Source organism: Pseudomonas sp. WS 5411, from assembly GCF_012985595.1.
Classification (GTDB): Bacteria; Pseudomonadota; Gammaproteobacteria; order Pseudomonadales; family Pseudomonadaceae; genus Aquipseudomonas; species Aquipseudomonas shahriarae.
Map to the genome: position 1 here is coordinate 391,216 of NZ_JAARMC010000003.1, position 57,449 is coordinate 448,664.

General features: G+C 61.5%; 50 protein-coding genes and 1 pseudogene (2 of these 51 only partly in view). 24 read left to right on the forward strand and 27 right to left on the reverse strand.

Annotation, left to right across the window (positions count from 1 at the left end; all coding sequences use genetic code 11):
• From yccS to betI, 11 genes are all read right to left on the reverse strand, one after another.
• Window positions 1-1,253, reverse strand: the 5' portion of a protein-coding gene (yccS, locus tag HBR93_RS08465) for a YccS family putative transporter (RefSeq protein WP_057440243.1). It extends 931 nt beyond the left edge of the window; 1,253 of the gene's 2,184 nt are visible here — the first part of the coding sequence; its start codon is at window positions 1,251-1,253; the stop codon falls past the left edge of the window.
• 219 nt (window positions 1,254-1,472) lie between these two features.
• A complete protein-coding gene (locus tag HBR93_RS08470; protein WP_057440244.1) occupies window positions 1,473-2,651 on the reverse strand; it encodes an NAD(P)/FAD-dependent oxidoreductase in 1,179 nt (392 codons plus the stop codon).
• A gap of 159 nt (window positions 2,652-2,810) precedes the next feature.
• Window positions 2,811-4,148 (reverse strand): ATP-dependent RNA helicase DbpA, encoded by a 1,338-nt coding sequence (gene dbpA, locus HBR93_RS08475; protein ID WP_232545553.1) that lies wholly within the window; start codon window positions 4,146-4,148, stop codon window positions 2,811-2,813.
• 131 nt (window positions 4,149-4,279) lie between these two features.
• Window positions 4,280-5,707 carry a multidrug transporter subunit MdtD gene (gene mdtD / locus HBR93_RS08480; protein WP_169960125.1) on the reverse strand — a complete coding sequence of 476 codons (1,428 nt, stop codon included), beginning with the start codon at window positions 5,705-5,707 and terminating at the stop codon, window positions 4,280-4,282.
• Window positions 5,708-5,743: 36 nt separating this feature from the next.
• A complete protein-coding gene (locus HBR93_RS08485) occupies window positions 5,744-6,634 on the reverse strand; it encodes an alpha/beta hydrolase (protein ID WP_057444320.1) in 891 nt (296 codons plus the stop codon).
• Window positions 6,635-6,889: 255 nt separating this feature from the next.
• Window positions 6,890-8,206: a TldD/PmbA family protein gene (locus HBR93_RS08490; protein WP_169960126.1), complete on the reverse strand. Its 1,317-nt coding sequence runs from the start codon at window positions 8,204-8,206 to the stop codon at window positions 6,890-6,892.
• Entirely contained in the window at window positions 8,206-9,648 is a 1,443-nt protein-coding gene (locus HBR93_RS08495) for a TldD/PmbA family protein (protein ID WP_120734269.1), read from the reverse strand. Before HBR93_RS08495 ends, HBR93_RS08490 begins: the two co-directional genes overlap by 1 nt.
• 127 nt (window positions 9,649-9,775) lie before the next feature.
• Window positions 9,776-10,471, reverse strand: a complete 696-nt coding sequence (locus HBR93_RS08500) for an RraA family protein (RefSeq protein ID WP_029297314.1) — start codon at window positions 10,469-10,471, stop codon at window positions 9,776-9,778.
• A 246-nt stretch (window positions 10,472-10,717) separates the two neighbouring features.
• Entirely contained in the window at window positions 10,718-12,418 is a 1,701-nt protein-coding gene (gene betA, locus HBR93_RS08505; RefSeq protein ID WP_057440344.1) for a choline dehydrogenase, read from the reverse strand.
• A gap of 124 nt (window positions 12,419-12,542) precedes the next feature.
• Entirely contained in the window at window positions 12,543-14,015 is a 1,473-nt protein-coding gene (gene betB / locus HBR93_RS08510; RefSeq protein WP_057444317.1) for a betaine-aldehyde dehydrogenase, read from the reverse strand.
• 111 nt (window positions 14,016-14,126) lie between these two features.
• Window positions 14,127-14,720, reverse strand: coding sequence for a transcriptional regulator BetI (betI, locus tag HBR93_RS08515; protein ID WP_057440248.1), 594 nt, complete (start codon window positions 14,718-14,720; stop codon window positions 14,127-14,129).
• A gap of 378 nt (window positions 14,721-15,098) precedes the next feature.
• Between betI and HBR93_RS08520 the strand changes: the two genes are divergently transcribed.
• A complete protein-coding gene (locus HBR93_RS08520) occupies window positions 15,099-17,036 on the forward strand; it encodes a BCCT family transporter (RefSeq protein WP_232545555.1) in 1,938 nt (645 codons plus the stop codon).
• Window positions 17,037-17,188: 152 nt separating this feature from the next.
• Here the strand turns inward: HBR93_RS08520 and choV are convergent, their stop codons facing one another.
• The 3 genes from choV to HBR93_RS08535 form a co-directional block, all read right to left on the reverse strand.
• Window positions 17,189-18,367, reverse strand: coding sequence for a choline ABC transporter ATP-binding protein (gene choV, locus HBR93_RS08525; RefSeq protein ID WP_029300678.1), 1,179 nt, complete (start codon window positions 18,365-18,367; stop codon window positions 17,189-17,191).
• On the reverse strand, window positions 18,364-19,209 hold the full coding sequence (gene choW, locus HBR93_RS08530; protein WP_057440251.1) for a choline ABC transporter permease subunit: 846 nt from the start codon (window positions 19,207-19,209) through the stop codon (window positions 18,364-18,366). The genes choV and choW overlap by 4 nt, the downstream gene beginning before the upstream one ends.
• A gap of 66 nt (window positions 19,210-19,275) precedes the next feature.
• On the reverse strand, window positions 19,276-20,223 hold the full coding sequence (locus tag HBR93_RS08535; protein ID WP_057960844.1) for a choline ABC transporter substrate-binding protein: 948 nt from the start codon (window positions 20,221-20,223) through the stop codon (window positions 19,276-19,278).
• A 427-nt stretch (window positions 20,224-20,650) separates the two neighbouring features.
• Here HBR93_RS08535 and HBR93_RS08540 point away from each other — a divergent pair, with 427 nt between their 5' ends.
• Both HBR93_RS08540 and HBR93_RS08545 read left to right on the forward strand, forming a co-directional pair.
• Complete coding sequence (locus tag HBR93_RS08540; protein ID WP_057440252.1) at window positions 20,651-22,027, forward strand: L-serine ammonia-lyase; 1,377 nt, start codon at window positions 20,651-20,653, stop codon at window positions 22,025-22,027.
• 576 nt (window positions 22,028-22,603) lie between these two features.
• A complete protein-coding gene (locus tag HBR93_RS08545) occupies window positions 22,604-23,707 on the forward strand; it encodes a GlxA family transcriptional regulator (RefSeq protein WP_029300670.1) in 1,104 nt (367 codons plus the stop codon).
• Between the two features lie 95 nt (window positions 23,708-23,802).
• Here HBR93_RS08545 and HBR93_RS08550 read toward each other — a convergent pair whose 3' ends face one another.
• The 5 genes and pseudogenes from HBR93_RS08550 to HBR93_RS08570 form a co-directional block, all read right to left on the reverse strand.
• On the reverse strand, window positions 23,803-24,066 hold the full coding sequence (locus HBR93_RS08550; RefSeq protein WP_057440253.1) for a hypothetical protein: 264 nt from the start codon (window positions 24,064-24,066) through the stop codon (window positions 23,803-23,805).
• Window positions 24,067-24,281: 215 nt separating this feature from the next.
• Window positions 24,282-24,778 (reverse strand): annotated as a pseudogene (locus HBR93_RS08555) (thioesterase family protein).
• A 73-nt stretch (window positions 24,779-24,851) separates the two neighbouring features.
• Entirely contained in the window at window positions 24,852-25,817 is a 966-nt protein-coding gene (locus tag HBR93_RS08560) for an L-carnitine dehydrogenase (RefSeq protein ID WP_057440255.1), read from the reverse strand.
• Between the two features lie 57 nt (window positions 25,818-25,874).
• The gene (locus tag HBR93_RS08565) at window positions 25,875-26,762 is read right to left on the reverse strand and encodes a 3-keto-5-aminohexanoate cleavage protein (RefSeq protein ID WP_169960128.1); all 888 of its coding nucleotides are present in this window, start codon (window positions 26,760-26,762) and stop codon (window positions 25,875-25,877) included.
• 78 nt (window positions 26,763-26,840) lie between these two features.
• A complete protein-coding gene (locus HBR93_RS08570) occupies window positions 26,841-27,779 on the reverse strand; it encodes a choline ABC transporter substrate-binding protein (RefSeq protein ID WP_169960129.1) in 939 nt (312 codons plus the stop codon).
• A gap of 192 nt (window positions 27,780-27,971) precedes the next feature.
• Between HBR93_RS08570 and HBR93_RS08575 the strand changes: the two genes are divergently transcribed.
• Window positions 27,972-28,916, forward strand: a complete 945-nt coding sequence (locus HBR93_RS08575; protein WP_169960130.1) for a GlxA family transcriptional regulator — start codon at window positions 27,972-27,974, stop codon at window positions 28,914-28,916.
• Between the two features lie 71 nt (window positions 28,917-28,987).
• Here HBR93_RS08575 and HBR93_RS08580 read toward each other — a convergent pair whose 3' ends face one another.
• Window positions 28,988-29,395, reverse strand: a complete 408-nt coding sequence (locus HBR93_RS08580; protein ID WP_057960842.1) for a DUF3010 family protein — start codon at window positions 29,393-29,395, stop codon at window positions 28,988-28,990.
• Window positions 29,396-29,437: 42 nt separating this feature from the next.
• The gene (locus tag HBR93_RS08585) at window positions 29,438-29,839 is read right to left on the reverse strand and encodes a lysozyme inhibitor LprI family protein (RefSeq protein ID WP_057440260.1); all 402 of its coding nucleotides are present in this window, start codon (window positions 29,837-29,839) and stop codon (window positions 29,438-29,440) included.
• 220 nt (window positions 29,840-30,059) lie between these two features.
• Here HBR93_RS08585 and HBR93_RS08590 point away from each other — a divergent pair, with 220 nt between their 5' ends.
• The 7 genes from HBR93_RS08590 (at window position 30,060) to HBR93_RS08620 (ending at window position 38,477) form a co-directional block, all read left to right on the forward strand.
• Entirely contained in the window at window positions 30,060-31,037 is a 978-nt protein-coding gene (locus tag HBR93_RS08590; RefSeq protein ID WP_032858660.1) for a dipeptidase, read from the forward strand.
• 69 nt (window positions 31,038-31,106) lie between these two features.
• Window positions 31,107-31,637, forward strand: a complete 531-nt coding sequence (locus tag HBR93_RS08595) for a DUF5943 domain-containing protein (RefSeq protein WP_027606002.1) — start codon at window positions 31,107-31,109, stop codon at window positions 31,635-31,637.
• Between the two features lie 15 nt (window positions 31,638-31,652).
• The gene (gene dgcA, locus HBR93_RS08600; protein ID WP_057960840.1) at window positions 31,653-33,713 is read left to right on the forward strand and encodes a dimethylglycine demethylation protein DgcA; all 2,061 of its coding nucleotides are present in this window, start codon (window positions 31,653-31,655) and stop codon (window positions 33,711-33,713) included.
• Window positions 33,714-33,868: 155 nt separating this feature from the next.
• Window positions 33,869-35,806 (forward strand): dimethylglycine demethylation protein DgcB, encoded by a 1,938-nt coding sequence (gene dgcB / locus HBR93_RS08605; RefSeq protein ID WP_169960131.1) that lies wholly within the window; start codon window positions 33,869-33,871, stop codon window positions 35,804-35,806.
• Window positions 35,806-37,026 carry an electron transfer flavoprotein subunit alpha/FixB family protein gene (locus tag HBR93_RS08610; protein WP_169960132.1) on the forward strand — a complete coding sequence of 407 codons (1,221 nt, stop codon included), beginning with the start codon at window positions 35,806-35,808 and terminating at the stop codon, window positions 37,024-37,026. Before dgcB ends, HBR93_RS08610 begins: the two co-directional genes overlap by 1 nt.
• A 15-nt stretch (window positions 37,027-37,041) precedes the next feature.
• Window positions 37,042-37,812 carry an electron transfer flavoprotein subunit beta gene (locus HBR93_RS08615; RefSeq protein WP_057440263.1) on the forward strand — a complete coding sequence of 257 codons (771 nt, stop codon included), beginning with the start codon at window positions 37,042-37,044 and terminating at the stop codon, window positions 37,810-37,812.
• 98 nt (window positions 37,813-37,910) lie between these two features.
• Window positions 37,911-38,477, forward strand: a complete 567-nt coding sequence (locus HBR93_RS08620; RefSeq protein ID WP_169960133.1) for a GNAT family N-acetyltransferase — start codon at window positions 37,911-37,913, stop codon at window positions 38,475-38,477.
• A 691-nt stretch (window positions 38,478-39,168) separates the two neighbouring features.
• Here the strand turns inward: HBR93_RS08620 and gbcA are convergent.
• The gene (gene gbcA / locus HBR93_RS08625) at window positions 39,169-40,464 is read right to left on the reverse strand and encodes a glycine-betaine demethylase subunit GbcA (RefSeq protein ID WP_057440265.1); all 1,296 of its coding nucleotides are present in this window, start codon (window positions 40,462-40,464) and stop codon (window positions 39,169-39,171) included.
• 281 nt (window positions 40,465-40,745) lie between these two features.
• On the opposite strand from gbcA, the gene gbcB reads away from it, so the two are divergent.
• The gene (gbcB, locus tag HBR93_RS08630; RefSeq protein ID WP_057440266.1) at window positions 40,746-41,846 is read left to right on the forward strand and encodes a glycine-betaine demethylase subunit GbcB; all 1,101 of its coding nucleotides are present in this window, start codon (window positions 40,746-40,748) and stop codon (window positions 41,844-41,846) included.
• Between the two features lie 124 nt (window positions 41,847-41,970).
• On the opposite strand, the gene HBR93_RS08635 is transcribed toward gbcB, so the two are convergent.
• The 3 genes from HBR93_RS08635 to HBR93_RS08645 form a co-directional block, all read right to left on the reverse strand.
• A complete protein-coding gene (locus HBR93_RS08635) occupies window positions 41,971-42,504 on the reverse strand; it encodes a transposase (protein ID WP_120734262.1) in 534 nt (177 codons plus the stop codon).
• 72 nt (window positions 42,505-42,576) lie between these two features.
• Window positions 42,577-42,777, reverse strand: a complete 201-nt coding sequence (locus HBR93_RS08640) for a hypothetical protein (protein ID WP_057960834.1) — start codon at window positions 42,775-42,777, stop codon at window positions 42,577-42,579.
• A 201-nt stretch (window positions 42,778-42,978) separates the two neighbouring features.
• Complete coding sequence (locus HBR93_RS08645; protein ID WP_057960833.1) at window positions 42,979-44,019, reverse strand: low specificity L-threonine aldolase; 1,041 nt, start codon at window positions 44,017-44,019, stop codon at window positions 42,979-42,981.
• Between the two features lie 90 nt (window positions 44,020-44,109).
• Between HBR93_RS08645 and HBR93_RS08650 the strand changes: the two genes are divergently transcribed.
• The 8 genes from HBR93_RS08650 (at window position 44,110) to fdhA (ending at window position 54,095) form a co-directional block, all read left to right on the forward strand.
• Complete coding sequence (locus HBR93_RS08650; protein WP_057960832.1) at window positions 44,110-44,838, forward strand: TraX family protein; 729 nt, start codon at window positions 44,110-44,112, stop codon at window positions 44,836-44,838.
• Between the two features lie 236 nt (window positions 44,839-45,074).
• Window positions 45,075-46,328: a serine hydroxymethyltransferase gene (locus HBR93_RS08655; protein WP_057440269.1), complete on the forward strand. Its 1,254-nt coding sequence runs from the start codon at window positions 45,075-45,077 to the stop codon at window positions 46,326-46,328.
• 22 nt (window positions 46,329-46,350) lie between these two features.
• The gene (locus tag HBR93_RS08660; protein WP_010207084.1) at window positions 46,351-47,601 is read left to right on the forward strand and encodes a sarcosine oxidase subunit beta; all 1,251 of its coding nucleotides are present in this window, start codon (window positions 46,351-46,353) and stop codon (window positions 47,599-47,601) included.
• 15 nt (window positions 47,602-47,616) lie between these two features.
• Window positions 47,617-47,919: a sarcosine oxidase subunit delta gene (locus HBR93_RS08665; RefSeq protein WP_057440270.1), complete on the forward strand. Its 303-nt coding sequence runs from the start codon at window positions 47,617-47,619 to the stop codon at window positions 47,917-47,919.
• Window positions 47,916-50,933, forward strand: coding sequence for a sarcosine oxidase subunit alpha (locus HBR93_RS08670; protein WP_120734260.1), 3,018 nt, complete (start codon window positions 47,916-47,918; stop codon window positions 50,931-50,933). Before HBR93_RS08665 ends, HBR93_RS08670 begins: the two co-directional genes overlap by 4 nt.
• A gap of 125 nt (window positions 50,934-51,058) precedes the next feature.
• Complete coding sequence (soxG, locus tag HBR93_RS08675; protein ID WP_057440271.1) at window positions 51,059-51,691, forward strand: sarcosine oxidase subunit gamma family protein; 633 nt, start codon at window positions 51,059-51,061, stop codon at window positions 51,689-51,691.
• A gap of 164 nt (window positions 51,692-51,855) precedes the next feature.
• Window positions 51,856-52,713 carry a formyltetrahydrofolate deformylase gene (purU, locus tag HBR93_RS08680; RefSeq protein WP_057960830.1) on the forward strand — a complete coding sequence of 286 codons (858 nt, stop codon included), beginning with the start codon at window positions 51,856-51,858 and terminating at the stop codon, window positions 52,711-52,713.
• Between the two features lie 182 nt (window positions 52,714-52,895).
• Window positions 52,896-54,095, forward strand: coding sequence for a formaldehyde dehydrogenase, glutathione-independent (gene fdhA / locus HBR93_RS08685; RefSeq protein WP_032858631.1), 1,200 nt, complete (start codon window positions 52,896-52,898; stop codon window positions 54,093-54,095).
• A 72-nt stretch (window positions 54,096-54,167) separates the two neighbouring features.
• Here fdhA and HBR93_RS08690 read toward each other — a convergent pair whose 3' ends face one another.
• Complete coding sequence (locus tag HBR93_RS08690) at window positions 54,168-54,626, reverse strand: anti-sigma factor (protein WP_057440273.1); 459 nt, start codon at window positions 54,624-54,626, stop codon at window positions 54,168-54,170.
• A gap of 182 nt (window positions 54,627-54,808) precedes the next feature.
• On the opposite strand from HBR93_RS08690, the gene HBR93_RS08695 reads away from it, so the two are divergent.
• Both HBR93_RS08695 and HBR93_RS08700 read left to right on the forward strand, forming a co-directional pair.
• Entirely contained in the window at window positions 54,809-55,378 is a 570-nt protein-coding gene (locus HBR93_RS08695; protein WP_115129163.1) for a DUF2780 domain-containing protein, read from the forward strand.
• Between the two features lie 141 nt (window positions 55,379-55,519).
• Window positions 55,520-55,765, forward strand: coding sequence for a hypothetical protein (locus HBR93_RS08700; protein WP_057960828.1), 246 nt, complete (start codon window positions 55,520-55,522; stop codon window positions 55,763-55,765).
• A 41-nt stretch (window positions 55,766-55,806) separates the two neighbouring features.
• On the opposite strand, the gene HBR93_RS08705 is transcribed toward HBR93_RS08700, so the two are convergent.
• A complete protein-coding gene (locus HBR93_RS08705) occupies window positions 55,807-56,685 on the reverse strand; it encodes an acyltransferase (protein WP_057960827.1) in 879 nt (292 codons plus the stop codon).
• 176 nt (window positions 56,686-56,861) lie between these two features.
• On the opposite strand from HBR93_RS08705, the gene HBR93_RS08710 reads away from it, so the two are divergent.
• Together HBR93_RS08710 and creB are read left to right on the forward strand one after the other, a co-directional pair.
• Complete coding sequence (locus tag HBR93_RS08710; RefSeq protein ID WP_057440275.1) at window positions 56,862-57,362, forward strand: ATP-dependent zinc protease; 501 nt, start codon at window positions 56,862-56,864, stop codon at window positions 57,360-57,362.
• Between the two features lie 58 nt (window positions 57,363-57,420).
• On the forward strand, window positions 57,421-57,449 hold the start of the coding sequence (gene creB / locus HBR93_RS08715; RefSeq protein ID WP_057440276.1) for a two-component system response regulator CreB. The gene runs 649 nt beyond the window's last position; 29 of the gene's 678 nt are visible here — the first part of the coding sequence; the start codon lies at window positions 57,421-57,423; its stop codon lies beyond the right edge, outside the window.

Here is a 57,449-nt window from a genome sequence, read left to right on the forward strand (position 1 = left end):
ATCAAATGCACCATGCCGTAGCCGACACTCAGCGCCAGGGGCAGGCGCAGGGCGTGACGGAACAGCAGCGAAGTCGGGGTCAGTTGGGTACGCAGGCGCGTCCACATTTCCTTGAGGTTGCGCGGCGAGCGGTCCAGCAGGCTGCTGTCGCTGGCATCTGCCAGGCTGTCGGGGTTGCTGGCGTCGCTGAGCAGGCGGTCGAGGGTCGACAGGTTGGCCGCCAGCGCGCGCAACGAACGCAGCAGGCCACGCCAGGCCGGGTTGCTCTGGATGCGCAGGTGTTCGAGGGAGGCATTCAGGTCGCCCAGGGCCTCGGCGAAGCTGGCGTCATAGACAAACGGCTGGCGCAGCTGGATCGACTCGGCGAGGGCCTGGCAGGCCTTGCCTTGCTGGCGCAGCAGGCGCTGGCAACGGAACAGCACATCGCTGTGGAAGAAGGCTTCGGCCAGGGCGTTGTAGGGGTAGTGGGAGGAACTGGCGCGCTCGTGGATGTCCTGGGCCAGGAAGTACAGCTTGAGGTAGCGACTGACCTTGGAGCCCGGCCGGCCATTGCCGACACGGTGCAGGATGATTTCCTTGGCCGCATTGAGCGCCGCCACCACCCGGCCATTTTGTTGCGCCAGCTCCAGGCGCCGCGCTTCGACGTCCAGTTGGCGAATGGGCTCGAACAGCGATGACTTGAGCTTGAGGTAACGCCCCAGCTCGCGAAACAGCCGGGCCAGGCTCTGTTGCACCGGCTGGTTGGAAAACATTGCCTGCCACAGCACCGACAGCGCGCCGTACCAGGCGGCACCGGCTACCAGCAGCAAGGGTTCGTGCCAGAAGTCGGTGACGGCGCCGCCGCGCTGGTCCACGCCGATCATGGTGTAGACCGACAGAATCAAAGTGGCCGAGGCAATGGCGCCATAACGCTCGCCCAAGGCGCCGAGCATGGTCAGGCAGAAACTCGCCAGGGCGATGGCGATGGCAAAAATCCACGGGTAGGGAAACAGCAACTCCACCGACAGCGCCGCCACGCTGAAACACACCAGCGTCACCGCCAGCGCATTGAGGCGGCCCTGCCAGCTGTCATCGGTTTCGGCCAGGGCGCTGGCGATAATCCCCAGGAACAGCGGGATCAGCAGCGACATTTCATCCTGATACCAGCACAGCGCCATGCTGCCGGTGAGGGCGATAAACACCCGTACGCTGTAACTGAACTTATCCAGTGCCCAAAGGCGCCGCATGGACTGCTTGAACGAGGTCGAGGACATGAAGTCTGGGGTCTTCCGGGACGATGCCGCTAAATTGAGCCAGTAATGACGTCACGGCAAGCGTGGCGATCACATTCATAAGCAAAAATTGTTTTGGCACACCCCATCAAAATGTGGGAGCGGGCTTGCTCGCGAATGCGGAGTGTCAGTCGCTGAATGAGCTGACTGACCCACCGTATTCGCGAGCAAGCCCGCTCCCACAGTTGATCACATTACCGTTCAGGCGTACTGCGCCGCCGCATACCCCGAAGCCCAGGCCCACTGGAAGTTGAACCCGCCCAGGTGCCCGGTCACATCCAGCACTTCGCCGATAAAGTACAGGCCGGGGCTTTTCAGCGACTCCATGGTCTTGGACGACACTTCCCGCGTATCCACCCCGCCCAGGGTGACTTCGGCGGTGCGGTAGCCCTCGGTGCCGGCCGGGACCAATTGCCAACTGCCCAGCTTGGTAGCGATATCTGCCAGTTCGGCGTGGGTGTACTGCTTCATCGGCTTGGACACAAACCACGTCTCGGCCAGCAGGTTGGCCATCTTCTTGGTGAAGATCTCGCCCAGCAGGGTCTTGAGTTCGCTGTTGGGGCGCTCGGCCTGTTGCTGTTGCAGCCAGGCGTGGGCGTCGTGGTCGGGCAGCAGGTTGATTTCTACCGTGTCGCCGGGCTCCCAGTACGAGGAGATCTGCAAAATCGCCGGCCCGCTCAGGCCGCGATGGGTGAACAAAATGTTCTCGCGAAAGCTCTGGTCGTTGCAGCTGACCAGGCAATCGACCGAGGTGCCGGACAGCTCGCCACACAGTTCCTTGAGCTGATCGGTGATGGTAAACGGCACCAGACCTGCACGGGTCGGCAGCAGTTCATGGCCGAACTGCTTGGCCACCTGATAACCAAAACCGGTGGCGCCCAGGGTCGGAATCGACAGGCCGCCGGTGGCAATCACCAGGGACTCACAGCGCAGCTCGCCGAGGGTGGTCTGCAGTTGGTAGCCGCTGTCGAGCCTGGCGATCTCCTGGATCGAGGTGTCCAGGTGCAGACTCACGCCGGTCTGGATGCATTCGTCGAGCAGCATGCCGAGGATGTCGCTGGATTTGTTATCGCAGAACAGCTGGCCGAGCTTCTTCTCGTGGTACGGCACGCCATGCTTGGCCACCAGCCCGATGAAATCCCACTGGGTGTAACGGGCCAGGGCGGATTTGCAGAAGTGCGCATTGTGCGAGAGGAAGTTGGCAGGCTCGGTGTACATATTGGTGAAGTTACAGCGGCCACCGCCGGACATCAGGATCTTCTTGCCGGCCTTGTTCGCATGGTCGATCAACATCACCTTGCGCCCACGCCCGGCGGCGGTCAGCGCGCACATCAAGCCTGCGGCGCCAGCGCCAATGATCACAACTTCGGTCGAGCGCAAAACGGTGTCCTCACAAAATATTGATCTCAAATGCAATCAGAAATGTGGGAGCGGGCTTGCTCGCGAATACGGACTGTCAGCCAACCCATCTGGCGACTGGTACACCGCATTCGCGAGCAAGCCCGCTCCCACATTGGATCTCCATTGAATCGAAGAGCTTTACAGGATCCGCACGCGCAACGAGCGGCCCTTGATCTTGCCGTCATTCAAACGCTGCAACGCCTGCTTGGCGACGCTACGCTCCACTGCCACATAGGCCTGGAAGTCAAAGATCGCGATCTTGCCCACCTGGGCGCCCGGGATCCCGGCTTCACCGGTCAGCGCGCCGAGGATGTCGCCTGGGCGGACCTTGTCTTTACGACCGGCAGCAATGCACAACGTGCTCATCACCGGCAGCAGCGGCGCGCCGCCCTGGGATTTGAGGTTGCTCAGTTGATCCCAGTTCAGCGGGGCCTTTTGCAGCAGTTCGATGGCCTGGGCACGGTGTGCCTCGGACGGCGCCACCAGGCTGATGGCGATCCCGGTCTCACCGGCACGCCCGGTACGGCCGACGCGGTGGATGTGGATTTCCGAATCGCGGGCCAGTTCGACGTTGATCACCATGTCCAGCGAGTCAATGTCCAGGCCTCGGGCCGCCACGTCGGTGGCCACCAGTACCGAAGTACTGCGGTTGGCGAACATTGCCAGCACCTGGTCACGGTCGCGCTGTTCCAGGTCGCCATGCAGGCCGACTGCAGAAATGCCCTTGGCGGTCAGGTGATCCACGGTTTCCTGCACTTGCTGCTTGGTAAAGCAGAAGGCCACGCAAGAGGCCGGACGGAAGTGCGACAGCACCTTGGTCACCGCGTCCATGCGTTCTTCCGGGGAGATTTCGTAGAAACGCTGCTCGATCTGCTCATCGGAGTGGAACGCTTCGGCCTTGACCTGCTGCGGCGCGCGCATGAATTTGGAGGCCAGTTGCTTGATGCTCACCGGGTAGGTGGCCGAGAACAACAGGGTCTGGCGACGGGCCGGGGTCTTGCTGATGATGTCTTCGATGGCGTCGTAGAAACCCATGTCGAGCATGCGGTCGGCTTCATCGAGGATCAGCGTGTTCAAACCGTCCAGCACCAGCGAACCCTTGCGCAGGTGTTGCTGGATGCGGCCCGGGGTGCCGACGATGACGTGGGCGCCATGTTCCAGGGAAGCGATCTGCGGGCCGAGGGACACGCCGCCGCACAGGGTCAGCACCTTGATGTTGTCTTCGGCGCGGGCCAGGCGGCGGATTTCCTTGGCCACCTGGTCAGCCAGCTCGCGGGTCGGGCACATCACCAGGGCCTGGCAACCGAAGTAGCGCGGGTTGATCGGGTTCAACAGGCCGATGCCGAAGGCGGCGGTCTTGCCGCTGCCGGTCTTGGCCTGGGCGATCAGGTCCAGCCCCTTGAGGATCACCGGCAAGCTTTGCGCCTGGATCTGCGTCATCTCGGCATAACCCAGCGAGTCAAGGTTAGCCAGCATGGCGGCGGAGAGCGGCAAAGTATTAAAAGCGGTGGCGATGGTGGTCACGGGACAGGCTCTGCAAAAACAAAATGTCGCGCAGTGTACCAGCCCCGTGGGAATTTCCCTGCAAGTTCTAGACGAGACGCCGCCTAATGCTCAATGTCGTGCTCGCGGCTGACCACTCGTTTGCCGTCTTTTGGCGACAATTGCAGGAAGATCGCTGCCGCCAGCATCGCCATGATGCCCACGGTAAGGAACGTCAACTGGAACGCCTCGAGCACGGTGTTGACCCCATCGTTACCGGCTTGGGCAGTAAACCCGCCAAGCAGGGCACCGGCGCAGGCCACCCCCAGGCTCAGGGCCAGTTGCGCCACCACCGACAGCAGGCTGTTGCCGCTGCTGGCCTGGGCATCGTCGAGGTCGATCAGGGTCACGGTGTTCATCGCGGTAAATTGCAGGGAGTTGATCGCCCCCAGTACCGCGAGCATCGCCAGCAACAGCGGGTAGGGCGTCTGTTCGCTGACCAGGCCCATGCTCGCCAGCATCATGCCCAGCAGCAGGGTGTTGCCGGTGAGCACGACGCGATAGCCCAGGCGTTCGATCAACGGCCGGGCGACCGACTTGGCGACCATCGCCGCTGCCGCCAGGGGCAGCATGCTCATCCCGGCCTGGGACGGCGAGTAACCCAGGGCGATCTGCAGCAGCAACGGCACGAGGAACGGCAGGGCGCCGCTGCCCAGGCGCGCGAACAGGTTGCCGAGAATGCCCACGGCAAAGGTCCGGGTCTTGAACAGCACCGGCGAGAACAGTGGGTTTTCGATATGCCCGGCGCGCAGCCAGTAGGCCGCCAGGCACGCCATGCCACCGAACAGTAACAACATCACGCGCAAGTGCGACAGGTGCAGCTCGCCCAGGCCTTCCATGGCAATGGTGATCAGCACCATTGCCGCGCCAAACAGCAAAAAGCCCAGGCTGTCGAAGCGAGTACGCTCGCTGCCGCGCAGGTCGGGGATGAATTTCCACACGGCGTAGCAGCCGATCATGCCCACCGGCAGGTTGATCAGGAAAATCCAGTGCCAGGTCAGGTACTGCACCATCCAGCCGCCCATGGTCGGGCCGAGCAGGGGGCCGAGCAGGCCGGGAATGGTGATAAAACCCATGATCCGCACCAGCTCCGAGCGCGGGTAGGCGCGCAGCACCACCAGCCGGCCCACCGGCAGCATCAGCGCGCCGCCCAGACCCTGGATCACCCGTGCGCCCACCAGCATGCTCAGGCTGCTGGACAGGGCGCACAGCAGCGAGCCGATGCTGAACAGCATGATCGCGCCGAAGAAAATCTTCTTGGTGCCGAAACGGTCGGCGATCCAGCCCGAGGCCGGGATCAGCAAGGCCACGGTGAGCATGTAGGCGATGATCACGCCCTGCATGCGCAGCGGGTTTTCCGCCAGGTCCTCGGCCATGGCGGGCAGTGCCGTGTTGAGAATCGTGCCGTCGAGCGACTGCATGAAGAAGGCAATCGCTACCACCCAGGGTAACCAGCGGGCGGTCTTGGCATCGAGCACGACACGATTCGGCATGAGATCCCTTTTTGTTAGCAGGCTATGGGTTGCCGATTATGCGCCAACCTCTGCCGATTTTCCCACTGGCGGTTCGTCTATATCAGCGATGGCCACGTCCTTGCCCACCAGGAAGTCGATCAGCGCGCGATGCACCGCCAGCGCCGCCTCCCGCGACTCCAGGTCGAGCAAATGGCCGGTGTGCTCGGCGCTGGCAAAGCTGCTGCGGCCCACGTATTGCTTGAACAGTTGGGCTTCATTGGCCGGGGTGTATTCGTCCAGGGTGCCGTTGAGAAAATGCACCGGGGTTTCGATCTGGCGCAATTGCGGCAGGTAGTTGCCATCGCCCAGGGCAAGCACCTGATGAATATGAAAGCGCGCCTGGCGGTACTCGGTGGTGGCCATGGTCGACAGGTGCCGATGGTTATTGCGCTTGAGCCGGCTGGAGAGGAATTTGCCGACGGTCTCATTGAGCAAGTGGCCGACGGCAGACTTGTCATCGGCCTCGATCAGCACCCGCACTCGCTCCACATATTCGAGCATTGCCGGGTTGAGATTGGGCGCCAGGGCCATCACCACCGAGCTTTCGATGGAAGGCGGGTTGTGCGCCAGGGTCAGCAGGGTCGAGATGCCACCCCAGGAGGCCGACACCAGGTGGTTGACCTGGAAACGCTCCACCAGCGCCCGCAGGATCTCGACTTCGTCGTCCTTGGTCACCAGGTCCAGATCAGTGTTGTGGGGGCGCGAATAGCCGGAAAACGGTAAGTCGAACATCAACACATTGAAATGCTCGGCCAGGCACTTGCTGGTGCGGGCGAATGAGCGGGTGGTGGACAGCGCGCCGTTGACCAACAGCACGGTCTTGCGTTGCGGATCGTTACCCAATTGCTCTACGTGAACGTTGTAGTGCTTGAACAACTTATCAATGACAAAACTTCCTTGGTACATGTCAACGCTCCGGCTCGCCCAGTCCCGGGCGAGGTCATGCATCATTTGCGAACAAATGGGTTGAGAGTGGCGGGATGCCACTAACCGTTATAACGAGGTTTTCGAGCGTCGACAACAGTCCGCCAACCAACGGGATGCTGCCAGGGAAGGTTCATCAGAACCCAGGGTATTCCCCTGTAGGAGCCAGCTTAAATTGTGGCAAGGCGCGCGCTTGTTGTGGCGAGAAGCCCCCTCGCCACAGCACAAGCCGGGCGTTTACAAGGTCAGGGTCAGGCGTTTTACCAACGCGCCCGGCAGCAGGTTGGACGAGGTGTTGCGCTCGCCATAGGTGCTGGCCGACAGCAGCAACTCGCGCTCGGCGGTCAGCGCTTCCAACTGCGACCCCAGCAGGTGGTAGACGCTATCGTCAAAGCGCATGGTGCTGACCGGTGCCTTGATCTCGCCGTCTTCGACCCAGAACGTGGCGAAGCGGGTCATGCCCGTCAGGCGCGCCGCCGGCTGGTCGGAGTAGTTCAGGTACCACAGGTTGCTGATGTACAGGCCGGTGCCCAGTTGCTTGAGGATATCGGCCTGGGCCAGGCTGCCGGCGGCCATCTGCAAGGCGCTGGGGGACTCATCGCCGCCGGCGCCGTTGGTGCTCAAGCCGTATTCGGCGGCGCTGCGCGAGTTGACCAGTTGCCCTTGCGCCTGGCCATTGGCGATCAAGGTCACGTCGTTGCGCGGGTAACCGTCCCGGGAAAACGCCGGGCTCAGGGAGCCGGTGATCTGTTCGCCCATGCCCACCAGCGGGCTCAGGGCCTGGTCGCCAGCATACAGGCGCTGCAACGGGCTGCCCTTGCTGGCGATGGCCTGCGCAGAAAAACCACCCCAGGCGAGCATGCCGATGATTTCTTCCATGGCCGCCGGTGCCAGGTAGGCGCGGTATTGGCCGGGCGCCAGGGTGTGCAAGGGCCGGCCAAGAAACTCCAGTTGTTCGCGGGCTTGCTGCAAACGCTGGGTAAATGCCGCGCTGTCCCAGGCATCGCCGGCGTAGCTGGCCTTGACCGCTTCGCCATTGGCATGGAACAGGCTGAAATCAAAGTTGAAGCTATTGGCCTGGTGCCAGCCAAAAGCCCCCGACGAGCTGGCGAACCCGCGGCTGATCGGCCCGGCGGCATAGATGCCGACCAGGTCGAAACCTTGGGCGCCCTGGCTGATTTCGCCCAGGACTTGATCGAGGTCCGGCAGCGCCTGGGCCTGCTCGCTGCTGTTTTGCCAGGCCGTGTGATTGAGCAGCAGGTAAGGATCTTTGGGCAGCAAGGGCAAGGTGTCGCGCAATTGCTGCAGGCCCTCGGCCAGGCGCTGGCGGTCCACCTCGGGGGTGCCGGCCAGGGTGATGGCCAGGTCGGCGTGCCGGCCATCGTTGATCAGCTTGAGGTTGACGCTGGCCTGCTGTACCTGGCCGGCCTGGCGCACCTTGGCGTGGTTGAAACGCACGAATTCGGACGACTCCGCCGCGTAGCCCAGATGAAACTGTTCCCCATCGGTGATGGCTTGCTTGAGCCATTCCACCAGGTCCTTGAAAGCCTTCATCAGGCGTCTCCCCCAAACACATCCACATCGCTGAAGACACACGCCGGCGATGCATGGCCGACGCGGATCACTTGGTTCGGCTCGCCCTTGCCGCAGTTGGGCGTGCCCAGCACCTTGAAGGTGCTGGCATCGCCCACGGCACTGAGCTTGCGCCAGAACTGCGCGGAAATCGCCCGGTAGTTGGGGTTCTTCACCACGCCCTTGAGTTCGCCGTTCTCGATCAACTGGCCCCACTCGCAGCCGAACTGGAACTTGTTGCGCGCATCGTCGATCGACCAGGAACGGTTGGTCGACATCAGGATGCCGTGCTCGATGCCGCCGATCAGTTGCGCCAGGCTCTGGTCGCCAGCCTCGATATTGAGGTTGGCCATGCGGTCGATGGGTGCGCGGTTCCAACTGCTGGCGCGGCTGTTGGCCACGCCGCCCATGCCCGAGCGGTACTGCGACAGCGCCCCGCCCAGGGGCTTGAGCAGCAGGCCGTTGCGGATCAGGAACTGCTTGTTGGCGGGCGTGCCGTCGTCGTCATGGGCGTAGCTGGCCAGTTGCTCGGGAATGTCCGGGTCAAAGGTCACGTTGAGCAGGTTGGAGCCGTATTGCAGGTGCCCGAAGTCGCTGGCCTTGACGAAGCTGGTGCCGGCGTAATTGCGCTCGTCGCCGAGAATGCGGTCCAGCTCCAGCGGGTGGCCGATGGATTCATGGATCTGCAGGATCATCTGGTCGGGCATCAACAGCAGGTCGCGCGGGCCCTGGGGCGTGTTGGGGGCCAGCAGCAGTTGCAGGGCCTCGTCGGCCACCCGTGGCGCGGCGCCTACCAGGCCGAAGCGGCTGATCACATCAAAGCCGCCTTGCTGGCCAAAGTTGCTGCCACCCAGGGTGCGGGTCTGGCTGTCGTTGCCGTGGTAGGCGGTCACATTGACGCCGGGGAACACAAAACGCTGGGCCTGGCGCAGTTGCGCGCCGGCGCTGTTGAGGTAGATCTGTTCAACGTGGGTGGTGCCCAGGCTGACTTCCCAGTTCACCAGGCGCTCGTCCCTGGGCACGGCCGCTGACTCTGCGCCGAGCAGTTGGTAGCAGTCGCTCAGGGACGGGAAGGCTTGGTCAAGCTCTGGCGACAGGTAGTCGGCGATGTCGCTGGACACCGGCTGGTCGCGCAGGTCGAGCAGGGCGTGGGGCTTGATCCGCCGGGCCTGTTGTTCGGCACGCTCGAGGGCTGCTTGCAGGCCGGTCAGGGAAGTATCGTGGGTGGCCGCGTAGGCTTCGACACCGTTGAGGCGCACGGTGAGCATGGCGCCTTCGTCGCGGCCCAGGTGCGGCGGTTCGGCGACATTCTTGCGTACCGACAGGTACTGGCCGGACTCGCGCACGTAGCGCAGGGAGAAGAATTCGGCGCGGGTGCGCAGGGCGGCGAAATGTTGTTTGAGTTGCGGGTGTTTGTCGAACATGGGGCCTTCCTTGTGGGCGGTGATGGCTTTGAGGGCCCCATCGCAGGCAAGCCAGCTCCCACCTTTTGAATGTGCTCACAAATCAAAATGTGTGAGCTGGCTTGCCTGCGATGCTTTTGCCTTGGCTTTAGACCGGGCAACCCTTGGCGCGCAGGATGGCGTCAAAGCGGTCAGGGTCCAGGGTGCCGGCTTCGATGGCAGCCAGTGTGGCTTTCTCGCGGGCCAGCAGGTCATGGCAGCGCACCAGCAATTCCGGCAGTTCGCTGCGCGAGGCGGCGACCACGCCGTCGCCATCGCCGATCATCAGGTCGCCAGGGGCTACCAGCATGCCAGCGCAGGAGATCGGCACGTTGATCTCGCCGCCGCCGTCAGTGCTCGGGCCACGGTGTACGCCGCCGATGGCGTAGGCCGGCAGTTCGCCGGTCTGCCATTCGTCGAGGTCGCGCAGGGCGCCGTTGATCACCACACCGACAATGCCGGCCTTCAGGGCCATGGCGCGCATGATGCCGCCGAACACCGCGCGGGTCAGGTCGGCGCTGCCGTCGATCACCAGCACATCGCCCGGGCGGGCCATCTGCATGGCTTTGAGAATCATCAGGTTGTCACCGGGGCGCACCCGCACAGTGAGGGCGCTGCCGAGCATTGGTGCATTGCCGTGGAAGGCTTTCAGGCCCAGGCCACCGACGTTACGGCCCAGGCAGTCGCTGACGGCCGCCGCCGGGATCTTGCTGAATTCCTTCAGCCATTTCGGGTCCAGCGGTTCAACGTTTGGATTGATCAGGAAGCCGGTAGGCCATTTGCTCGAAGAAACGACATCAAACATGAGAAAGCCTCGTGGCCAGGCAGAAGCCGGCGTGTCGGTAGGAAGGTGAAACGTTTGCGCGAGGGACTAGATTAGGCCGGCGCGGGGGGTGGGATCAAGGGCGGGGCAGTGTAGGAAGAGTCTGGGAAGATGGGTGTTGGCTGGTCGGGTCTCATCGGGAGCAAGCCCCCTCCCACATTTTGATGTGTGAATACGTTCAAATGTGGGAGCGGGCTTGCCTGCGATAAGAGCGCCGCGGTGTAGCGGTTACTGCGCGGTCGGACCCACTTCACGCAACGGCTTGCCACGCACCGGCGCATCGCCGGCCACGTAGTAGTCCGCGGTGCTGCGCGGCAACTGGCGGCCACGCATCTTGTCGGCGATTTTTTCGGCGATCATGATGGTTGGCGCGTTCAGGTTGCCGGTGGTGATGATCGGCATGATCGACGCATCGACCACCCGCAGGCCCTGCATGCCATGCACGCGGCCTTCGCCATCGACCACAGCCATTTCGTCGGTGCCCATCTTGCACGAGCAGGACGGGTGGAACGCGGTTTCGGCGTGCTCGCGGATGAACTTGTCCAGTTGCTCGTCGGTTTGCACGTCGATGCCCGGGCTGATTTCACGGCCACGGAACGCGTCCAGTGCCGGCTGCTGCATGATTTCACGGGTCAGGCGGATGCCATCGCGGAACTCCTGCCAGTCCTGCTCGGTGGCCATGTAGTTGAAGAGGATGCTCGGGTAGTCCCGTGGGTTCTTCGACTTCACTTGCACACGGCCACGGCTCGGCGAACGCATGGAGCCCATGTGCGCCTGGAAACCGTGCTCTTTCACACCGTTGCTGCCGTTGTAGTTAATCGCGACCGGCAGGAAGTGGTACTGGATGTTCGGCCACTCGAATTCTTCACGGGTGCGGATAAAACCGCCCGCTTCGAACTGGTTGCTGGCGCCGATGCCGGTGCCGTTGAACAGCCATTCGGCACCAATGGCTGGCTGGTTGTACCAGAGCAGCGACGGGTACAGCGAGACCGGCTGGGTGCAGGCGTATTGCAGGTAAAGCTCCAGGTGATCCTGCAGGTTTTCACCGACGCCTGGCAGGTCGTGGACCACCGGGATGTCGAGGCTTTCCAGGAGTTTGGCCGGGCCTACACCGGAACGTTGCAGCAATTGCGGCGAGGCGATGGCGCCGCTGCACACCAGCACTTCCTTGCGCGCGCGGGCTTCAACACGCTCTTCGGCGGCACCGATCAGGTAACGCACGCCGACCGCACGCTTGCCTTCGAACAACACTTTGTCGGCCAGGGCATGGGTGACGATGGTCAGGGTCGAGCGCTTCTTGGCGGTGTCCAGGTAGCCACGGGCGGTACTGGCGCGACGGCCGTTCGGCGTCACGGTACGGTCCATCGGGCCGAAACCTTCCTGTTGGTAGCCGTTCAAGTCTTCGGTACGCGGGTAACCGGCCTGCACGCCAGCTTCAACCATGGCGTGGAACAGCGGGTTGTTACCGGCTTTAGGCGTGGTCACGCTGACCGGACCTTCGCCACCGTGGTAGTCGTTCGGGCCGATGTCGCGGGTTTCGGCCTTGCGGAAATACGGCAGGCAGTCGAGGTAGCTCCAGTCTTCCAGGCCTGGCAGTTTTGCCCAGTTGTCGTAGTCCATGGCGTTGCCACGGATGTAGCACATGCCGTTGATCAGCGACGAGCCACCCAGGCCCTTGCCGCGACCACATTCCATACGACGGCCGTCCATATGTGGCTCTGGATCGGTTTCGTAGGCCCAGTTGTAGCGGCGGCCTTGCAGCGGGAATGCCAGGGCGGCGGGCATCTGGGTGCGGAAGTCCAGGCGGTAGTCGGGGCCACCGGCTTCCAGCAGCAAAACGGTGACGCCTTCGTCTTCGGTCAGACGGGTCGCCAGGGTGTTACCGGCGGAGCCGGCACCCACAATGATGTAGTCGTATTCTTGGGACATAAATGCACCCTCTTTGGAGTTGGTCAGGTCGGGCCCCATCGCAGGCAAGCCAGCTCCCACAATCAAAATGTGGGAGCCGGGCTCGCCCTCGATAGCGGCCCCGCAGGCAATACAGAACTCGGGTTTAGAACACCGAGGCGTAGTCGCCCAGCTCAACCTGTACCGATTTGATGCGGGTGAAGTTGTTCAGCGAGCTGATGCCGTTCTCACGGCCAACACCCGACTGCTTGTAGCCGCCAACCGGCATCTTCGCGTCGGACTCGCCCCAGGCGTTGATCCAGCAGATACCCGCCTCCAACTGATGAATCACGCGGTGGGCGCGGTTCAGGTCCTTGGTCACCAGACCAGCGGCCAAGCCGAAGTCGGTGTCGTTGGCACGACGGATCACTTCTTCTTCGGTCTCGTAGGTGAGGATGCTCATCACTGGGCCAAAGATTTCTTCACGCACGATGGTCATGTCGTCGGTGCAGTCAGTGAACACGGTCGGTGCCACGAATGCGCCCTTGGCGAAGTCGCCGTCGGTCAGGCGGTCGCCGCCGCACAGCAGGCGTGCGCCTTCTTCCTTGCCCTTGGCGATATAGCCCAGCACGCTTTCCATGTGGGCGAAGCTGACCAGTGGGCCGAAGTTGGTGTTTTCGTCTTCTGGGTTGCCAACGCGGATGCGCGCAACACGCTCAACGATCTTGGCTTCAAAGGCGGCTTGCAGGTGCTTTGGAATGAACACACGGGTACCGTTGGTGCAGACCTGGCCGGAGCTGTAGAAGTTGGCCATCATCGCGGTGTCGGCGGCGCGATCCAGGTCGGCGTCGTCGAAAATGATCAGCGGGGATTTGCCGCCCAGTTCCATGGTGACGTCTTTGAGCGAGGAGCTCGAAGCGCTGGCCATGACCTTCTTGCCGGTGTCGGTACCGCCGGTGAAGGAGATTTTCTCGATGCGTGGGTGCTCGGTCAGCCAGGTGCCGACTTCACGGCCGCTACCGGTCAGAACGTTGAACACGCCATCCGGCACGCCAGCTTCGGTGTAGATTTCGGCCAGCTTCAGGGTGGTCAGCGAGGTGACTTCGCTTGGCTTGAAGATCATCGCGTTGCCGGCAGCCAGGGCTGGGGCGGACTTCCACAGGGCAATCTGGATCGGGTAGTTCCACGCGCCGATACCGGCGACCACGCCCAGCGGCTCGCGGCGGGTGTAGACGAACGAGGTGGTACGCAGCGGGATCTGCTCGCCTTCGATGGCGGGCACCAGGCCTGCGTAGTATTCCAGCACATCGGCGCCGGTGACGATGTCGACGTACTTGGTTTCAGAGAAGGATTTACCGGTGTCCAGGGTTTCCAGGGCCGCCAGTTCATCATTGCGCTCGCGCAGGATTTCCACGGCGCGACGCAGGATGCGCGAACGCTCCATGGCGGTCATGGCGGCCCAGATTTTCTGGCCCTTTTCGGCGCTGACCACCGCACGCTCAACGTCTTCGAATGTGGCGCGTTGCACGTTGGCGAGAACTTCACCGTTAGCCGGGTTGATGGCTTCGAAGGTGGCATCGCTGCCAGCGTCGCTGTAGCCGCCGTCAATGTAGAGTTTTTGCAGTTCGAAACGGGCCATAAAGTCCTCGCAAGTGCATAAGTGGTTGGCGTTAACCACCAAAAGGTGCAGCCATAAGGTTCTGGCAACACCGTTCAGTAGCCGTTCAGGGGTTGAGCGTTTATGTGTGCTCTAACTCACCTGCTTGGCCAATTGGAAATCCATGTATTCGTAAGCGATCCGTTGCGCCTGCTCCGTGTCGAAAGCGTCTCCCGACAGGGCGCCGCGCAACCACAAACCGTCGATCAAGGCCGCCAGGCCTCGGGCTGCGCTGCGTGCATCTTCCAGCGGCAGCACACGGCGGAACTGGCAGCACAGGTTGGAATACAGGCGGTGATCGTTGATCCGCTGCAACCTGTGCAAAGACGGGTGGTGCATGCTGGTGGCCCAGAAGGCCAGCCAGGTTTTCATTGCCGGGCCGTTGACCTGGCTGGCGTCGAAGTTGCCGCCGATAATCACTTGAAGGTGCGCCCGCGGGGTGTCTTCCTTCAATGCCTGCCGGCGTTCGTGGACATTCTCGATCAGCACATTCATCAGGTACCGCATCGTTGCGGCGATCAGGCCGTTCTTGTCCTGAAAGTAGTGACTGATGATGCCGTTCGAGACGCCGGCCAAACGGGCGATCAGCGCAATGCTGGCATCCCCCATCCCGACCTGATCTATGGCCGTCAATGTGGCTTCGATCAACTGCTGGCGGCGTATGGGTTGCATACCGACCTTGGGCATGTAGCACCTCTCCTTAGGCCTGCCAACGGGCGTAAACGTTCGTCGGCGTGAAGGCCAGTCTATTTTGTTTTGATTGAACGTTCAATCAACAAAGAATAAGATCTGCGACAAATGGTCGCTGCCTACAGGTATTTCCTACGTGTCGGCAGACGCATCTGACATCCGTAAAAACCCTTGAAACAGCCCATGACAGCGCGTTGCTGGGGTCTGGGGTTTTTCGGGATGTCTTTATAACACCCGTCCGTCGACTGCCGAAAAATCGATGGCGTGGGTCAAGCGCTGCCTTGTGTCCTCTCTCGCACTGCCCGGAGCCTCTGTGCCATGAGTTCTGCCTCTCTAATAAAGACCCCACCGGAAAAAGTGCGGGTCAACGGTTGGGTGTTCTACACCTCTACCGCGTTGATCCTGTTGTTGACCGCCGTTCTGATCATCGCCCCGCAAGAGGCCGGCAGAATGCTGGGAGTCGCCCAGACCTGGCTCTCGAAAAGCTTTGGCTGGTATTACATGGTGGTTATCGCCGCCTACCTGGTATTTGTGGTGGGCCTGGCGTTTTCGTCCTACGGCAAACTGAAGCTGGGCAGCAAGGCTGATACCCCGGACTTCAGTTACGGCGCCTGGGCCGGCATGTTGTTCTCCTCGGGCATCGGCATTTCGTTGCTGTACTTCGGCGCGTCCGAGCCGTTGGACCACTACTTCAACCCGCCCGAAGGCGCCGCCGCCACCCATATGGCCGCGCGCCAGGCGTTGCAGCTGACCTTCCTGCACTGGGGCCTGCATGGCTGGGCGATCTACGCGCTGGTCGGCCTGGCCGTGGCGTACTTCGCCTACCGCCATAACCAGCCGCTGGCCCTGCGTTCGGCGCTGTACCCATTGATGGGCGAGCGTTGGGTCAAAGGCGCGGCGGGTCACGCGGTTGACGGCTTCGGCATGTTCGTGACCCTGCTGGGCCTGGTGACAAACCTGGGGATTGGTTCGATGCAAGTGTCGTCCGGGTTGGAAAACCTGTTCGGCATGGAGCACAGCAATACCAACCTGCTGATCGTGATCATCGTGATGAGCACCGTGGCAACCATCGCCGCCGTGTCGGGCGTGGAGAACGGCATTCGTCGCTTGTCCAACCTGAACATCGTGCTGTTCAGCGGCCTGCTGATTTTTGTGCTGCTGTTTGGCCCGACCCTGCACCTGCTCAACGGCTTTGTGCAGAACATCGGCGACTACATGAACGGTCTGGTGCTGAAAACCTTCGACCTCTACGTGTACGAAGGCGATGGTGAGAAGTCCGAGCGCTGGATGGGCCTGTGGACCCTGTTCTACTGGGCCTGGTGGATTTCCTGGGCACCGTTCGTGGGCATGTTCATCGCGCGTATTTCCCGTGGCCGTACGGTGCGCGAACTGGTGGCGGGCGTGCTGCTGATCCCGCTGGGCTTTACCCTGGCGTGGCTGTCGATCTTCGGCAACTCGGCCCTGGACCTGGTGCTCAACCATGGCGCCGTGGAGCTGGGCAAGACCGCGTTGGAGCAACCCTCCATGGCGATCTACCAGTTGCTGGAGTACTACCCGGCGTCGAAAGTGGTGATCGGCGTGTCGATCTTTGTGGGTTTTGTGCTGTTCCTGACGCCGGCGGATTCCGGCGCGGTGATGATGGCCAACCTGTCGTGCAAAGGTGGCAACGTGGATGAGGATGCGCCGCACTGGCTGCGGATCTTCTGGTCGGCGGTGATCACCCTGGTGACCATCGGCTTGCTGTTTGCTGGCAACTTTGAAGCCATGCAGACCATGGTGGTGCTGGCGGGCTTGCCGTTCTCGGTGGTGCTGATCTTCTTTATGTTCGGTTTGCACAAAGCCATGCGCCAGGACGTGGCCATCGAACAGGAGCAGGCGCAATTGGCCGAACGCGGCCGTCGTGGTTTCAGCGAGCGCCTGACTGCCCAGGACCTGCAGCCGAGCCAGGCCGTGGTGCAGCGCTTTATGGACAAGAAGGTCACCCCGGCGCTGGAAGAAGCCGCCGTGGCCCTGCGCGCCCAAGGGCTGGATGTGCAGACGCTGCTGGGTAAATCCAAGCGCTGCATTGGCGTGCGGATCGAGATGGAAGGCAACCCGTTTGTCTACGAGGTGAGCCTGGACGGCTACCTGGCGGCGCCGAGTGAGTCGATCGAGGCCGACGAGGAGCGTGCGCGCTACTACCGCGCCGAGGTTTACCTGCACAACGGCGGCCAGGAGTACGACCTGATGGGCTTCACCCAGGAGCAGATCACCCGGGATGTGCTCGATCAGTTTGAAAGCCATCGGCAGCTCCTTGGCCGTGTCTATAGCTGATGGTTGAAGGCGGGTGGTGTCGTCACTGACACCATCTGGTCAAAATGTGGGAGCGGGCTTGCTCGCGATTGCGGTGTATCAGTACCAGATTCATTGACTGATACATTGCAATCGCGAGCAAGCCCGCTCCCACATTTGTTTTGTGTTGCCTTTTAGCCCAGGTTCTTGCCCAGCAGGGCGTGGTACAGCTCGCTGTCCCCCAGAATCCCCACCACTTTGTTGTTGTCGTGCAGCACCAGCTTGTTGCCGGTCTGGTAGCGAATCTGCAAGGCATCGCGCATGCCGATATTCGAATCCACCAAGGTCGGTAGCCGCCCCAGGCCTTCCACGGCTTGCCCCGGCGCCCAGTTCTGCAGGTTCATTGCCACGCCATTTTGCCGCGCGCCCTGGATGGTGTTGCCTTCGGCCAGGTCCAGCCACGAATCGCCGCCCGGATCCAGGCATACCGAGCCGTTGACCCGCTTGCAGTTGTCCAGGGTGCGCATCAGGCTGCGGCCGCACAACACGTTCAGCGGGTTGGTATGGGCGACGAAGGTGCGCACATAGTCGTCCGCCGGGTTCAGCACAATTTCTTCCGGCACGCTGTACTGGATGATCTTGCCGTCTTTCATGATCGCGATCCGGCTACCCAGTTTCAGCGCCTCATCCAGGTCGTGGCTGACGAACACGATGGTCTTGCTCAGTTTGCGTTGCAGCTCCAGCAACTCATCCTGCAGGCCTTGGCGGATCAGCGGGTCGAGGGCCGAGAAGGGTTCGTCCATCAGCAGGATATCGGCGTCCATCGCCAGGGCGCGGGCCAGGCCGACGCGCTGTTGCATGCCGCCCGAGAGTTCGTCGGGCTTCTTGTTGCGCCATTGGGTCAGGCCCACCAGCTCAAGCTTCTCGTCCACCAGCTTGCGCCGTTCCTTTTCGGGGCGGCCCTGCATTTCCAGGCCAAAGCTGATGTTTTCACGCACCGTCAGCCAGGGCATCAGGGCGAACTTCTGGAACACCATGGCAATGCGCTTGGTGCGCATCATTTTCAGCTCTGCCGGGGTGCATGAGGCGATGTCGATCTGGCGTCCTTCATGCTCGACAAACAACTGGCCACGGCTCACGGTGTTAAGGCCGTTGATACAGCGCAACAGGCTGGATTTGCCGGAGCCGGAGAGGCCCATCAGCACGCAGATCTCGCCTTTCTCGATATCCAGGCTGGCCTTTTCCACGCCGACGATCTGCCCGGTCTTCTTCAGGATTTCATTGCGGTGCATTCCCTCGTCCAGCAGCTTGAGGGCTTCGCGTGGGTCTTTGGAAAAAATCACATCGACATTGTCGAATCGGATAATGCTCATGCATCACCCCCTACTTTGGCGTCGGGTTGTTTGCAGATGCGGTCGAGCATGATGGCCAGCAGCACAATCGCCAGGCCGGCTTCAAAGCCCAGGGCAATGTCGGCGGTGTTCAGCGCGTTGACCACGGGTTTGCCGAGGCCGTCGGCGCCCACCAGGGCCGCGATCACCACCATCGACAACGACAGCATGATGCATTGGGTAATACCGGCAGCGATGCTCGGCATGGCGTGGGGCAGTTCGATGCGCGAGAGCAACTGGCGGCGCGAGCAGCCAAAGGCCTTGCCGGCATCCATTAACTCTTGCGGTACATCGCGGATGCCCAGGTAGGTCAGGCGGATCGGCGCGGCAATCGCGAACACCACCGTGGAGATCAGGCCAGGCACCACACCCAGCCCGAAGAGGGTCAGGGTCGGGATAAGGTAAACAAAGGTCGGCACGGTCTGCATCAAGTCGAGCACCGGGCGCATCACGGTGTAGAACATCGGTTTGTGCGCGGCAACAATGCCCAGCGGCACACCGATGACCACGCAGACCAGGGTGGCGAACAGCACCTGGGCCAGGGTCTCCATGGTTTCCTGCCAGTACCCCAGGTTGAGGATCAGCAGGAAGGAGGCAATCACAAATACAGTCAGCCCCCACTTACGTTGAATGTAGTGAGCAAGCAGCGCAATCAGACCGATCAATGCCAGCGGATTGAACCAGGTCAGCGCAAACGTCACGCCGTGGATCATCGTTTCCAGTGTCGATGCGATCGCGTCGAAATAATCGGCGCCGTTCTGCGTCAACCATTCGACGAAGGCAGCGATGTACTGGCCTAGTGGGATTTTCTGTTCAGTCAGCATGGTAGTGAATGTCCACATGCGAAGAGGGAAACATCCTGGGCCGGCGCGCCGGCCCAGGGTCAGCGGTTACTTGTCGAGGTAGGCTTTTACGGCGGCAAGTCCTGGTTTGCCATCAAGGGTGGTGACCCCGGCGAGCCAGGTGTCGAGCACTTGCGGGTTCTTCTTCAGCCAGGCCTTGGCGGCGGCGTCGGGTTTCATTTTGTCGTCGAGGACGTTACCCATCAGGGTGCTTTCCATGTCGAGGGTGAACACCAGGTTTTTCAGGAGCTGGCCGACGTTGCTGCACTCCTGCACGTAGCCCTTGCGGGTGTTGGTGTAGATGGTGGCCTGGCCGTAGTTGGGGCCGAATGAATCGTCACCGCCAGTCAGGTACTTCATCTTGAACCGGGTGTTCATCGGGTGTGGTTCCCAGCCCAGGAATACAATGGCCTGCTCCCGTTTGGTGGCGCGCTCGACTTGCGAGAGCATCCCCGCCTCACTGGACTCGACCACCTTGAAACCTGCGTCTTTCAAGCCGAACTGATTTTTGTCGATCAGGCTCTGGATCGTGCGGTTGCCGTCGTTGCCCGGTTCAATGCCATAGATCTTGCCGCCCAGCTCCTTCTTGAACTTGGCGATATCGGCAAAGTCCTTCAGGCCCTTGTCGTACAGCGCTTGTGGCACTGCCAGGGTGTACTTGGCGTTTTCCAGGTTGGCGCGCACGGTTTCCACGGTGCCGGCATCACGGTACTGCTTGATGTCGTTTTCCATGGTCGGCATCCAGTTGCCGAGGAAGATATCCATGTTCTTGCCATCGGCCAGGGACTTGTAGGTCACAGGCACGGAAATCATCGTGGTTCGGGGCTTGTAGCCCAGGCCCTTGAGGATTTCGCTGGTGGTGGCGGTGGTGACGGTGATATCGGTCCAGCCGACATCGGAGAAGTTGACGGTGCTGCACTGCTCGGGATCAGCAGCGTGGGCCGCAAAGGGAAGACTCAGCATGGCGGCCAACAACAACGGGGGGGAACCTTTCATGGGTTTGGACTCCTGGTGTTTTTCCGGCGGTGCGAGACCGCGCTTATAAGTGTTGCAGTTGGGGCGTGCGAGCAACGTGCAGCCTCGGTACCTTGCAAACGAGTCGAGACTGATCATGTACCAGTGAAAATCTGACGCCTACAGGGTGGGTCGCATCCAGTACAGGGATGGTCGTATCCAGTGTCGGTGACGTCGCATACAGGTTTTTCCACAGGCAAAACTGCACTTTTTCTCGATCTGCGCCGCAAAAAACGGCGATTACGCCCCATTGCGAGGGGACGACGCTGGTGAGCATGGGTATGTCGGTGTCAGACGCCGGACGGCGCAACGAAAGCTTGATGATGCCGCCATCTGGGCGACTTGAGCGTAGCAGCTCCGCCACCAGGCGTTACTGCGCCTGGCCTGTGCTATCGAGGAGTTTCGCGCAATGGCTATCAGCGTTTTCGACCTGTTCAAGATTGGCATCGGGCCGTCCAGTTCCCACACCGTCGGTCCCATGCGGGCCGCGGCGTTGTTCGTCCAGGACTTGCGTGAACGTGCTCTTTTGGAACAGGTGCAGCGCGTCGAAGTTCAGCTGTATGGCTCGTTGTCGGCCACCGGCATCGGGCATGGCAGCGACAATGCAGTGATCATGGGGCTGATGGGCGAGTGGCCGGATGCGATTGATCCGTCGCAGATCGGCCCGCGTATCGAGACCCTGCGTGAGACGCAGACGCTGCTGCTGGACAACCGTGTGCCGGTGCCCTTTGTGTGGTCGCGGGACATGCGCCTGATCGACGAAAACCTGCCGTTCCATCCCAATGCCATGACCCTGGTGGTCTACGGCGCCCAGACCGAGTTGCATCGCGATACCTACTATTCGGTGGGTGGCGGTTTTGTGGTGGATGAGGCCCAGGCGCGCAGCGGCGTGGCGGATATGGACCGCACCGAGCTGCCCTATGATTTTTCCAGTGCGGTGGAGTTGTTGCAGTTGTGCAACACCCACAACCTGCGGGTTGCCGACCTGATGCTGGCCAATGAAAAGGTCTGGCGCTCCGAGGAAGAAATCCGCAGCGGCCTGATGAAACTCTGGCGTGCCATGCAGGACTGTGTCGAGCAGGGCCTCAAGCATGAAGGCATCCTGCCCGGTGGCCTGAATGTGCGCCGCCGCGCCGCCAAGTTGCACCGCAGTTTGCAGGAGCTGGGCAAGCCGAATGTGATCGGCTCGACCTTGAGCGCCATGGAATGGGTCAACCTGTTCGCCCTGGCCGTCAACGAAGAAAACGCCGCCGGTGGGCGCATGGTCACCGCACCCACCAATGGCGCGGCGGGGATCATCCCGGCGGTGCTGCACTACTTTATGAAGTTCAGCGAAGAAGTCACCGAGGCCAATGTGGTGGACTACTTCCTCGGTGCGGCGGCCATCGGCATCCTGTGCAAGAAGAATGCGTCGATCTCCGGCGCCGAAGTGGGTTGCCAGGGTGAAGTCGGTTCGGCCTGCGCCATGGCGGCGGCGGGGCTGGCAGAGATTCTTGGCGCCTCGCCGGAGCAGGTGTGCAACGCCGCCGAAATCGGCCTGGAACACAACCTTGGCCTGACCTGCGACCCGGTGGGCGGCCTGGTGCAAGTGCCGTGTATCGAGCGCAATGCGATTGCCGCGGTCAAGGCGATCAATGCCGCGCAGATGGCCCTGCGGGGCGACGGCCAGCACTTTATTTCCCTGGACCGGGTGATCCGCACCATGCGCGATACCGGCGCGGATATGCATGACAAGTACAAGGAGACCTCGCGGGGCGGGTTGGCGGTGAGTGCTGTCGAGTGTTAAGCGAACGCAATGCTCAAAGCAGTGAAGATCAAATGTGGGAGCGGGCTTGCTCGAAGACGTCGGCCCAGCAAACGTTGATGTTGACTGACCCACTGCTTTCGCGAGCAAGCCCGCTCCCACAGGGGATCTGCGCTTAACTGACTGGCACTGGGGCTTGCCCGCGATGGTGGTGTGTCAAACCCCACTGCTCATAAAGTGAACACTCAGCCCCCAACACGCCACCTTTTAGCGCGTCGCAAACAGATAAGTAGCCCCCAAACGATTTCCCTCCCGACCACCCGTCACCTGTGCGTGTGGTGACACACTTTTCCTATGCCCTGAAAGCGCCTTCCCACAAGTGCTACCGATCTGCTCACAGACCCTGAGCGTAGGCTTTTTCCGAGTCATATCCTCACGCCGCGCGCGGGCTTATATAGACACCTCAACAGGTCGTTTTCAGGAGTTATTGAATACCTATTCAACTTTAGGCATGGCATTTGCTCTATCAATTCAAAGCCTCTCTCCTGACGGATGACGAGCGCAATAACAAGAGCCTCGCCTGAGGCCATTACCTGCTTTGTGTGAGGAGATACCGCGATGACGTCGTTCAACTCCGGGGCCCAACCCCAGAACCGTGCGCCTCAATCCATCGGCTTTTTGCTGCTGGACAATTTCACGCTGATTTCCCTGGCGTCCGCAGTGGAACCACTGCGCATGGCCAACCAATTGTCCGGCCGCGAGCTGTATCGCTGGACTACCTTGAGCGTCGACGGCAACCAGGTATGGGCCAGCGATGGCCTGCAAATCACCCCCGATTGCTCCATGCACAAAGCCCCGGCCCTGGACACCGTGATTGTCTGCGGCGGCGTGGGTATCCAGCGCACCGTGACCCGTGAACATGTGTCGTGGCTGCAAAGCCAGGCGCGCCAGTCCCGCCGCCTCGGCGCGGTGTGCACCGGCAGTTGGGCCCTGGCCTGCGCCGGCTTGCTCGACGGGTTTGATTGCAGCGTGCACTGGGAATGCCTGGCGTCGATGCAGGAAGCCTTCCCACGGGTGTCGATGAGTACGCGCCTGTTCACCCTCGACCGCAATCGCTTCACCAGTTCCGGTGGTACCGCGCCGCTGGACATGATGTTGCACCTGATCAGCCGCGACCATGGCCGTGAACTGTCGGCGGCGATTTCCGAGATGTTCGTGTACGAACGTATCCGCAATGAGCAGGACCACCAGCGCGTGCCGCTCAAGCACATGCTCGGCACCAATCAGCCGAAGCTGCAGGAAATCGTCGCGCTGATGGAAGCCAACCTGGAAGAGCCGATCGACCTCGATGAATTGGCCGTCTATGTCGCCGTCTCGCGGCGCCAGCTGGAGCGGTTGTTCCAGAAATACCTGCACTGCTCGCCGTCGCGCTACTACCTCAAGCTGCGCCTGATCCGCGCCCGGCAGTTGCTCAAGCAAACGCCGATGTCGATCATCGAAGTGGCTTCGGTATGCGGGTTTGTGTCCACGCCGCACTTCTCCAAGTGCTACCGCGAATACTTCGGCATTCCGCCACGGGATGAGCGCGTAGGTTCCAACACCACCCAGCAAGTGGCGATGATGCCGATTCCGCAGGCGCTGGTGTTGTCACCGCTGGCCGGGCCGATGTCGGCGTTGAGCCAGGCGCGCAATGAGTCGACGTTTGCCAGTGTAAGGCTGTAGGCCGAGGCGTCTGCATCGCCGGCAAGCCAGCTCCCACATTTGAAGGTATTCACAGATCAAAATGTGGGCGCTGGCTTGCCGGCGATAGCGGTGTATCAGGCCCCGGAATTCTGTTTGAACTGCATCAGGGCCGGCAACAACTGCTTATCAATCGCCTGGCGCACCGCCGGCAGAATCGTCGCGCTGCTGGTGTACATCTGCTCGACCATACCCTTGAGTGCCTTGGCCCGCGCCTCACTCAAACCGCGTACCGCGCATTCACAGGCCTGCTCGGCGGTGGCGCCGCTGGACACCTCGAAACCCAGGGAGCGCAGTTGGCTCAGCAGGTCATCCTGATCAATCAAATCCGCGTGCATCATGATGTTCATCCTGGTTAGGGGAGCCTTTGATTCTGGTGGGCCGCCAGCGGGTCGGCAAGGGCTGAATGACGCGATGGCTGGAACGACTATGAGCAGGTCGTTTTCGGGCCAGTTGCCGAGGGTGGTTGCGGGCACACTGGTTTTCAAGCAAGCAGAATGAAGGTTTGGTCACCCTCGGCCCGCACGCTCGCACAAAGCACTCTGCCCCGATCCTGTCACGGCTTGATCGGGGCTTTTTTTATTTGCCGGGCAGGCCGATGACGCGACCGAGCAGGGCCGGCCGGGGCAGGTCTGAATGCTCGGTGCTGATGGCCGTCAACCGCTGTGCAACCCCCTCACTGAAGGGGGCCGAGCGTGGCCCCGCCAGGTCGACATGCAGCAGCATCTGCTCATTGCCCGCCAGCTCCCGCTCTTCGCCCACCAGGTGCAGGCTGTGATACAGATGCAGGCGCTTGTTGTCATGGGCGATCAACTGGGTATGCACCTCGACCTCGGCGCCGAGTTTCACTTCGTGCAGGTAATTGAGGTGCAGTTCCAGGGTGAACAGCGAGTGGCCACTGGCTTCGCGGTGGTCGCTGTCCAGGCCCAGGGTGTCCATCAATGCGTCGGTGGCGTAGCTGAAGATCAGCAGGTAAAACGCATCGCGCAGGTGGCCGTTGTAATCGACCCAGTCGGGGAGGATGTTGGTGGTGTAGGTCGTCAGTGCGGGCATGTCGTCAATTCCAGATCTGTACTCGGTCAACTGCAGGAGCTGGCTTGCCTGCTCCCACAGATATCAACCGCCGTTATTCGGCGAAGCTCATGCCGTGTTTTTGCTTGGTGGTCTTCACCGCCTCCAGCACCGCCAGCAGGCAATCATCACGATAGCGTTCCAGCGCCGAAATGCTATGGCTGCCCAACTGCTCACGGGTGCCATCAACCACATCATCAATCAGTTTGTCGGTCAGTTCCGGCGCCGGCAGGTACGTCCACGGCAACTGCAGCGCCGGCCCGAACTGCGCCATGAAATGCCGCATCCCGGCATCGCCGCCGGCCAGGGTGTAGGTCAGGAATGTGCCCATGAACGACCAGCGCAAGCCGGCGCCAAAGCGGATCGCATCGTCGATCTCGCCGGTGGTCGCCACCCCATCGTTGACCAGGTGCAACGCCTCACGCCACAGCGCTTCCAGCAAGCGGTCGGCGATAAACCCCGGGACTTCCTTGCGCACATGCAGCGGGCGCATACCGAGAGATTGGTAGACCTTGATCGCGGCCTGGATTGCTTCGGGCGCGGTGTGTTTGCCACCGACCACTTCTACCAGCGGCAGCAGGTACACCGGGTTGAACGGGTGGCCGACCACGCAGCGTTCCGGGTGCGTGGCGCCTTCATAAAACTCACTGGGCAATAGCCCCGAAGTGCTGGAGCCGATCAAGGCATCGGGTTTGGCCGCCGCGCTGATTTTGCTGTGCAGTTCCAGTTTCAGTTCCAGGCGTTCGGGGGCGCTTTCCTGGATGAAATCGGCGTCTTGCACGCATTCTTCGATGGTCGCGACAAAACGCAGACGCTCCTGGGAGGCGCCCGGCGCCAGGCCCTGTTGTTCCAGGGCGCCCCAGGCATTGGCGACGCGCTTGCGCAGGGCGGCTTCGGCGCCGGGCGCCGGGTCCCAGGCCACCACATCCAGGCCGTGGGCGAGGGCGCGGGACACCCAGCCGCTGCCGATCACACCGCTGCCCAGGGCGGCGAAGGTTTTGATTTCGGTGATAAAGCTCATTTTGGTAATTTCCAGTGCTAAAGAGGTTCATTGTGGGAGCCGGTTGCGGCAGGGGGATTAGCTGCGTTTGGTCAGGCCCATCCTGGTTCGGCCTTCAGCCGGGGTCAGCACTCGCGCGCCCAGGCGGCTGAGGATCTCCCCGGCCCGCTCCACCAGTTGCCCATTGGTCGCCAGTACGCCCTTGTCCAGCCACAAATTGTCTTCCAGACCGACCCGCACATTGCCGCCCAGCAGCACCGCCTGCGCCGCCATCGGCATTTGCATGCGGCCGATGCCAAAGCCGGCCCACACCGCGTCGGCAGGCAGGTTGTCGACCATGGCTTTCATGGTGGTGGTGTCGGCCGGCGCGCCCCACGGGATGCCCAGGCACAGTTGGAACAGCGGGTCATCGAGCAAGCCTTCCTTGATCATCTGCTTGGCGAACCACAGGTGGCCGGTATCGAAAATCTCCAGTTCGGCCTTCACTCCCAGTTCCTGGATGCGCTTGGCACCCGCACGCAACTGGGCCGGGGTGGACACATAAATGGTGTCACCATCGCCGAAGTTCAGAGTGCCGCAGTCCAGGGTGCAGATTTCCGGCAGCAGCGCTTCGACGTGGGCCAGGCGGGTCAATGGGCCGACCAGGTCGGTGTTGGGGCCGAACTCCATGGGGTGCTCGCCGCCGCCGATTTCCAGGTCGCCGCCCATGCCGGCGGTGAGGTTGACGATGATGTCGATGTCCGCCTCGCGGATGCGCTCCATCAGTTCGCGGTACAGCGCTACGTCGCGGCTGAATTTGCCGGTGTGCGGGTCGCGCACATGGCAATGCACCACGGTGGCGCCGGCTTTGGCCGCTTCTACTGCTGCTGCAGCGATTTGCTTGGGGGTGACCGGCACGTTGGGGCTTCTGGCGGTCGTGTCGCCAGCACCGGTGAGTGCGCAGGTGATGATGACGTCGTGGTTCATGGGGCAGGTTCCTTACAGGCGGGCGTAGTGATGCCGTTCGCAGCCGGTATCAGCTGCGAAGCGGTGATTTGAAAGAGGTTATTGGCTGCTCAGTTGCAGGTTTTGCGCAGCCGGCTTGCCATCGAAGGTGGTCACACCTTCCAGCCAGCGCTGCTGGTCCTGGGGGTGGTCCTTGAGCCACTGCCTGGCGGACTCGAACGCATCCTTGTGCTCCAGCAGCGGCTGCATCATGCGGCTCTCGTCGGCGGCGGTGAAGGTCAGGTTGGTCAGCAGCTTGTGCACATTCGGGCATTGCTCGGCGTAGGTCGGGGTGGTGACGGTCCAGACCGTGGCCATACCTTCGTTGGGCCCCAAAGCGTCCTCGCTGCCGGACAGATAGGTCATCTGCACATTGACGTTCATCGGGTGCGGCGCCCAGCCGAAAAACACCACCGCTTCCTTGCGACGCACGGCGCGGTCCACGGCGGCGAGCATGCCGGCCTCGCTGGACTCCACCAGTTGGAATTTGCCCAGGCCGAACTGGTTCTTGGCGATCATCGCCTTGATCTGGGTATTGGCCCCCGAGCCGGGCTCGATGCCGTAGATCTTGCCGCCCAGCTCTTTCTGGAACTTGGCAATGTCGGCGAAGGTTTTCAGGCCCTTGTCTGCCAGATAGGTCGGCACCGCGAGGGTCGCGCGGGCGTCCTTGAGGCTGGGCGCGTCGAGGACTTTGACCTGCCCGGCGTCGACGAAAGGTGTGATGGTCTGGGTCATCAGCGGGTTCCAGTAACCGAGGAACAGGTCCAGGCGCTGGTCGCGAATGCCGGAGAAGATGATTTGCTGGGACGCGCTGGTTTGCTTGGTGCTGTAGCCGAGGCCGTCGAGCAGCACCTGGGTCATGGCGCTGGTGGCGATCACGTCGGTCCAGTTCACCACGCCCATGCGCACGTTTTTACAGGAGGCGGCATCGGCGGCCCACACGCTGGTGCTCAACACGGCGCCGAGTGCGAGCACGCAGCGGCTGATCAGTCGGTTCATGATGGATCCCTCGGCAGGTCGTTATTGTGGGTTCCGGCGTCTTTGTGCGCCGTGCAGCCAAGTTACCCAGCTTGCTGCCCGGTAAAACGCACGGCGGCGACCCACTTTTGCACTGCAGCGACCTTGTGCCCTTGAATGGGCGATGGAACTGGCGTATCACAGACCACGCTACCCGTCTCACGAGTGCGCACCATGTCCCAGGATTTCTACTTCCTGCTGATGCCGGGGTTCTCCGCCATCGGCTTTATTTCCGCCATCGAACCGCTGCGCGTGGCCAACCGCTTTCGCGGTGAACTGTATCGCTGGCACGTATTGAGCGCGGACGGCGGCGCGGTGTTGGCGAGCAATGGCATGTCGGTCAATGCCGACGCCGGGCTGGAGCCCCTGAAAAAAGGCGCGACCCTACTGGTGGTGGCCGGCTTCGAACCGCTGGAATTCGCCACTCCGGCCCTGGAGCACTGGCTGCGCCGTCTCGACCACGACGGCGTGACCCTGGGCGCCATCGACACTGGCAGCTTCGTCCTGGCCCAGGCCGGCCTGCTCGACGGCTACCGCCTGACCCTGCACTGGGAGGCTATCGACGCGTTCAAAGAGTCCTATCCGGCGCTGACGGTGACTCAGGAACTGTTCGAGATCGACCGCCGGCGTATCACCTGTGCCGGCGGCACCGCGTCCATCGACCTGATGCTCGACCTGATCAGCCAGGCCCACGGCCCGGAGCTGGCGATCCAGGTTTCCGAGCAGTTCGTGCTGGGCCGCATCCGCCCGCGCAAAGACCACCAGCGCATGCAGATCGCCACGCGCTACGGCATCAACAACCAGAAGCTGGTGCAGGTGATTGGCGAGATGGAGCTACATACCGAGCCACCCCTGAGCACCCTGGTGCTGGCGCAGATGATCAAGGTTACGCGGCGACAGCTGGAGCGCCTGTTCCGCCTGCACCTGAACGACACCCCGAGCAACTTCTACCTCGGCCTGCGCCTGGAAAAAGCCCGGCAGTTATTGCGCCAGAGCGGCATGAGCGTGCTGGAAGTGAGCATTGCCTGTGGGTTTGAGTCGCCGTCGTATTTCACCCGCAGCTACCGGGCGCGGTTTGCCAAGTGCCCGCGGGAGGATCGGCGGCGGGAGGTGGTGTAAGTCTACTGGGCATATGCCGACCCCATGAGGGAGCAGGCAAGCCAGCTCCCTCATGGGATGTGTGGTGGGGCTTATTTTTTTACCAAGGCCGAGCACGCGGCTTTAAACGCCTCATGCTGATACTTGTTCAGCGTCGCCGGCAATGCAAAGTCATGCTTCTTGTTCTGCGCATTGATGGTCTGCGGCGACAGCAGCGTCACTTCAACGCCGTCCAGCAACTGCAATACCCCTTCAATCTTGAACGTGGTCGGGCCGCCGGCGAATTCGCCTTTCTTGCTGCGTTTCTTGATCGCGATACGGGTGATGCCGTTGTCGCGCACAAACGCGGCCACCTGGCGGGCAAAGGCTTTGACGTTGGCGGCCTCGTCATCGTCCTCGAGGGCGATTTTCTTGGTGGCCAGGGCGACGTGGGTCAGGTCCTGGGCGGCAACGGCGATAATGGCTTCGCTGCCTTTGATTTCGATGCCGCAGAGAGTCATGGATAGCCTTGTTTCAGAGAAAAGGATGGGCGCGATTGTCGCTTATTCCTGGGCAATCGACTCCAAAAACTCCGACCGCTCATCACTCATCCGCGCCAGGCAGTCATTCTGCGCAATGGCATAGGCCTGGGTGCCGGTCACCGCCGGGAAGGTATCCACCGCGCAATCAGCATCCCGTAACTTTTCCCACTTCTGCTGGGCATCCTTCAGACGAGCGGTGATGTCTGCCAACTGTGCCTTGTTGCTGGCGTAGGTAGTGCCCATGCGTTCCAGCAAGCTCTGGTAGTTATCCTTGAGCAGCTGTTCGGCGGTGGTTTTGTTGTAGGAGGCGCATTCCAGGGTCTGTTTGTCGTTTTCGATGCCATCACACGGCGTGCTGTCAGTGTCTTCAGCCGCGTGGACGCCGGTGGCGAGGAGTACCAAAGCCAGGAAAATCGGTTTCATTGCGCCTTCTCATGTCAGGGGATGGGTCGAATTCTGGCTCAAGCGTAGGCCAAAGAACAGATGCAGGACAGACACGTCCGTGCACCCTTTGTCGTGGATTGACGCTTTCGGCAATTCCCCTGTCGTTTTTGCACCCGGCTCCGTCAGCCCCTGGGCATATGCTGGCCCCAAAGCGCCGGCAGACGATTCGGCGCATGAATCGCCAATAAGGGGACGCCTGATGAGCCCAGCCGAACTGCACGCCGACAGCATCGTTATCGACGGGCTGATCATTGCCAAGTGGAACCGCGACCTGTTTGAGGACATGCGCAAGGGTGGCCTGACCGCCGCCAACTGCACGGTGTCGGTGTGGGAAGGCTTCCAGGCCACGATCAATAACATCGTGGCCAGCCAGACCCTGATCCGCGAGAACAGCGACCTGGTGATCCCGGTGAAGACCACCGCCGATATCCGCCGCGCCAAAGAGCAGGGCAAGACCGGCATCATCTTCGGCTTCCAGAATGCCCATGCTTTTGAAGACCAACTCGGCTATGTCGAGATCTTCAAGCAGCTCGGCGTCGGCGTGGTGCAGATGTGCTACAACACCCAGAACCTGGTGGGTACCGGCTGCTACGAGCGCGACGGCGGCCTGTCGGGCTTCGGGCGTGAAATCGTCGGCGAGATGAACCGTGTCGGCATCATGTGCGACCTGTCCCACGTCGGCTCCAAGACATCCGAAGAAGTCATCCTCGAATCGAAAAAACCGGTGTGCTACTCCCACTGCCTGCCGTCCGGGCTCAAAGAGCACCCGCGCAACAAATCCGATGCAGAACTCAAATTCATTGCCGACCACGGTGGTTTTGTCGGCGTGACCATGTTTGCGCCGTTCCTGGCCAAGGGCATTGACTCGACCATCGACGACTACGCCGAAGCCATCGAGTACACCATGAATATCGTTGGCGAAGACGCCATCGGCATCGGCACCGACTTTACCCAGGGCCATGGCCAGGATTTCTTCGAAATGCTGACCCATGACAAGGGCTACGCCCGCCGCCTGACCAGCTTCGGCAAAATCATCAACCCGCTGGGCATTCGTACCGTGGGCGAGTTCCCCAACCTGACCGAGACCCTGCTCAAGCGCGGCCATAGCGAACGCGTGGTGCGCAAGATCATGGGTGAAAACTGGGTCAACGTGTTGAAAGACGTCTGGGGCGAATAAGCCATCGTTTTTTCTCCCCCGGCCATTCGCGCCGGGGCATTACCAAGAATTTTCTGGAGTTAAGTTTCCATGGCCAAGATCGCCCCGCAATTGCCTATCGAAGTCGACAGCGAAACCGGTGTCTGGACCTCCGACGCCCTGCCGATGCTGTACGTGCCGCGCCATTTCTTCGTCAACAACCATATGGGCATCGAGGAAGTGCTGGGCGCTGAAGCCTACGCCGAAATCCTCTACAAGGCCGGCTACAAGTCGGCCTGGCACTGGTGTGAAAAAGAAGCCGAATGCCACGGCCTGGAAGGCGTCGCGGTGTTCGAGCATTACATGAAGCGCCTGTCGCAGCGCGGCTGGGGCCTGTTCAAGATCCAGGACATCGATCTCGACAAAGGCACTGCCAGCGTCAAGCTCGAACACTCGGCCTTTGTGTATGTGTACGGCAAGGTCGGGCGCAAAGTGGACTACATGTTCACCGGCTGGTTTGCCGGCGCCATGGACCAGATTCTGCAAGCGCGCGGCAGCCAGATCCGCACTGTCGCCGAACAAGTCTACGGAGGCTCCGAAGAGGGCCACGATGACGGCTTGTTCACCGTCAAGCCGTTGTAAGCCGAGGACCGTGCCATGGCTTTCGAAGCAATGTTTGCGCCGATCCAGATCGGCAAACTGACCATCCGCAACCGCGTGCTCAGTACCGCTCACGCCGAGGTGTATGCCACCGACGGCGGGATGACCACCGAGCGTTATGTGAAGTATTACGAAGAGAAAGCCAAGGGCGGTATTGGCCTGGCGATCTGTGGCGGCTCCTCGGTGGTGGCGATCGACAGCCCGCAGGAGTGGTGGAGTTCGGTGAACCTGTCCACCGACCGCATCATCCCGCACTTCCAGAACCTGGCTGACGCGATGCACAAGCATGGCGCCAAGATCATGATCCAGATTACCCACATGGGCCGTCGCTCGCGTTGGGACGGCTTTAACTGGCCAACCCTGATGTCGCCCTCCGGCGTGCGTGAGCCGGTACACCGTGCGACCTGCAAGACCATCGAACCGGAAGAAATCTGGCGGGTGATCGGCAACTACGCCAGCGCCGCAGCTCGGGCCAAGGCCGGTGGCCTGGATGGCGTGGAACTGTCGGCGGTGCACCAGCACATGATCGACCAGTTCTGGAGCCCGCGAGTCAACAAGCGTACCGATGAATGGGGCGGCAGCTTCGAGGGGCGGATGAAATTCGGCCTGGAAGTGCTCAAGGCCGTGCGTGCAGAAGTCGGCCCGGATTTTTGCGTCGGCATCCGTCTGTGCGGTGACGAGTTCCACCCGGACGGCCTGTCCCACGAGGACATGAAGCAGATCGCCAAGTATTACGACGACACCGGCATGCTCGACTTTATCGGCGTGGTTGGCTCGGGGTGTGACACGCACAATACCCTGGCCAACGTGATCCCCAACATGAGTTTCCCACCGGAGCCGTTCCTGCACCTGGCCGCCGGGATCAAGGAAGTGGTCAAGGTCCCGGTGCTGCACGCGCAGAACATCAAGGACCCGAACCAGGCCACGCGCATCCTCGAAGGCGGCTATGTGGACATGGTCGGCATGACCCGTGCGCACATGGCCGACCCGCACCTGATCGCCAAGATCAAGATGGGCCAGATCGACCAGATCAAGCAGTGTGTCGGCGCCAACTATTGCATCGACCGCCAGTACCAGGGCCTGGACGTGCTGTGCATCCAGAATGCCGCGACCTCCCGTGAGTACATGGGCGTGCCGCACATCATCGAAAAATCCACCGGGCCCAAGCGCAAAGTGGTGGTGGTCGGTGCTGGTCCGGCCGGGATGGAAGCGGCGCGGGTCGCTGCCGAGCGCGGCCACGACGTGACCCTGTTGGAGAAAAAAGACTTTATCGGCGGGCAGATCACCACGGCGTCCAAGGCACCGCAGCGTGACCAGATCGCCGGTATTACCCGCTGGTTCCAGCTGGAACTGGCGCGGCTGAACGTCGACCTGCGCCTGGGCGTGGCGGCCGATGCCGCGACCATCCTCGACCTGCGTCCCGATGTGGTGGTGCTGGCCGTGGGCGGGCACCCGTTCCTCGAGCAGAACGAACACTGGGGCGCGGCAGAAGGCCTGGTGGTCAGCAGTTGGGACGTGCTCGACGGCAAGGTGGCGCCGGGCAAGAACGTGCTGGTGTACGACACCATCTGCGAATTCACCGGCATGTCGGTGGCGGACTTTTTGGCCGACAAGGGCTGCCAGGTCGAGATCGTCACTGACGATATCAAGCCTGGTGTGGCCATCGGCGGTACGTCATTCCCGACCTACTACCGCAGCATGTACCCCAAGGAAGTGATCATGACCGGCGACATGATGCTGGAGAAGGTCTACCGCGAGGGCGACAAACTCATCGCCGTGCTGGAGAACGAATACACCGGCGCCAAGGAAGAGCGGGTGGTGGACCAGGTGGTGGTGGAGAACGGCGTGCGTCCGGACGAAGAAATCTACTACGCCCTCAAGCAAGGGGCGCGCAACAAGGGGCAGATGGACGTTGAGGCGCTGTTCGCGATCAAGCCGCAACCGTGCCTGAGCGAGCCGGGGGAGGGCTACTTGCTGTTCCGCATCGGCGACTGCGTGGCCCAGCGCAATACCCACGCTGCGATCTACGACGCCCTGCGCCTGTGCAAGGATTTCTGACCCAACACCGAACCAATGTGGACTCGGTCAAAAATGTGGGAGCGGGCTTGCTCGCGAAAGCGGTGTGTCAGTCGATACATCCGGTGGCTGATGCACCGCCTTCGCGAGCAAGCCCGCTCCCACATTAGACCTGTGTGGTCTGTGGGAGCTTCACCATGTTGAACACCTTGCTTCCTGTTCTTTTGTTCGCAGCGATGGGCCTCGCCGTCCTCGGCGCCCTGCGCCGGGTGAATATGTGGCGCCGTGGCCGTGCCGCCAAGGTCGACCTGCTGGGTGGCCTGCTGGCCATGCCCAAGCGCTATATGGTCGACCTGCACCACGTGGTCGCCCGCGACAAATACATCGCCAACACCCACGTCGCCACGGCCCTGGGCTTTGTGCTGTCGGCGTTGCTGGCGATCCTGGTGCACGGCTTCGGCCTGCATAACCGTATCCTCGGCTACGCCTTGCTGCTGGCATCGGTGCTGATGTTTGTCGGCGCCACCTTCGTCTATCTGCGCCGGCGCAACCCGCCGTCGCGGCTGTCCAAAGGCCCGTGGATGCGCCTGCCGAAAAGCCTGATGGCGTTCTCGGTGAGCTTCTTCCTGGTGACGTTGCCGGTGGCCGGGCTCCTGCCTGCCGACTTCGGTGGCTGGCTGTTGGCCGCGCTGCTCGGTGTGGGCGTGCTGTGGGGCGTGTCGGAAATGTTCTTCGGCATGACCTGGGGCGGGCCAATGAAACACGCCTTTGCCGGCGCCCTGCACCTGGCCTGGCACCGCCGCGCCGAACGCTTTGGCGGTGGCCGCTCCACCGGCTTGAAGCCGCTGGACCTGGCCGACAAGAACGCGCCCCTGGGCGTGGAAAAACCCAAGGATTTCACCTGGAACCAACTACTGGGTTTTGACGCCTGTGTGCAGTGCGGCAAGTGCGAAGCCGCTTGCCCGGCCTTCGCCGCCGGCCAGCCGCTGAACCCGAAAAAGCTGATCCAGGACATGGTGGTCGGCCTGGCCGGCGGCACTGATGCCAAGTTCGCCGGCAGCCCGTATCCCGGCAAGCCCGTGGGCGAACACGGCGGCAATCCGCACCAACCGATCGTCAATGGCCTGGTGGACGCCGAGACATTGTGGTCGTGTACCACCTGCCGCGCCTGCGTCGAAGAGTGCCCGATGATGATCGAGCACGTAGACGCCATCGTTGATATGCGCCGCCACCTGACCCTGGAAAAAGGTGCCACGCCGAACAAGGGCGCCGAAGTCCTGGAGAACCTGATCGCCACCGACAACCCCGGCGGATTCGCCCCGGGTGGGCGGATGAACTGGGCGGCGGATTTGAACCTGCCATTGCTCGGCGACAAGCAAACCACCGACGTGCTGTTCTGGGTCGGCGACGGCGCCTTCGACATGCGCAACCAACGCACTTTGCGCGCCTTCGTCAAAGTGCTGAAAGCGGCCAAGGTCGACTTCGCCGTACTGGGCCTGGAGGAGCGCGACAGCGGCGACGTGGCCCGGCGTCTGGGCGATGAGGCGACGTTCCAATTGCTGGCCGCGCGCAATATCCAGACCCTGGCCAAGTACCGCTTCCAGCGCATCGTGACCTGCGATCCCCATAGCTTCCATGTGTTGAAAAACGAATACGGCGCCTTCGACGGCAACTACCAGGTGCAGCACCACAGCACCTACATGGCCGAGCTGATCGACGCAGGCCTGCTGAACCTGGGCCAGCACAAGAGCAGCAGCGTGACCTACCACGACCCGTGCTACCTGGGGCGCTATAACGGTGAGTACGAGGCCCCGCGCCAAGTGCTGCGGGCACTGGGGATTGAGGTCAAGGAGATGCAACGTTCGGGTTTCCGTTCCCGTTGCTGCGGTGGCGGTGGCGGCGCGCCGATCACTGATATTCCCGGCAAGCAGCGCATCCCCGACATGCGTATGGAAGACATCCGCGAGACCGGCGCCGAGCTGGTGGCCGTGGGTTGTCCACAGTGCACGGCGATGCTCGAAGGGGTGGTCGAGCCCCGCCCACTGATCAAGGACATTGCCGAGTTGGTGGCGGATGCCTTGCTCGAAGAGGCCGCACCGGCCAAGAACACACGTGTGCCAGCGGAGGTCCACTGATGAGCGACATTATCCGCCGCGACCCACGGGCCGAATGGATCGCCCGCAACCGCTTGCACCCGCTGCATGCGGCGATGCAACCGGAGCAGCACAGCTGGATGGGGCCTAACGGCATCATCCGTAAAAATGTGCATGGCATCGGTTTTATCGGCCCCAACGGCATCAAGCGGATCGACCGCAGCGGCGCCCAGCAGAGCGGTGCGACCAAACGTACGGCCGCGGCGCAAGTGCAGTTGCCGCTGCACCAGGTGCCAGCCCCGGTGTTTTACATCAACGTGGTGCCGGACATGGTCGGCGGCCGCCTGAGCAGCCACGACCGCGACTTGCTGGGCCTGGCGCGGCAACTGGCCGGCAGCGACGGTGCGGTGCTGGCGGTGGTGTTTGGCGAACATAAGGAAAGTGCCTTCGACACGGCCGGAGTGGATCGCCTGCTGGTGCTCGACGGCCACGAATTCGAGGGTTATTCACCGGAGCAGCGGGTCCATGGCCTGCGGGCTGTGGATAACCAGTTCCGCCCGCGTCATTGGCTGCTGCCCGACAGCCGCAGTGGCGGGGGTGAACTGGGGCGGCGCTTTGCCGCGAGCCTCAAGGAGCGCCCGGCCACCCGGGTGTGGCAGATCAAGGGTAATGAGTGCATCGGCCGTGCCGGCGCGGGCCAGGAAGACCTCGCGCGCCCGCTGCCACGGCTGATCCTCGCTGCGGTGGAATGTGCCGATCCAGTCAGCGAAACGCGCCATGAAGTGTTGCCGGTGGAGTTATCCACAGCCCTGGCGCGCAGCTTGCCGCGTATCGAGGATCTGGGGGCGGTGGCAGTGGATCCCGGTGCGATTCCCATGGCCGAGGCCGAGTTTATTTTCTCCGGTGGCAATGGGGTCAAGGACTGGGACTTGTTCCATCAGACGGCCGCGGCCCTGGGCGCTACCGAAGGTGCGTCGCGGGTGGCGGTGGATGATGGCTTCATGGCTCGTGATCGCCAGGTGGGTGCCAGTGGTATCTGGGTCACCGCCCGGGTGTATGTGGCGGTCGGGATTTCCGGGGCGATCCAGCACCTGCAAGGCATCGGTGCCTGCGACAAGGTGGTGGCGATCAACCTCGATCCGGGTTGCGACATGATCAAGCGCGCCGACCTGTCGGTGATCGGCGACAGCGGCGACATTCTCCGGGCCTTGATTGCTGCGGTCCAGGCCCACCGTAACGGCGCCAAGCGCGATGCGGCTTAAACAAAGGATATGGCCATGACCACCCATGTAATCAGCCTGGTATCCATAGGCGCCCACCCGACCTCCGGCCGGCCGCGCCGCGCCGAACAGGATGCGCGTGCCGTCGAGCTGGGGTTGCAACTGGCTGGGGATAACCTGCAAGTGCTGCATGCCGGCGATATCGCCGAGCCGACCCTGCGTGCTTACCTGGGCATGGGGCTGGCGCAGTTACACGTGCTGGAACAACCGGCCGGCGCCGATGCCCTGCCAGTGCTCGGCGACTATCTGCGGGACACTGGTGCGCAGGTTGTGCTTACCGGCAGCCAGGCCGAAACGGGCGAGGGCTCGGGGATGTTGCCGTTCCTGCTGGCCGAGCAACTGGGCTGGCCGCTGATTGTCGGCCTGGCTCAGGTGGAGTCCATCGACAGCGGCGTAGCCCAGGTACTGCAAGCGCTGCCTCGTGGTCAGCGGCGACGTCTGAAAGTGCGCCTGCCGTTTCTGGCCACGGTGGATAACGCCGGGCCCAAGCCGCGGCAAAGCGCCTACGGCCCGGCCCAGCGTGGCGTGCTGCAGGAGCACGACGTGGCGGTGGTGGACGATGAGTTATTCACAGGCGCCGTGCTGCAACCGGCCAAGCCTCGGCCCAAGCGGCTCAAGGTGATCAAGGCCAAGAGCGGCGCCGACCGCATGAAGGCCGCCACGGCCAAGGCCAGCGGCGGAGGTGGGCAGGTGCTGAAGGGGGTAAGCCCTGAGGCGGGCGCTGAGGCAATTCTCAAGCTGCTGATTGAGGAGGGTGTGGTTCGCTAGGGCTGAAATAATCGCACATACATACCGCGATGCCAGCCTTTGCCAGTGCCTGGGTGTGAGCTTAAATAAATAAATTTTCAGCCAAAGGATCCAGACCTATGCCCGTCAAATTCCGCGCGGCAGTGCCCGCCGATGCCCGCGATATAGCGCGTCTGTTCCTGATCTCTTCAGAAGGAGCCGCGGCCTATATCTGGAGCCAGCTCGCGGAGCCAGGCCAGGAACTCCTGGACGTTGGCGCCAGCCGTTATGCGCGCTCGGGTGTGGATTTCTCTTATGAAAATTGCCTGATCGCCGAATCAGAGGGCGTGGTGGTGGGCATGATGCACAGTTATGTCATGCGCCATGATCCGGATGCAGAGCCGGTTACCGATCCAGTCCTTGCTCCCTACGCGGACCTGGAGATCCCCGATACCCTTTATATTTCCAGCCTGGCGCTGCACGAAGGTTGGCGCGGCCAAGGCTTGGGCGTGCAATTTCTCGCCCATGCCCGACAGCGGGCCGAGCATCTTGGGCTTATCGGCTTGAGCCTGATTGACTATGCGGCCAATACCGGTGCCCTGAGGTTCTATGAGCGCCATGGCTTTCGGATTGTCGACAGTTGCCAGATAACCCCGCACCCGATGCTAGGTGTCACCGGCAAAGCTTACTTGATGCAGTACCCGTAGCCCTCGACTGGGGGTTACCCACAATCCCTGTTGGTTCACCTGTGGATAACCTGTTCGCGGTTGTCCACACCCCAGTGAAATCAAGCCCTGCAGCCCTCTGTACGAAAAACAACCAACCTAAGCGACGGTTTTTGCTCGGCTTTTTCTGTGGATAAGGAAATAGTCTGGTTCAGAGTTGCCCCCAAAGTCTGTTGGTGCTTCTGTGGATAAGATGTTCGCTATCCGCTGTAAGCCATAGGGATAAAGGCTTGTAGTAAGTTGGTTGAAAAATGATCAATATCGCTGTTTCAACCGATCTACGCGCGTAAAGCCTCGATTTTGCTCGGTTGCAGGCGGTTTTCCACAGAAGGGGCAAAGTTGCCCCCAAAGTCTGTTGGCGCTTCTGTGGATAAGGTGTTTGCGTTCCTCTGCAGGCCATATAGAACGTGGTTTGTGAGCTTCTGGTTAAAAACTGATCAATGTTGGATAAAACCTGCTGCTTTGAATAAGTCACGGATTTTCTTGGTTTTATTTCAAGGGAACAGGGCAGTTGCCCACAATTGCTGTGGGTGGGTTTGTGGATAAGTTGTTGGGCGATGGCTGGAGGGCAGGGTAGTAGCGGGCTGGAGCAGTGATGGTCAATTTATGAACAGATGAGTATCCAAATGTGGGAGCAGACTTGCTCCCACATTTTTGATCTCTGGTACGTCAGTTACTCGTGTGCGGCGACACCTTTGAGGTACGGCGCCGGTGCCGCCCCCAGGTTGTTCAGCATGCGCTCGCTGTACCAGTCCACAAAGTTCACCACGCCAAACTCATAGGTCTTGGAGTACGGCCCCGGCTGGTAAGCGGTGGAGTTGATTCCGCGCTGGTTCTCTTCGGCCAGGCGCCGGTCCTGGTCGTTGGTCGCGTCCCACACTTGGCGCATGCGCTCGACGTCGTAGTCCACCCCTTCCACAGCGTCCTTGTGCACCAGCCACTTGGTGGTGACCATGGTTTCCTGGGCGCTGATCGGCCATACCGTGAAGACGATGATGTGATCGCCCATGCAGTGGTTCCACGAGTGCGGCAGGTGCAGGATGCGCATCGAGCCGAGGTCGGGGTTCTTGATGCGGCCCATCAGTTTCTTGCAGCCCTGCTTGCCATCCAGGGTCATCGACACTGTGCCCTTGAGCAGCGGCATGCGCACGATGCGGTTACGCAAGCCGAAGCTGGCGTGGGCGTAAGGGATCTTCTCGGCGTCCCAGGCGGCGGCTGAAGCGGCGACGTGGTCCTTGAACGCCTGGTCAGCCCGTGGGTCGGTGACGTCGTCCCATTCCAGCAGGGTTTTCAGCAACTCGGGGTGGGAGGCGTTGCAGTGGTAGCACTCGCGGTTGTTTTCCAGCACCAGTTTCCAGTTGGCTTTTTCGAACAAGGTGGTCTGGATCGCCACCTTGGTGTTTTCCATGTCGTAGGGTTCCATGTAATGGTTCAGCGTCGACAAAAAGTCATCAATGGCCGGCGGGTTCTCGGCCAGGCTGATAAAGATGTAGCCGCCGGCGGTCTTCACGTTCACCGGTTTGAGGCCATACTGCTTCATGTCGAAGTCGGCGCCCATCTCGGTGCCGGCGAACAGCAGGCGCCCGTCCAGTTCGTAGGTCCACTGGTGGTAATGGCACACCAGTTTGGCGACCTTGCCCTTGTCGCTAGTGCACAGGCGCGAGCCGCGATGGCGGCAGACGTTGTGGAAGGCATGCACCACGCCTTCGGCGCCACGAATCACGATGATCGGGTTCTTGCCGATCTGCAGGGTCAGGTAGTTGCCCTTGGCCGGGATTTCGCAGGTCATGCCGGCGATCAACCATTCCTTCTGGAAGATCTCCTGCATGTCGATATCGAACAGCCGCTGGTCAGAGTAAAACGGCTGGGGCAGCGAAAAAGTGCGCTCGCGCTCTTGCAGCATTTGCGCGGTGGCCTTGCGTGCGGGTTCCAGCGGATCGCCCAAGCTCAAGGTTGCGGTGACGTCCATTATGTGTGTCCTCAAGGCCATTCTGTGTGGCCGCGATAAGTGGCTGATCAGGTTTGCAGCAAGGCGTAAAGAAAGCGTCGTTGTTGGCTGCGAGTGTGGGCCCGGTGCTGCCCGCAACCTTATCCATTAACGACATGGCCCACTCTGTTCCCGACGCGCAACCCCAGTGGTATGGGGGCTGGTCGCGATAAGTATGCGAATGTCGCAGATAGGTAAATGGCAGGTCGCGGCGTTACGCAGAATCGCCAGCATCAAGCCGAACTACGGCCGTGGAGAACAGCATGTCCAACAGCTTCCTGAATCCTGTCACCACCCAGACCTGGGCCAATGGTCGGCACATCGTCCGTTGCGTCAAAGTCATCCAGGAAACCTGGGATGTGCGCACCTTCTGCTTTATGGCCGACCAGCCGATCCTGTTCTTTTTCAAGCCGGGGCAGTTCGTCACCCTGGAGCTGGAGATCGACGGCCAGCCGATCATGCGCTCGTACACCATTTCCAGCTCGCCATCGGTGCCCTACAGCTTCTCGGTGACGATCAAGCGCGTGCCGGGTGGCAAGGTCTCCAACTGGTTGCACGACACCCTGCACGAAGGCCAGGAGCTGGCGGTACACGGGCCGGTCGGGCTGTTCAATGCCATCGACTTCAGCAACCCCAAGGTGCTGTACCTCAGCGGCGGCGTGGGGATCACCCCGGTGATGTCCATGGCGCGCTGGTATTACGACACCAACGCCAATGTCGACATGGTGTTTGTGCACAGTGCCCGCTCGCCGAAAGACATCATCTACCACCGCGAGCTGGAGCATATGGCGTCGCGCATCGACAACTTCAGCCTGCACCTGATCTGTGAGAAGCACGGCCTGGGCGAGCCGTGGGCCGGTTATCGGGGTTACCTCAACCAGAAAATGCTCGAACTGATGGTGCCGGACTTCCTTGAGCGCGAAGTGTTCTGCTGCGGCCCTACGCCCTATATGAACGCGGTCAAGCGCCTGCTGGAAGCCAATGGCTTCGACATGAGCCGTTACCACGAGGAATCCTTCGGCGCCACGCCACCGGAGGCGCGGGCCGATGCTGTGGAACAAGCCGAACAGGCCGCCGATGCGCCGGAAATCGACCTGGCGGATCTGCACCAGGTGGAATTTATCTCGTCAGGCAAAAGCATTCGTGTGGCACCCGGGGAAACCGTGCATGCGGCAGCTGCCAAGCTGGGCCTGCTGATTCCCAAGGCCTGCGGCATGGGCATATGCGGCACATGCAAGGTGATGAAACTGGGTGGGGAAGTGGAGATGGAGCACAACGGCGGGATTACCGAGGAAGACGAAGCCGAAGGCTACATCCTGTCGTGCTGCAGCGTGCCGAAGGGCGATGTGCGGATCGAGTTCTAATACCCCCCCTGATCGTTCCCACGCTCCGCGTGGGAATGCCTCCCGGGACGCTCCGCGTCCCTTGCGTGCGATGTGACGCGGAGCGTCACAGGCTGCGTTCCCACGCAGAGCGTGGGAACGATCTTCAATACCAGCGCTGGATGTCGATCAACCCCTCCATGCCCAAATAGTTGCGAGCACTGGAGTACCTCCAGTGTTCAGCAAGGTCCACATAACCCCGCTTCACTGGGTTGTGGTGGATGTAATCAAGCTTCTGGCGCATCACCGCCTCGCTGTATACCAACTCGGCATGTGAGCCTTCCTGCCAGAGTTGATACACCCGATCTACCTTGTGTGCACGTCTGCAAAAGCGCAGACGTTGTAATACCCGTTCAGCGCCTTTGCTGTGCAGGTCATCGATGATGGTTCGAGCGGTGAAGGATTTGAATTGGCTGACGCATTTGCTCAGGTCAGGCGCCTGAGCGACGAAGTGCAGGTGGTTTTCCAGGACGACGTAGCCATAAAGGTTGAGGGCGTGGTGGTTTTGTTGATATCGCCAACAATCCAGAAGATGACTGACGAGGTAGTCACGGGTGAACAGTGGTAGCCACTCCATGACGGTACATGTCAGGAAGTGTGGTTTTTCGGGTTCGGTGATGACGTAGCGGCTTCTACCCATAGGCTCATCCTTGAGGGGGCGCAGAGCGTCCTGGGAGGCGTTCCCACGCAGAGCGTGGGAACGGTCAGGAAGTTAGCGGGCGTAGATATGAATCGCGAATTGCTCGCCTGAAGCTGTCGGTTCGAAGACTTTTTCGGTGATTCTCAAGGTCTGGCCAGGTTCCTGGATGATGTCACCGACCTTCGCCAGTTTGCGGAATTCATCCCAGCCGACGAGGGTGGTCGAGAGTTGGGTATCGCTTTGCAGGATGTTGCCGAAGGTTTGATTTTCCATGGTGCAGTCCTCTGCTGGATTTCCGTTTCCGGCCGATAGTTCGGCAGGCAGTGTGGCCCGCAAGGTGGCCTGTGCAGTGGTCTTTCCTTGCGGGTTCCAAGAGGCTAGCCCATGAAGAGCAGGCTGGGTGCTGTCAGAAATATCAAAAAATAGTCTCGGCATTCCGCCAGTATCAGGCCCACACCGGCAAGCCGGATGAGATCAGGCGCCCATCACCTCACGAATATCCGCTGCCAGTTCACGCACCCGATCTTCCTCGGTATCCCACGCACACATGAAGCGCGCACCGCCCTTGCCGATGAAGGTGTAGAAGCGCCAGCCCTTGGCCGTCAGCGCCGCGATGGCCGGTTCCGAGAGTTGCAGGAACACGCCGTTGGCCTGCACCGGGAACATCAATTCCACGCCGGGAATATCCGCTACCAGGCTGCTGAGCAACTGGGCGCAGTGGTTGGCGTGGCGTGCATGTTTGAGCCAGGCGTCGTTTTCCAGCAGGCCGACCCAAGGGGCGGAAAGGAAGCGCATTTTCGACGCCAGTTGGCCGGCCTGTTTGCAGCGGTAATCGAAGTCTTCCGCCAGCTTGTGGTTGAAGAACAGGATCGCTTCACCCACCGCCATGCCGTTTTTGGTGCCGCCAAAACACAGCACATCCACACCGGCTTTCCAGGTCAGGTCGGCAGGCGAGCAGCCGAGGAAGGCGCAGGCGTTGGAGAAGCGTGCGCCGTCCATGTGCAGGTTCAGCCCCAGCTCCTTGCAGGTGGCGCTGATGGCGCGGATTTCATCCGGGGTGTACACGCTGCCCACTTCGGTGGCCTGGGTCAGGGTCACGACGCGGGGCTTGGGGTAGTGGATGTCCTGGCGCTTGAGGGCGATCTCGCGGATGGATTCGGGGGTCAGCTTGCCGTTTTCGGTGCGCGCGGTGAGCAGCTTGGAGCCGTTGGAGAAAAACTCCGGCGCGCCGCATTCGTCGGTCTCGACGTGGGCGGTTTCCGAGCAAATCACGCTATGGTAGCTCTGGCACAAGGAAGACAGGGCCAGGGAGTTGGCCGCTGTTCCGTTGAAGGCGAAGAACACTTCACAGTCGGTTTCGAACAGTTTGCGGAAGCCGTCGGCGGCGCGGTGGGTCCATTCATCATCGCCATAGGCGCGTTGATGGCCCTGGTTGGCGAGCTCCATGGCGGCCCAGGCTTCCGGGCAGATACCGGAATAGTTGTCACTGGCAAATTGTTGGCTCTTGTCGGTCATGGCCCGTTCCTGTGGTCGATGTTGGTGCGCACTTTAACCAAGAATATCCGGCGCGCGCACGCACTGTTAATGCAAAGTCTCTGGGGAATTATGCACGGTACTGAAACGATTCCTTTACAGCGCGAGCGCGATGGCGCGCTGGACCTGCTCAAATGGCTGGCGCTATTGAGCATGGTGCTGGACCACTTGCGCTATGTCGGTTTAAGCCTCGATGGCCTGTACGTGCCGGGGCGCCTGGCGTTCCCGTGGTTTTGCCTGGCGATTGCGGCCAATTTGCAGCGGGTCCGTGATGCACCCGTCACCGGGCAATGGCGTTACCTGGGGTGGCTGCTGCTGTTCAGCGTGATCAGCGAGGTGCCGTATCGGCTGTTTATCGACAATGCCGATACATTGAATGTGCTGCCGACCCTGGCGCTGGGTTTGCTAGTTGCCCGAGGATGGCAGCAAAAGACGCTTTTTGACCGCGGATTGGCGCTGATTGCCCTGCTGGCCGGCGCTGTGTTCTCGGCGCAACTGATGTTCGGCTTTTTTGGTGTATTGCTGCCGCTGGCGATGTTGTTGGTGTTTAGTCGCCCCTGGTATTTCAGCGTGTTGCCGGGGTTGGTGTGTGTAGCTGCCAATCAATGGCAGGTCTTACTCAATAGCGGCAATCTCGTCGCGATGCTCGGGTTGGCCACCTGCCTGATTGCGCCATTGGCCGGATTGGTCTTGTTGCGACATGCCCAAGGCGCCTCGCCCCCGGCCATGCGCCGCTGGGCGTATGCACTTTATCCCGCGCATTTCTTACTGCTGCTACTCCTTCGAAAGGTCATCACATAGCCCCTGTGGGAGCGGGCTTGCTCGCGAATGCGGTGGCCCAGCCAATGCATGTGCTGCCTGACACACCGCATTCGCGAGCAAGCCCGCTCCCAGATTTGTTCAGTGTTGTTCTGGCCATGTCGTAAACGCACCTTTGCGTGGCGTGCGTAGGCATTTGACCTGCCTGCGCCAGCCCTACCATCGCATCAAAGGGCCCTGCACGGGCCTCAACAATACGAAAGGCTGGGAGAGACGCGATGTTCAGCAAACAAGACCAGATCCAGGGATATGACGACGCACTGCTGGCGGCCATGAATGCCGAGGAGCAGCGCCAGGAAGATCATATCGAGCTGATCGCGTCGGAGAACTACACCAGCAAGCGTGTGATGCAGGCCCAGGGCAGCGGCCTGACCAACAAATACGCCGAAGGCTACCCTGGCAAGCGCTACTACGGCGGCTGCGAGCATGTGGATAAAGTCGAGGCCCTGGCCATCGAGCGCGCCAAGCAACTGTTCGGCGCCGATTACGCCAACGTGCAGCCGCACTCCGGTTCGTCCGCCAACAGTGCGGTGTACCTGGCGCTGATCAATGCCGGTGACACCATCCTCGGCATGAGCCTGGCCCACGGCGGTCACCTGACCCACGGCGCCAAGGTGTCGTCCTCGGGCAAGCTGTACAACGCGGTGCAGTACGGCATCAATACCGACACCGGGCTGATCGACTACGACGAAGTCGAGCGCCTGGCCGTGGAACACAAGCCGAAGATGATCGTTGCCGGCTTCTCCGCCTATTCCAAGACCCTGGACTTCCCGCGTTTTCGCGCCATCGCCGACAAGGTCGGTGCGCTGCTGTTCGTTGACATGGCTCACGTCGCCGGCCTGGTGGCTGCGGGTCTGTACCCGAACCCGCTGCCTTACGCCGATGTGGTCACCACCACCACCCACAAAACCTTGCGCGGCCCGCGTGGCGGCTTGATCCTGGCCAAGTCCAATGAAGAGATTGAGAAAAAACTCAACTCCGCTGTATTCCCCGGCGCCCAGGGCGGCCCATTGATGCATGTGATCGCGGGCAAGGCGGTGTGCTTCAAGGAGGCAATGGAGCCAGGCTTCAAAGCGTATCAACAGCAGGTGATCGACAACGCCCAGGCCATGGCCAGCGTGTTTATCAAACGCGGCTACGATGTAGTGTCCGGCGGCACCGATAACCACCTGTTCCTGGTCAGCCTGATCCGCCAGGGCCTGACCGGCAAGGACGCAGACGCCGCCCTCGGTCGCGCCCACATCACCGTCAACAAGAACGCCGTGCCCAATGACCCGCAGTCGCCGTTCGTGACTTCGGGCCTGCGTATCGGCACCCCGGCGGTGACCACCCGTGGTTTCAAGGTGACGCAATGCGTGGAGCTGGCGGGCTGGATCTGCGACATCCTCGACAACCTCGGTGACGCCGATGTCGAGGCCAATGTGGCCAAGCACGTGTCTGCGCTGTGCGCTGATTTCCCGGTTTATCGCTGAGCGCGGTTTTGGAGTAATGCCTATGCAACGCTACTCAGGCTTCGGCCTCTTCAAGCACTCCCTCAGCCATCACGAAAACTGGCAGAAGATGTGGCGCACGCCGACCCCGAAAAAGGTCTACGACGTGGTCATCGTCGGCGGCGGCGGGCATGGTCTGGCCACCGCTTACTACCTGGCCAAGGAGCACGGCATCACCAATGTGGCCGTGGTCGAGAAAGGCTGGCTGGGCGGCGGTAACACCGCACGCAACACCACCATTGTGCGTTCCAACTACCTGTGGGACGAGTCGGCGCATCTCTATGAGCATGCGATGAAGCTCTGGGAAGGTTTGTCCCAGGACCTGAACTACAACGTGATGTTCTCCCAGCGTGGCGTCTACAACCTGTGCCACACCCTGCAGGACATCCGTGATTCCGAGCGTCGCGTGAGCGCCAACCGCCTCAACGGCGTGGACGGTGAGCTGCTGAATGCCAAGCAGGTCGCGGACGAGATTCCGTACCTCGATTGCTCGAAAAACACCCGCTACCCGGTACTGGGTGCCACCGTGCAACGGCGCGGCGGCGTGGCCCGTCACGATGCTGTGGCGTGGGGCTTTGCCCGTGCTGCCGATGCCTTGGGCGTGGACCTGATCCAGCAGACCGAAGTCATCGGTTTCCGCAAGGAAAACGGCGTGTGCATCGGCGTGGAAACCAACAAGGGCTTTATCGGCGCCAAGCGCGTCGGGGTGGTCACAGCCGGTAACTCCGGGCACATGGCCTCGCTGGCCGGGTTCCGCCTGCCGATTGAATCCCACCCGCTGCAAGCGTTGGTGTCGGAGCCGATCAAGCCGATTATCGACAGCGTGATCATGTCCAACGCCGTGCACGGGTACATCAGCCAGTCCGACAAGGGCGACCTGGTGATCGGCGCCGGTATCGACGGCTACAACGGCTACGGCCAGCGCGGCTCGTACCCGGTGATCGAGCACACCATCCAGGCCATCGTCGAGATGTTCCCGGTGCTGTCGCGGGTGCGCATGAACCGTCAGTGGGGCGGCATCGTCGACACCACGCCGGACGCCTGCCCGATCATCTCCAAGACCCCGGTACCGAACATGTTTTTCAACTGCGGCTGGGGCACCGGTGGCTTCAAGGCCACCCCCGGTTCAGGCAACGTGTTTGCCGCGAGCCTGGCCAAGGGTGAGATGCACCCGCTGGCGGCACCTTTCTCCATCGACCGTTTCCACAACGGTGCGCTGATCGACGAACACGGCGCTGCGGCCGTCGCCCACTAACAGGAGAAATTCCCTATGTTGCATATCTTCTGTCCTCACTGTGGCGAACTGCGCTCCGAAGAGGAATTCCACGCCTCCGGCCAAGCGCATATCCCGCGCCCGCTGGACCCGAATGCCTGCACCGATGAAGAGTGGGGCGACTACATGTTCTTCCGCGATAACCCCCGTGGCCTGCACCACGAACTGTGGATCCATGCCGCCGGTTGCCGCCAGTACTTCAACGCGACCCGCGACACCCTGACCTACGAAATTCTTGAAACCTACAAGATCGGTACCCAGCCGCAATTCACCGCCAAGGCTTCTGGAGAGAAGGTATGAGCCAGATCAATCGCCTGTCCAACGGTGGCCGCATCGACCGTAATAAAGTCCTGACGTTTACCTTCAACGGCCAGAGCTACAAAGGCTTTGAAGGCGACACCCTGGCTGCCGCCTTGCTGGCCAATGGTGTGGATATCATCGGCCGCAGCTTCAAGTACTCGCGCCCGCGCGGCATCTTCGCCGCCGGCGCCGAAGAGCCGAACGCGGTGCTGCAGATCGGTGCCACCGAAGCCACGCAGATCCCTAACGTGCGCGCCACGCAACAGGCGCTGTACCAGGGCCTGGTCGCCACCAGCACCAACGGCTGGCCGAGCGTGAACAACGACATGATGGGCATACTCGGCAAGGTCGGCGGCAAGCTGATGCCGCCGGGTTTCTACTACAAAACCTTCATGTACCCGCAATCGTTCTGGATGACCTACGAGAAGTACATCCGCAAGGCCGCCGGGCTTGGTCGCTCGCCGACCGAGAACGATCCGGACACCTACGACTACATGAACCGCCATTGCGACGTGCTGATCGTCGGCGCCGGCCCTGCCGGCCTGGCAGCGGCCCTGGCCGCTGCGCGCAGTGGCGCGCGGGTGATCATCGCTGATGAGCAGGAAGAGTTCGGCGGGTCGTTGCTCGATTCGCGCGAAAACCTCGACGGCAAGCCGGCGACCGAATGGGTCGCCAGTGTGATCGCCGAGCTCAAGGCCCTGCCAGACGTGGTGCTGCTGCCTCGCGCTACCGTCAATGGTTATCACGACCATAACTTCCTGACCATCCATGAGCGCCTCACCGATCACCTCGGTGACCGTGCGCCGATTGGCGTGGTGCGCCAGCGTATTCACCGTGTGCGTGCCAAGCGTGTGGTGCTGGCGACCGGCGCGTGTGAGCGTCCACTGGTGTACGGCAACAACGATGTGCCGGGCAATATGCTCGCCGGTGCAGTTTCGACCTACGTGCGCCGTTACGGCGTGGCGCCGGGTAAAAAACTGCTGCTGTCGACCAACAACGATCACGCTTACCGTGTGGCGCTGGATTGGTTCGACGCTGGCCTCACCGTGGTCGCGGTGGCCGATGCACGCCACAACCCACGCGGCGCGCTGGTGGAAGAAGCGCGCGCCAAAGGCATTCGCATCCTCACCGGCAGTGCCGTGATCGAAGCCCGTGGCAGTAAGCATGTGACCGGCGCCCGTGTGGCCGCCATCGACGTCAAAGCACATAAGGTCACCAGCCCCGGCGAGTGGCTGGACTGCGACCTGGTGGCCAGCTCCGGCGGCTATAGCCCGGTGGTGCACTTGGCTTCGCACCTGGGCGGCAAGCCGACCTGGCGTGAAGATATCCTCGGTTTTGTACCGGGCGAAGCGCCGCAGAAACGTGTGTGCGTGGGGGGGATCAACGGTGTCTACGGCTTGGGTGATTCCCTGGCCGATGGCTTTGAAGGCGGCGTGCGCGCGGCCAGCGAGGCCGGGTTTGCTCCGGTGGAAGGTACGCTGCCCAAGGCCCTGACGCGCCTGGAAGAGCCGACCCTGGCCCTGTTCCAGGTGCCTCACGAAAAAGCCACTGCACGGGCGCCCAAGCAATTTGTCGACCTGCAGAACGACGTCACCGCCGCCGCCATCGAACTGGCGACCCGCGAAGGGTTCGAGTCGGTGGAGCACGTCAAGCGCTACACCGCGCTGGGCTTCGGCACCGACCAGGGCAAGCTGGGCAACGTCAACGGCCTGGCCATCGCGGCCCGCTCGCTGAACGTGACCATCCCGCAGATGGGCACCACCATGTTCCGCCCCAACTACACGCCGGTAACCTTCGGCGCGGTAGCGGGCCGGCACTGTGGGCACATCTTCGAGCCGGTGCGCTACACCGCGCTGCAAGCCTGGCACGTGAAAAACGGCGCCGAGTTTGAAGATGTCGGCCAGTGGAAACGCCCGTGGTACTTCCCGCGCAACGGTGAAGACCTGCATGCGGCAGTCAAGCGCGAATGCCTGGCCGTGCGCGACAGCGTCGGCCTGCTGGACGCTTCGACTCTGGGCAAAATCGACATTCAAGGCCCGGATGCCCGCGAGTTCCTCAACCGCATCTACAGCAACGCCTGGACCAAGCTCGACGTGGGCAAGGCGCGCTACGGCCTGATGTGCAAGGAAGACGGCATGGTCTTCGACGACGGCGTGACCGCCTGCCTTGCCGACAACCACTTCCTGATGACCACCACCACTGGCGGCGCCGCCCGCGTGCTGCAGTGGCTGGAAATCTACCAGCAGACCGAATGGCCGGACCTCAAGGTGTACTTCACCTCGGTCACCGACCACTGGGCGACCATGACCTTGTCCGGGCCCAACAGCCGCAAGCTGTTGAGCGAAGTCACCGATATCGACCTGGACAAGGACGGCTTCCCGTTCATGACCTGGAAAGAAGGCTTGGTGGGCGGCGTGCCGGCGCGGGTGTTCCGCATCTCGTTTACCGGTGAGCTGTCCTATGAAGTCAACGTGCAGGCCGACTACGCCATGGGCGTGCTGGAACAGATTGTCGAGGCTGGCAAACAGTACAACCTGACCCCGTATGGCACCGAGACCATGCACGTACTGCGGGCCGAGAAGGGCTTCATTATCGTCGGCCAGGACACCGACGGCTCGATGACCCCGGACGACCTCAACATGGGCTGGTGTGTGGGCCGCACCAAACCGTTCTCGTGGATCGGCTGGCGCGGGATGAACCGCGAAGACTGCGTGCGTGAAGAGCGCAAGCAACTGGTGGGCCTGAAGCCGATTGACCCGAAAGTGTGGCTGCCTGAGGGCGCGCAGCTGGTGTTCGATCCGAAGCAGAGCATCCCGATGAAGATGGTCGGCCACGTGACCTCCAGCTATGCGCACAACTCCCTCGGCTATTCGTTTGCGATGGCGGTGGTCAAGGGCGGCTTGAAGCGTATGGGCGAGCGGGTGTTCTCACCGCAGGCGGATGGCAGTGTGATCGAAGCGGAGATTGTGTCTTCGGTGTTCTTTGACCCGAAAGGCGAGCGCCAGAACATCTGATAGACCGAGGTGCGGCCTTCGCGAGCAAGCCCGCTCCCACTGGGGAAATGCATTCCGAAATGTGGGAGCGAGCTTGCTCGCGATGGCGGCAGAAGCCGCACAACAGAATTCAAGAAAGGTGCTTTATGACCGCAGCCAATGTGTACCAACAACGCCCCACCACCGGCGCCAAGGCCGAGTCGTCGCTGCACCATGCCGACCTCGCCAGCCTGGTCGGCAAGGGGCGCAAGAACGCCGGCGTGATCGTGCGTGAAAAGAAACTCCTCGGCCACCTGACCCTGCGCGGCGATGGCCACGATGCCGCGTTCGCCGCTGGCGTGCACAAGGCCCTGGGCATCGAACTGCCGGGTGCCCTGAGCGTGATCGTCAAAGGTGAAACCAGCCTGCAATGGCTCGGCCCGGATGAATGGTTGCTGATCGTGCCGAGCGGTGAGGAATTTGCCGCCGAGCAAAACCTGCGCGCGGCCCTGGGGGATTTGCATATCCAGATCGTCAACGTCAGCGGCGGCCAGCAGATCCTCGAACTGAGCGGCCCGAACGTACGCGATGTGCTGATGAAATCCACCAGTTACGACGTGCACCCCGACAACTTCCCGGTGGGCAAGGCCGTGGGCACGGTGTTCGCCAAGTCGCAACTGGTGATCCGCCATACCGCTGAAGACACCTGGGAACTGCTGATTCGTCGCAGCTTCTCGGACTATTGGTGGTTGTGGCTGCAGGATGCCTCGGCCGAATACGGCCTGAGTGTCCAAGCCTGAGCAGATGGGCTGTTGTGGCGAGGGGGCTTGTCCCCGTTGGAGCGCGCAGCGGTCCCGGTAAGGTCACTGCAGTTTTTCTGAAAGAACCGAGTGGCTGATTTTAGGGCTGCTTCGCAGCCCAACGGGGGCAAGCCCCCTCGCCACAAAGGCCTGAGGATTCAAGTATGAGCCGCGCACCCGATACATGGATTTTGACCGCCGACTGCCCCAGCGTGCTCGGCACGGTGGACGCGGTCACCCGCTATCTGTTCGAGCAGGGCTGCTACGTCACCGAGCACCATTCGTTCGATGACCGCCTCTCCGGGCGTTTTTTTATCCGCGTGGAATTCCGCCAGCCCGACGACTTTGACGAGCAAGGTTTCCGCGATGGCCTGGCCACCCGCGGCGAAGCCTTTGGCATGATCTTCGAGCTGACGGCGCCGAACTACCGGCCAAAAGTGGTGATCATGGTGTCCAAGGCCGATCACTGCCTCAACGATCTTTTGTACCGCCAACGCATCGGCCAATTGTCGATGGACGTGGTCGCAGTGGTGTCCAACCACCCCGATCTCAAGCCATTGGCCGACTGGCACCAGATTCCTTACTACCATTTCCCCCTCGACCCCAATGACAAACCGTCCCAAGAGCGCCAGGTGTGGCAAGTGATTGAAGAGACGGGGGCCGAACTGGTGATCCTTGCGCGCTACATGCAAGTGCTGTCGCCGGAGCTGTGCCGCAAGTTGGATGGCAAGGCGATCAATATCCATCACTCGTTGCTGCCGGGGTTCAAGGGCGCCAAGCCGTATCACCAGGCATACAACAAAGGGGTGAAGTTGGTTGGCGCCACTGCGCATTACATCAATAACGACCTGGACGAAGGCCCGATCATCGCCCAGGGCGTGGAAGTGGTGGATCACAGCCACTATCCCGAGGACCTGATTGCCAAGGGGCGGGATATCGAGGGACTGACATTGGCGCGGGCGGTGGGGTACCACATTGAGCGACGGGTGTTCTTGAACGCCAATAGAACGGTGGTGCTCTGACTGACGCCATCGCAGGCAAGCCAGCTCCCACCGGGTGATATGTGAACCCTGTGGGAGCGGGCTTGCCCGCGATGAGGCCCTCACAAACAACGCAAAAACAGCATCTGTAACCCGAGCACTCAAACGCGCTGCCCATCCAAAGGGGCAACGCAGTTCCATAAAAACAACAGCGAGGTGAAAGCATGTCTGGTAATCGTGGTGTCGTGTATCTCGGCAACGGTCAGGTCGAAGTACAGAAAATCGACTATCCCAAAATGCAGGACCCCCGTGGCAGGAAGATTGAACACGGCGTTATCCTGCGCGTGGTCTCCACCAATATCTGCGGCTCCGACCAACACATGGTGCGCGGCCGTACCACCGCCCAGACCGGCCTGGTGCTCGGTCACGAAATCACCGGCGAGGTGATCGAGAAGGGCAGCGACGTCGAGAACCTGAAACTCGGCGACCTGGTGTCTGTGCCGTTCAACGTTGCTTGCGGCCGCTGCCGCTCCTGCAAGGAACAACACACCGGCGTATGCCTGACCGTCAACCCGGCCCGTGCCGGTGGTGCCTACGGCTACGTGGACATGGGCGACTGGACCGGCGGCCAGGCCGAGTACGTGCTGGTGCCCTACGCCGACTTCAACCTGCTGAAACTGCCGGATCGCGACAAGGCCATGGAGAAAATCCGTGACCTGACCTGCCTCTCCGACATCCTGCCCACCGGCTACCACGGCGCGGTCACTGCGGGCGTTGGCCCTGGCAGCACCGTGTACATCGCCGGCGCCGGTCCCGTAGGCCTGGCCGCTGCCGCTTCCGCACGCTTGCTGGGGGCGGCGGTGGTGATCATCGGTGACGTCAACCCGATCCGCCTGGCCCACGCCAAGGCCCAGGGTTTTGAAATCGCCGACCTGTCCACCGACACCCCGCTACACGAGCAAATCGCCGCGCTGCTTGGCGAGCCGGAAGTGGACAGCGCCGTTGACTGCGTGGGCTTTGAAGCCCGCGGCCATGGCCATGACGGCGTCAAGGCCGAAGCCCCGGCCACGGTGCTCAACTCACTGATGGGCGTGGTGCGTGTGGCGGGCAAGATCGGTATTCCCGGCCTGTACGTCACTGAAGATCCAGGGGCGGTGGATGCCGCCGCAAAAATGGGCAGCCTGAGCATTCGTTTCGGTCTGGGCTGGGCCAAGTCCCACAGCTTCCACACCGGCCAGACCCCGGTGATGAAGTACAACCGCCAGTTGATGCAGGCGATCATGTGGGACCGCATTAACATCGCGGAGATCGTGGGTGTGCAGGTGATCAGCCTGGACGACGCGCCGCGTGGTTATGGCGAGTTCGATGCAGGTGTGCCGAAGAAGTTTGTGATTGATCCGCACAAGCTGTTCAGCGCGGCTTAACAGCAACAACCACTCGCCAATGTGGGGGCTGTGGGAGCTGGGCCCCCACATTGGCGATTGGGTGTCTGGGGATCAGCGGATCGCCAGCGCACCCTGGTACACCATCGGGCCGGTAGGCTGCTTGCTCACCGAGCCACCCTTGGTTTCCGAACTGACCATCAATTCCACCGGCTGGCTGATAGTTTCCTGCTGACGTGGGTTGAGGCCGATGATGCCTTTGCCATCCTCCGGCAACAGGCCCAAAGACACCGGCGTGCCGCCTGCAGGCAGGGCCCACAGTTCGAGGCTGCGGTCCGGTTCCGGCGCAGTGGCCGCAATCGGCTGGACTTCCAGGTAATCCTTGTGCGCCATGATTTGCGCCGCCGGCTGTTGGGTGCTGCTGACCAGGGTCGCTGCAGACTTGACGCTGTCCTGGGTATAGAGCGCGCCGCCGATACCGGCAACCACCACCACGCAGACGCCGATGAACAGGCGCGGGCGGGTCCAGAATGAGGGCTTGTGCTCGATCACTGGGGGTTGGGACGCAGTCATAAGGCTCTTCCTGACAAGTTTTGTAGTGTGTTGATTGACCCTGTGGCTGGCGATGGGTTCCTAGTGGCAGTTTGATGGTGTCGGTTTTTGGGGCTTTTCTGAACAAATCTGTGAGCTGGAACAACCGGTGGGATGCTGGGTCAAACGGCTGCTTTAGCTCCTACATTTACGAGGTTGTCTCGATGAAGATTTCACGCGGTTTTGCCCTGTCCTGCCTCCTGACCGTGGCGGCCAGCCCGGTATTTGCAGCAGGCTTCAGCCTGGGTGATGTGGCCAACGCCGTCGCTGGCGCCCAGGGCACCAACAAGGCCGCCGCCGCTGCGCCGAGCGCACAAACCGCAGGTTTGCTGGGAGCGTTGACCAAACAGTTGAATGTCACCCCGGAGCAGGCCGTCGGTGGCACCGGTGCGATGTTGGGCCTGGCCAAGAACCAACTCAGCAGCACTGATTATTCGCAGTTGGGCAAAAGCGTGCCGGGCCTGGATAAGCTGTCGGGTGGCAACGCTTTGGGCAGCCTTGGCGCCTTGAGCGGCATGCTCGGCCAAACCGGTGGCAGCAAGACCAGCGGCCTCGATGGCCTGTTGGGGAACGTCAAGGACACCAACGACCTGAACACTGCGTTCAGCGCCTTGGGCATGGACAGCGGCATGATCGGCCAGTTTGCCCCGGTGATCCTGCAGTATCTGGGTGGCCAGGGTGCCGACAGTTCAGTACTGGGCAAGCTAGCCGGCATCTGGGGGGCGGGGAGCTGAAAAACACCTCGGTGTGAAGTCGTCCTGGGAACTGAGCGGTCGGCTCTAACCACTGATCTACACCCGCCTGGAACTCGGCCTTCTCCTCCCCCAGCGAGCGGGCTCCAGGCCGGGTGTCGTTCCCTTTAAGGAGATCTTCCAATGAGCGAATCAACAATATCGCGCAATTCATTCCCGGTATTTGGGAAACCCCCGGTCGACTACAGCAAGATGACCAGGGAGGAGTTCGAGAAGGCTGCAGGCATGAAGTTCATGTCTTACGATGAAATGATCAACGGCAATAAGCCTGACTCGGAAACGGGTCGTGTTTCCGGCGGCGCGGACGCCTCCGGGAGCGTTGCCGGTGTGGGTTTTAGTGCCGGTGCCGGGGCATCGATCAAGTTTTAAATGAACCAGCCTGCCAGGTGGCCGTCACGGGTTGCGACGAGTCACCTGATAAGCTCATCAAGGCGCGCATCCTTCTCCAGCCAGAGCTGGTTGACCCAGTTCTGGACGCTCTGGCGAAACGCCGGATCATTCTCGTAATCCCCCTGCCACAACGCCGGATCCAGCTCGCGGGTGCGGATATCAACAATCACCCGGGGCACCGCGCCGCTGATCAAATCCCAGAATCCTGGAATCCTGTCCTGTGGATAGACCACGGTCACGTCGAGGATCGCATCCAACTGCTCGCCCATGGCCGCCAGTACAAATGCCACGCCACCGGCCTTGGGCTTGAGCAGGCGAGTGAACGGTGAGTTCTGCTGGGCCCGCTTGGCCTCGGTAAAACGCGTGCCTTCCAGGTAGTTGACCACCGTCACCGGCTGGCGCTTGAACAGCTCGCAGGCCTGTTTGGTGATCTTCAGGTCCTGGCCCGCCAGTTCCGGATGCTTGGCCAGGAATGCCTTGGTGTAGCGCTTCATGAACGGGTAATCCAGGGCCCACCAGGCCAGGCCCAGGAACGGCACCCAGATCAGCTCCTTTTTCAGGAAGAATTTGAAAAATGGCGTGCGCCGGTTGAGGGTCTGGATCAGCGCCGGGATATCCACCCAGGATTGATGGTTGCTGATCACCAGGTACGAGGTATCGACCCTCAGCCCGGTATCGCCGCGAATATCCCATTGGGTGGGGATACACAGGGCAAAGATCAGCTTGTCGATCTCGGCCCAGGTCTCGGCAATCCACATCACGGCCCGGGAGGCATAGTCCCGTGACCGCCCGGGCGCCACCAACTTGAGCAGGGCGAAGACCATCAGCGGGCCGATCAGGATCAGCGTGTTGAGTAACAGCAGCAGTGTGACGAAACAGCCGGTGAGCAGGCGGCGCATAAGGAACTCTTGCAAACGGTTGGACGGGCCATGATAAGCAGCTTGAGTCTAGAGGCCAAATCGCAAATGACCTGACGAATGTTTCACTTTGTGTTGCGTATGCTGGGTAACGATCCAACTTCGGGCTGTGTTTGCAGTCTAGTATTGGCCTACTTACCTTCAAGGAAACCTCCTACGTGAAATCCCTCCTTGCCCTGTTAGCCGTGGTTGCCCTGCCCGTGATGGCCGCCGAGCCAACCCTGTACGGGCGCTACGAATATATCCAGTTGCCGGAAATCGGCGAGACCTTCAAGGCCAAGATGGACACCGGCGCGCTGACCGCCTCGCTGTCGGCCCGCGACATCCAGACCTTCACCCGCGATGGCGAGGACTGGGTGCGGTTCCGTCTCAGTGGCAAGGATGTGAGCAACAAGGTCTATGAACACAAAGTGGCGCGCATCAGCAAGATCAAGAACCGCGCCGACGAAGATGAAGACAAGGAAGACACCAGCGTGGCCAAGCGCCCGGTGGTGGAGCTGGAAATGTGCCTGGGCAACGTCAAGCGCACGGTGGAGGTCAACCTCACCGACCGCAGCAGCTTCAACTACCCGCTGCTGATCGGCGCCAAGGCGCTGCGCGAGTTCGGCGCTGCGGTGAACCCGGCCCGGCGCTACACCGCCGACAAACCGGACTGCTGATTGACGCCGTACAAGGCATGGGGCACCGTTCACCTTTAGCTCCCAGTGCTCGGACGCCATGCCCCATATCCTGATTGTCGAAGACGA

Excerpts from the sequence above, each read along its gene's own strand:
- HBR93_RS08645 (WP_057960833.1), bottom strand. The coding sequence starts at position 44,019 with ATGACCGACAAGAGCCAACAATTTGCCAGTGACAACTATTCCGGTATC.
- betA (WP_057440344.1), bottom strand. The coding sequence starts at position 12,418 with ATGTCCCAAGAATACGACTACATCATTGTGGGTGCCGGCTCCGCCGGT.
- HBR93_RS08535 (WP_057960844.1), bottom strand. The coding sequence starts at position 20,223 with ATGAAAGGTTCCCCCCCGTTGTTGTTGGCCGCCATGCTGAGTCTTCCC.
- HBR93_RS08490 (WP_169960126.1), bottom strand. The coding sequence starts at position 8,206 with ATGAAGGCTTTCAAGGACCTGGTGGAATGGCTCAAGCAAGCCATCACC.
- dbpA (WP_232545553.1), bottom strand. The coding sequence starts at position 4,148 with ATGCTGGCTAACCTTGACTCGCTGGGTTATGCCGAGATGACGCAGATC.
- dgcB (WP_169960131.1), top strand. The coding sequence starts at position 33,869 with ATGTTGAACACCTTGCTTCCTGTTCTTTTGTTCGCAGCGATGGGCCTC.
- gbcA (WP_057440265.1), bottom strand. The coding sequence starts at position 40,464 with ATGGACGTCACCGCAACCTTGAGCTTGGGCGATCCGCTGGAACCCGCA.
- HBR93_RS08660 (WP_010207084.1), top strand. The coding sequence starts at position 46,351 with ATGCAACGCTACTCAGGCTTCGGCCTCTTCAAGCACTCCCTCAGCCAT.
- fdhA (WP_032858631.1), top strand. The coding sequence starts at position 52,896 with ATGTCTGGTAATCGTGGTGTCGTGTATCTCGGCAACGGTCAGGTCGAA.
- HBR93_RS08635 (WP_120734262.1), bottom strand. The coding sequence starts at position 42,504 with ATGGGTAGAAGCCGCTACGTCATCACCGAACCCGAAAAACCACACTTC.
- HBR93_RS08705 (WP_057960827.1), bottom strand. The coding sequence starts at position 56,685 with ATGCGCCGCCTGCTCACCGGCTGTTTCGTCACACTGCTGCTGTTACTC.
- HBR93_RS08550 (WP_057440253.1), bottom strand. The coding sequence starts at position 24,066 with ATGATGCACGCGGATTTGATTGATCAGGATGACCTGCTGAGCCAACTG.
- HBR93_RS08570 (WP_169960129.1), bottom strand. The coding sequence starts at position 27,779 with ATGAACCGACTGATCAGCCGCTGCGTGCTCGCACTCGGCGCCGTGTTG.
- HBR93_RS08655 (WP_057440269.1), top strand. The coding sequence starts at position 45,075 with ATGTTCAGCAAACAAGACCAGATCCAGGGATATGACGACGCACTGCTG.
- choV (WP_029300678.1), bottom strand. The coding sequence starts at position 18,367 with ATGAGCATTATCCGATTCGACAATGTCGATGTGATTTTTTCCAAAGAC.
- HBR93_RS08615 (WP_057440263.1), top strand. The coding sequence starts at position 37,042 with ATGACCACCCATGTAATCAGCCTGGTATCCATAGGCGCCCACCCGACC.
- HBR93_RS08590 (WP_032858660.1), top strand. The coding sequence starts at position 30,060 with ATGAGCCCAGCCGAACTGCACGCCGACAGCATCGTTATCGACGGGCTG.
- betB (WP_057444317.1), bottom strand. The coding sequence starts at position 14,015 with ATGGCCCGTTTCGAACTGCAAAAACTCTACATTGACGGCGGCTACAGC.
- betI (WP_057440248.1), bottom strand. The coding sequence starts at position 14,720 with ATGCCCAAGGTCGGTATGCAACCCATACGCCGCCAGCAGTTGATCGAA.
- HBR93_RS08690 (WP_057440273.1), bottom strand. The coding sequence starts at position 54,626 with ATGACTGCGTCCCAACCCCCAGTGATCGAGCACAAGCCCTCATTCTGG.
- HBR93_RS08575 (WP_169960130.1), top strand. The coding sequence starts at position 27,972 with ATGTCCCAGGATTTCTACTTCCTGCTGATGCCGGGGTTCTCCGCCATC.
- HBR93_RS08650 (WP_057960832.1), top strand. The coding sequence starts at position 44,110 with ATGCACGGTACTGAAACGATTCCTTTACAGCGCGAGCGCGATGGCGCG.
- HBR93_RS08610 (WP_169960132.1), top strand. The coding sequence starts at position 35,806 with ATGAGCGACATTATCCGCCGCGACCCACGGGCCGAATGGATCGCCCGC.
- gbcB (WP_057440266.1), top strand. The coding sequence starts at position 40,746 with ATGTCCAACAGCTTCCTGAATCCTGTCACCACCCAGACCTGGGCCAAT.
- HBR93_RS08695 (WP_115129163.1), top strand. The coding sequence starts at position 54,809 with ATGAAGATTTCACGCGGTTTTGCCCTGTCCTGCCTCCTGACCGTGGCG.
- HBR93_RS08485 (WP_057444320.1), bottom strand. The coding sequence starts at position 6,634 with ATGTACCAAGGAAGTTTTGTCATTGATAAGTTGTTCAAGCACTACAAC.
- HBR93_RS08565 (WP_169960128.1), bottom strand. The coding sequence starts at position 26,762 with ATGAACCACGACGTCATCATCACCTGCGCACTCACCGGTGCTGGCGAC.
- HBR93_RS08700 (WP_057960828.1), top strand. The coding sequence starts at position 55,520 with ATGAGCGAATCAACAATATCGCGCAATTCATTCCCGGTATTTGGGAAA.
- HBR93_RS08545 (WP_029300670.1), top strand. The coding sequence starts at position 22,604 with ATGACGTCGTTCAACTCCGGGGCCCAACCCCAGAACCGTGCGCCTCAA.
- HBR93_RS08495 (WP_120734269.1), bottom strand. The coding sequence starts at position 9,648 with ATGTTCGACAAACACCCGCAACTCAAACAACATTTCGCCGCCCTGCGC.
- dgcA (WP_057960840.1), top strand. The coding sequence starts at position 31,653 with ATGGCTTTCGAAGCAATGTTTGCGCCGATCCAGATCGGCAAACTGACC.
- HBR93_RS08560 (WP_057440255.1), bottom strand. The coding sequence starts at position 25,817 with ATGAGCTTTATCACCGAAATCAAAACCTTCGCCGCCCTGGGCAGCGGT.
- HBR93_RS08595 (WP_027606002.1), top strand. The coding sequence starts at position 31,107 with ATGGCCAAGATCGCCCCGCAATTGCCTATCGAAGTCGACAGCGAAACC.
- HBR93_RS08585 (WP_057440260.1), bottom strand. The coding sequence starts at position 29,839 with ATGAAACCGATTTTCCTGGCTTTGGTACTCCTCGCCACCGGCGTCCAC.
- HBR93_RS08670 (WP_120734260.1), top strand. The coding sequence starts at position 47,916 with ATGAGCCAGATCAATCGCCTGTCCAACGGTGGCCGCATCGACCGTAAT.
- soxG (WP_057440271.1), top strand. The coding sequence starts at position 51,059 with ATGACCGCAGCCAATGTGTACCAACAACGCCCCACCACCGGCGCCAAG.
- HBR93_RS08500 (WP_029297314.1), bottom strand. The coding sequence starts at position 10,471 with ATGTTTGATGTCGTTTCTTCGAGCAAATGGCCTACCGGCTTCCTGATC.
- HBR93_RS08620 (WP_169960133.1), top strand. The coding sequence starts at position 37,911 with ATGCCCGTCAAATTCCGCGCGGCAGTGCCCGCCGATGCCCGCGATATA.
- choW (WP_057440251.1), bottom strand. The coding sequence starts at position 19,209 with ATGCTGACTGAACAGAAAATCCCACTAGGCCAGTACATCGCTGCCTTC.
- HBR93_RS08540 (WP_057440252.1), top strand. The coding sequence starts at position 20,651 with ATGGCTATCAGCGTTTTCGACCTGTTCAAGATTGGCATCGGGCCGTCC.
- HBR93_RS08640 (WP_057960834.1), bottom strand. The coding sequence starts at position 42,777 with ATGGAAAATCAAACCTTCGGCAACATCCTGCAAAGCGATACCCAACTC.
- HBR93_RS08665 (WP_057440270.1), top strand. The coding sequence starts at position 47,617 with ATGTTGCATATCTTCTGTCCTCACTGTGGCGAACTGCGCTCCGAAGAG.
- mdtD (WP_169960125.1), bottom strand. The coding sequence starts at position 5,707 with ATGCCGAATCGTGTCGTGCTCGATGCCAAGACCGCCCGCTGGTTACCC.
- HBR93_RS08580 (WP_057960842.1), bottom strand. The coding sequence starts at position 29,395 with ATGACTCTCTGCGGCATCGAAATCAAAGGCAGCGAAGCCATTATCGCC.
- purU (WP_057960830.1), top strand. The coding sequence starts at position 51,856 with ATGAGCCGCGCACCCGATACATGGATTTTGACCGCCGACTGCCCCAGC.